Here is a 57,314-nt window from a genome sequence, read left to right on the forward strand (position 1 = left end):
AGCCAGCACAGTGAAGATCGCTTCGACTCCGCCTGCAGCGCCGAGCAGGTGCCCCGTACTGGACTTGGTCGAGGTGATCGCCACACCCGATCCACTGCCGAATACCGCGTGGATGGCGGCCAGCTCGCCCCGGTCACCCACCGGCGTGGAGGTCGCATGGGCGTTGATATGCTGCACCTCGCTCGCCTCGATCCCGGCCTGGCGCAACGCCTGCTGCATGGCACGGCGTGCACCATCGCCATTCTCCGGGCCGGCGGTGAGGTGATAGGCATCGGCGCTGGTGCCGTAGCCGACCAGCTCCGCCAGCGGCTGAGCGCCGCGCGCCAACGCATGCTCCAGCGATTCGATCACCAACAGGCCTGCGCCCTCGGCCATGACGAAACCGTCTCGATCACGGTCGAACGGACGCGACGCTTCATGAGGGCGGTCGTTGAATCCACTGGACAGCGCACGCGCAGCGGCGAAGCTGCCAAGCGTGACCCGATGGATGGCGGCTTCGGTGCCGCCGCACAGGGCGATGTCTGCCTCACCACTGCGAATCAGCCGGGCGGCATCGCCAATGGCTTGCGCACCGGCCGCGCAGGCGGTCACCGGCGCCCCGAGCGGCCCTCTGAAACCGTGGCGGATGGACACCTGCCCTGCCGCCATGTTGGCTAGGAACGAAGGCGCGGTGAAGGGCGAAAGGCGTCGCGGGCCCCGTTCATCCGTGGTGCGAACCGCCTCGGCAACGGCGCCGAAGCCGCCGACCCCTGACGCAATAATGGTCGCGGTGCGCTGGCGCTGCGCTTCGTCCGTCGGCCGCCAACCGGCCTGTGCCAGGGCTTCCTCTGCGGCAACTAGCGCGAACTCGATGAAGCGATCCATCTTCTTACGCTCCTTGGCGGGGATATACCGCTCGGGATCGAATCCAGCCTGGGGATCGCCGGTAATGCCGAGCACCTGCCCGCCAACCGCGCTGCCGGTACCTTCGCTCAGCTCATCCGGCAACATACGGATGCCCGAGTGTCCGGCCAGCAGGCGCGTCCATACCGTCTTGCTACCACAGCCCAAAGGACTGACGATGCCCAGGCCGGTAACGACGATTCGTGTGCTGTATTCTCTATGCATGGTGTGTCTCGTACGTGAAGAGGTGAGTCAACCGAGGCCGAAGGTCTTGCGCAGGCCCGAGTCGACTGGGCCAGTCGGCATAAAGCAGCGCAGGCGTCTGAGCAGGTTGGCCTCGTCTTTGGGGGTATGGCGCATTTTCCACGCCCTAGGTCGACCATCGACGATGGTCGCGGCGACATCCTCGGGCGCCGGAGCTTTGCGCACGTTCACCTGTATCGCCGACGCGCAAGGTGTCGAAGACGTTGGTGTCGAACAGCGCCTGAGCCTCGGCGATGGAGGTTTCCTCTGTCGCCCCCAACAGGGTCATGCCGACACTGTTGACCAGCAGTCGATACGACCGACCTCGGCCACGACAGACTCGACACTCTGTGTGGATCGAGGCTTTGTCGCGGATATCCATGCGAATCAGCTCCACACCATTGATGGGGTGCGAGGTAGTCGATGTGCACGCTGCCGAACACCCGGCAGCCGCGTTTGACGAATAGCTCTGCAGCAGCGCGACCGATTCCCGATGACACGCCCGTGATGAGAACGACAGAGGGGATCGACATAGCAGTTCCTCTGAAGAAATGAGATGTGTGGCTCATGCAGGCTGCGCCTCCGTGATCCAGCCAGGGGGGACGAGCTTGATGCCGAACCAGATGGCATACATGGCCGGCAGGAACACCAGAGTCAGCACGGTGCCTGCCAGGGTGCCGCCGATCAGGGTGTAGGCGAGCGTGCCCCAGAACACCGAATGGGTCAGCGGGATGAACGCCAGGATCGCCGCCAGTGCGGTGAGGATCACCGGCCGGGCGCGCTGCACGGTGGCCTCGACCACGGCGCGGAACGGCTCGAGACCGGCCTGTTCGTTGTGGTGGATTTGCCCGATCAGGATCAGCGTGTTGCGCATCAGGATGCCGGACAGCGCGATCAGGCCGACCAATGCATTGATACCGAACGGCTGCTGGAACAGGATCAGCGTCGGCACCACACCGATCAGCCCCAGCGGGCTGGTCAGGAAGACCATGATCATTGCGGAGATCGAACGCACCTGCAGGATGATGATGATCAGCGTGACGGCCAGCATGATCGGGAACAGCGGCAACATGGCGACCATGGCCTTGCCCGATTCTTCGATGGAGCCCGCCTGCTCGATGCGATAACCGCTCGGTAGCTTCTCCATGATCGCTTGCAACTGCTGGGTGATGGCCGTCGAAACATCCGGCGGTTGCAGACCTTCGGCGATATCGCCACGCACGGTGATAGTCGGCATCCGGTCGCGCCAACGCATGATCGGCTCTTCCATGCGCACCTCCACGGTGCCGACCTGCGACAACGGGATGCGCTGGCCATCGGCACCGGCCAGGGTGAAGTCCATGACGCGGGTTGGATCGAAGCGGATATCGCCGCCCGCCCGGGCCATCACCTGCACCGTGCGGATGTCTTCGCGTACGGCGGTGATCGGTACGCCGCTGAGCAGGAACTGCAACTGTTGTGCAACGGCGCTGGAGGTCAGCCCCACCGCCTGCAGGCGATCCTGCTGCAGGTTGAAGTGCAACGCAGGCACGCGGGTACCCCAATCGCTATTGACCGTGCGCATCAGCGGGCTGGCATCCAGCACCTGTTGCACCTCGGCAGCGATATCACGCAGCGTGTCCGGGTTCGGGCCGGTGACGCGATAAGCGACTGGGTACGGCGAATACGGGCCGAATACCAGTTGGCTGACGCGCACCTGCGCTTCGCTGGCGAGCCCCTCGGCAATCACGTTGCGCAACCGGTGCTTCAGCGCCTCACGCTCTTGCGCGCTGTCGGTGCGCACGACAATCTTGGCGAACGATGGATCCGGTAGCTCCGGCCCCATGGCCATAAAGAAGCGCGGCGCGCCCTGGCCGATGTAGGCGGTGACGATCTTCGCTTCTTCCTGCTGAGCCAGCCAGGCCTCGATTTTTTCCGCGGCGGCGCTGGTCTGGGTAATGGAGGTGCCGTAGGGCATCTGCACCTCGACCAGCACCTCGGGGCGGTCGGAGATGGGGAAGAACTGCTTCTTGACCAGGCCCATGCCAAGCACGGCAGTCACGAACAACCCGACCACCGAGCCGGCGACCAGCCACTTGTGGGCAATAACCCGGCCCAGTAGCTGGCGAAAACGGTTGTAGCGCGGGGTGTCGTAGATGGCGTCATGGCCGCCCTCGACCTTTTTGATTGCGGGCAGCAGCTTGACGCCGAAGTAAGGTGTGAAGACTACCGCGACCAGCCAGGAAGCGATCAACGCGATACCGACGATCCAGAACATGTTGCTGGTGTATTCGCCAGCGGTGGAGCGGGCAAAACCGTTGGGCATAAAGCCCACGGCGGTGACCAGGGTACCGGAGAGCATCGGCGCCGCCGTATGGCTCCAGGCATAGGCGGAGGCCTGCACGCGGTCGTAGCCCTCCTCCATCTTCACCACCATCATCTCGATGGCGATGATGGCGTCGTCTACCAGCAGACCCAATGCCAGAATCAGCGAGCCCAGGGTGATGCGGTCGAAGTTCTTGCCGCTGGCAGCCATCACCACGAAGACCATCGCCAGCGTCAGCGGCACTGCCACGGCGACCACGACACCGACGCGCCAGCCCATGCTGACGAAGCACACCAGCATGACCACCAACAGCGCGACGAAGAACTTGACCATAAACTCGTCAACCGACGAGGCGATGTTGACGGCCTGGTCGGTGACCTTGCTCAGGCTCATGCCCAGCGGCAGCTCGGCGTTGATCGCACTCACTTCGGCGTTCAGCGCCTTGCCTAGGTCGAGCCCGTTCCAACCCTCGCGCATTACAATGCCGAGCAGCAGGGCCGGCTCGCCACCGTTGCGAATCAGGAAGGTCGCCGGGTCCTCATAGCCGCGCTTGACCGTGGCGACATCCGACAGTTTCAGGGTTCGGCCCTGGGCGATCACCGGCGTATCGCGAATCTTCTGCAGTTCATCAAAGGCGCCGTCCAGGCGCAGGAACACGTCCGGGCCACGGGTTTCTACTGAGCCCGCCGGGGTCAGCGCGTTCTGCCCGTTGAGCGCGGCGAACACCTCCTGCGGGCCAATGCCCAGGGTCGCCAGGCGCTCATGGGAGAACTCGACGAAGATGCGCTCGGCCTGCTCGCCGATGATGTTGACCTTCTTCATCCCCGGCACGTGCAGGAGGCGTTGGCGCAATGTCTCGGCATCGCGCACCAGGTGGCGCTGCGGCTCGCCCTTGGCCTTGAGTGCGAACAGGGCGAAGGTGACGTCGGAATATTCGTCGTTGACCAGAGGGCCGATCACCCCGGCTGGCAGCGTTTTCGCCTCGTCGCTGATCTTTTTGCGCGCCTGGTAGAACTCCTCCGGCACCTCAGAAGGCGGCGTAGTGTCGAGCAGACTCAGCGTGGTGAAGGCCAGGCCCGGTCGGGTGTAGGTCTCGCTACGGTCGTACCAGCGCAGCTCCTGCAGGCGCTTCTCGATCTTCTCGGCGACCTGATCCTGCATCTCCTGGGCGGTGGCGCCCGGCCAGGCGCTGACGATGGTCATGACCTTGACGGTAAAGGCTGGGTCTTCGGCCCGTCCCAGTTTGAAGAAGGCAATGAGCCCCGCCAGGGAGATCAGGCAGACCAGAAATAAGGTGACTGAGCGCTCACGTACAGCGAGGGCCGACAGGTTGAAACGCCCCTCGCTCATGGCCGCACGCCCTCGGCAGCGGCGACAGCGGCTTGGCCGGCCACCCGCACCTGCTGACCTTCGCGCAACAGATGCGCGCCGAGCGCGACGATCTGCTCGCCCTGTTCGAGCGGGCCGGTGATGCGTGCCTGCTCATCATCCAGATGCTGCACAGCAACCGGCTGCCAGGACACGTGGGCCGGCTCCCCACGAATGACCCACACCCCCGGCCCCTTGCCCGCATCGTGCAACGCAGCGAGCGGTACCTGCAGGGCGTTGGCCGCAAGAGCCTTACCATTGGCGATCTGCAGCGTGATGGTGGTCCCCAGCGGCGCATTGGCCAGTTCACCTTCGAGCACATAACGCGCCTCGAAGGTCCGCGTCAGGCGGTCAGCCACATCCGAAAGCTGCCGCAGGCGGGTCGCGACGCTGCTGGCGTCTTTACCGAAGAGCGTGGCCTGGGCGGCGGATCCAACTGCGGGGCGCAGCGTTTCCGGCAACTGCACGACGGCCTCCCTTGGCCCCGCATGCGCCAAGCGCACCACGGGCTGGCCGGCACTGACGACCTGACCGGGCTCGACCAACGTCTCCATAACGATGCCATCGGCATCGGCCAACAGCTCGGCATAGCGCGTCGCATTGCGAGCGACCTCGGCCTGGGCCTCGGCCGCGCTGAGCTGCGCTCGGGCCGTAGCCGCTGCCGCCTTGTATTGATCGTAAGCGGATACCGAAACCGCGCCAGTGCCGCGCAAGGCGCGGTAGCGGGCCTCATCATCGATGGCTTGCTGCGCTCGCGCTCGCGCGGCAGCGACGGCTTCGCGCTGCGCATGGGCAGCGAGCTTGAGGTCGACGGGATCGAGACGCAGCAGCACCTGGCCACGCTTGACCGACTGGCCGGTATCCACCAACCGCTCCAGCACCTTGCCCGACACCCGAAAGCCCAGGTCGCTCTGAACACGAGCCGCGACGATACCGGTGAAGGAGCGCGACCCACTGACCGCCACCTGGACGGTGGCAACACGCACCAGCGGCGTTTCAGTGCGTGGATCGGAGGGGGCTTGATCGCTGCATGCGACCAGCGCAAACGGCATCACGCCGATGAGGGTGGACAAAAGGAGGTTGCGCCGGCGCATGAGGAACCCGTTGCGAAGTCGTAGGGAGCCTCACTTTGATTCCAGTGACCAAATTAGTCAATAGTCACAAATCAGGGGGACAGGCTGCGTAGTATCAGACTGGACAACAGCGCCGGCGCTTCATCGGTGGTATCGAGCCCATGCTGCAGCAGCAGCGGGTTGAAACAGGGGCGCATGATCAGTTGAATCGCACGAGTGGTTTCATCCAGCGGCGTCTTGCGCTCGAAGTCGCCGCTCTGCCGTCCCTGCTGCAGGATGTCGCTGATGGTTTGCTCGATGAAAGCTTCATAGACAAGGGTCGCCGGCCAACGCCCGGAGGCGGCGGAGGCAGCGATGTCATAGAGCTTGCGATCAAGGAAGAACAGCCGTAGGCATGACTCCACCAAGGCCTTGAGCATGCGCCGGAGCTTTTCCGGGGGGCTGTCGATCTCGTCGACGGCGGCCCTCACATCGGCCTGTATCTGCTGCAGGCAGTTCGAGCAGATCATCTCGCCAATGGCCTGCTTGGACTCGAAGAACTTGTAAATGTAGGCCTTGGAAAAACCGATGGCCTTGGCCAGATCGGAAACCGTGGTTTTCTCGTAGCCATACAGACGGAAGTGCTCGGTAGCCGCCGCCACGATCTGATCACGCACCTCGTGATCCACCGGACCACGCGCTGCAACTTTGGGAGAGGGAGTCTTGTTCATGGGGGCATAGCCTACAGAGCGCTTGGATGATGGACAACAAGTGACCAAAATGTATTATGGTCACTTAATCTACAGACTCATCTTTACTCCGGAAGAAAATCCCATGCTGTCAAAGCGCACCCTCGTCGTACTGATCAGCACCGGCCTGATGGCAGGCTGCGCGGTCGGCCCCGACTACCAACGCCCTGTAGTTTCGCTGTCCGACGGATTCCTGGACCAAACCGCCGTGGACGACCGCCCTGCCCACGCGCAAGTCGAGTTCGCCAACTGGTGGAGTGGTTTTGGCGATCCGCAACTGACCCACTTCGTGACCCTGGCGCTGGAGCAAAACCTGGATTTGGCCCAGGCCACTGCACGCATCACCCAGGCTCGCGCCGGTCTGGGTGTAGCCAATTCTGCGCTGTTACCGTCCGGCTCTATCAGCGGACAGATGGGACGGGGCTATCAGTCGGTGGAGACACCACTGGGGCAGATGCTGAACGCCACACCGGACTTTGATCGCTACGGCAACAGCTACGAAGCCAATCTCGTTGCCAGCTGGGAGCTGGATGTATTCGGCGGTTTACGTCGTGACCACGAAGCGGCGCTGGCCGAGTACCAAGCCTCGAAGGCTGGCGTCAGCGCCACCCGGCTCGCCGTTGCAGCCCAGGCTGCCGATATCTATATCACCATTCGCGGACTGCAAACCCGCATCGCCGTGGCCCGCCAGCAAGTGCAGACGCAAGAGGAACTGCTGGACACCATCGAACTACTGTACGGCCAAGGGCTTGCCGCCGAACTGCAGGTGCACCAGGCCAGCGGCGCGCTCGCCCAGGTGCGCGCCTCGGTGCCTGTGTTGGAAACAGGGCTGGAGGTAGCGATGAATGCCCTCGACGTACTACTCGGCTCACAACCTGGCACGCACCGCGCCGAGCTGGCCAAAGCCGAGGCCATCCCAGCAGCTCCGCAGATTGCCGTGATCGGCACGCCTGGCGACCTGCTGCGGCGCCGGCCCGATCTGATCGTAGCCGAGCGCCGTCTGGCCGCCACGAACGCACGCATTGGCGCAGCCATCGCCGAGTATTACCCGAAGTTCTCACTGAGCGGGTTGATCGGCAGCGCCACATCGGTATCTGACGGCAGCCTGTTCAGCAGCGGCGCCAGCCAGATGAGCGGTGTACTTGGCCTGCGCTGGCGCCTGTTCGACTTCGCCCGTATCGACGCCCAGATCGACCTCGCCAAAGGCCAGGAAGCCGAACAACTGGCGGCCTATCGCCTCGCTGTACTGCGCGCCACCGAGGACGTGGAGAACGCCCTCTCGGCCTTGGCCAAGCGCGAGGAGCAGGCTCATCTTCTAGAGATGGGGGTAAACTCACTCAGTCGTGCACGGCAGGCTTCCTTCGCCTCTTATCAGCAAGGCGTCGTTAGTCTGATCGAGGTGCTGCAAGCAGACGAAAACCTGTTGCGCGCCTCCGATGCAAAAGCCCAGGCGCAAACCGAATCGGCCCGTGCTGCAGTGGCGGCTTTCAAAGCGCTGGGCGGCTCGAGTACCCATCAGTCGCTTGCCAGTAACTGAAGTCGTTTCCGATAGGAGTGGTGTACATCGCCAAGCGCGGAGCTACTCAAGAATCATTCAGGGAGGCAGCATCAGGACTGCAAGCATGGCTGCCTAAGTAATCAGGCGCTATCAGGCCAGCGAGCGCGGACGTCAGTCGGTCCGACGTGCCCCGCATGGTGAAAGCCCCAGAAAGCAGGATCGCCCATGGCGAAAAGCCGCTCCTTCAATGTGAGGCGGCCATTCACCACCCAACTTCCGAGCACATCGTTATTCGAAAATCGTATTTAACTGAAATATTTAAATCCAATAGGGTATAAAAACCGGACCACCGGAGCCTCGATTTTTCCACCGCTCCGTTGCGCCCTCATCCCGGTGCCGTTGCGGCACATCCACAAGATGAGGTTTGCATGACCAGTCCGATTACCCTTGAAGACAGCGACCAGGACGTCGCCCCCGCGCTATACCCCGCCGCTGTTCTCAGCACTGACGCCGAAGCCCTGCAGGTTGCACATGCCCTGGCAGAGGCGGCGCAGGTAGAAGTCATTCTGCGCGACCGTGAACGTCGCCTGCCCTGGGAACTGGTGGAGCGTTTCACCGCCAGCGGCCTCGGTAGCATCGCCGTACCGCGCGCCTTCGGCGGCCCGCAATTATCCCACGTGACCATCGCCGAAGTGTTTCGCATCATCTCCGCGGTCGACCCGGCCCTGGGGCAGATTCCGCAGAACCAGTTCGGCCTGCTCGGCCTGTTGCAAGCCGGCGCCAACCCCGAACAACAGCAGCGCCTGTTCGCCAGCGTGCTGGCCGGCTCGCGCATCGGCAACGGTGGGCCCGAACGTGGCAGCAAGCACACCCTGGATATCCAGGCGCGCCTGGTGCAACGCGGCGGTCGCTGGCTATTCAGCGGCGAGAAGTTCTACTCCACCGGCGCCCTCTTCGCCCACTGGATCGCCGCCAAGGCGCTGGACGAACAGGGCCGGCCCTGGCTGGCCTTCATCCAGCGCGGGCGCCCTGGCCTGCGAGTGGTCAACGATTGGTCCGGCTTCGGCCAGCGCACCACCGCCAGCGGCACCGTGCTGCTCAATGAGATGGAGGTCGACGAGAACAACCTGATTCCGCTCTGGCCACTGGCCGACAAGCCGAGTATTCAGGGCGCCTTCTCGCAGTTGATTCAGGCCGCGATCGACCTCGGCATCGCCGACGGCGCGCTGCGCGACACACTGGAGTTCGTACGGCACAAGTCACGCCCATGGATCGATGCCAAGGTCGAGCGTGCCGCCGACGACCTCTACGTGATCGCCGATGTCGGTCGCCTGCAAATAGAGCTGCACGCTGCCGAAGCACTGCTGCAGGAGGCCGGTCATGTGCTCGATGCAGTCGCCGCTGCACCTATCGATGCCGACGCAGCTGCTCGTGCTTCCATCGCGGTGGCCGAAGCCAAGGCGCTCACCACCGAGATCTCCCTGACTGCCAGCGAGAAGTTGCTGGAGTTGGCCGGCAGTCGCGCCACCCTCACCGAGTTCGGCCTCGACCGCCATTGGCGCAATGCACGCACCCACACTCTGCACGATCCGGTGCGCTGGAAGTACCACGCCATCGGCGCATGGCACCTCAACCAACGTCATCCTGCCCGCCATTCCTGGATCTGAGCCATGAACGCACCTCTCACTCATACGGTGGCGCTGATTCGCAGCGACGCCGAGGCCCTCGACGTGGCCGAAACCCTGGCCCAGGTACTGAGCCCTGGCAGCGCCGAGCGCGACCGCGAACGGCGCCTGCCACACAGCGAACTGGAACTGTTCAGCCACTCCGGCCTGTGGGCCATCAGCGCGCCCAAGGCCTTTGGCGGCGCGGGCGTTTCCAGCGTCACCCTGGCCAAAGTCATTGCCCGCATTGCCCAGGCCGATGGCTCACTCGGGCAGATTCCGCAGAACCACTTCTATGCCCTGGAAGTGCTGCGCATCAACGGCAGCGAAGCGCAACAGCGTCGCCTTTACGGCGAAGTGCTGGCTGGCAAGCGCTTCGGCAATGCCCTGGCCGAACTCGGCACCAAGACGGCGCTGGATCGCAACACGCGACTGAGCCGCGATGGCGAGCACTACCGCGTCAACGGGCGCAAGTTCTACGCCACCGGTGCGCTCTATGCGCAGCGTATTCCCACCCTCGCGGTGGACGATGAAGGCCGCGGCCAACTGGCCTTCATCCCGCGTCAGGCGCCCGGCCTGCAAGTGATCGATGACTGGAGCGGCTTCGGCCAGCGCACCACCGGCAGTGGTTCGGTACTGCTCGACAACGTGCCGGTGCACGCCGACGACGTGGTGCCATTCCAGAGCGCCTTTGACCGTCCGACCACCGCCGGCCCTTTCGCCCAGTTGCTGCATGCGGCCATCGACACCGGTATCGCCCGCGCGGCCTACGAAGACCTGCTGCAGTTCGTCCGTCACAAGTCGCGCCCCTGGATCGACGCCAGCATCGACAAGGCCAGCGACGACCCGCTGACCCAGCAGGAAATCGGCCGTCTGGTGATTCGCCTGCACGCCAGCGAAGCGTTGCTGGAGCGCGCTGGCGAATTCGTCGATCGCGCCCAGGCTGCGCCAGATGAACGCAGCGTCGCCGCGGCCTCGATTGCCGTGGCCGAAGCGCGCGCCATCAGCACCGAAGTCTCGCTGCTGATTTCCAGCAAGCTGCTGGAGCTGTCCGGCAGCCGCGCCACCCTGGCCGAGTACGGCCTTGACCGCCACTGGCGCAATGCGCGCACCCACACCCTGCACGACCCGGTGCGCTGGAAGTACCACGCCATCGGCAATTACGTGCTCAACGAGCGACTGCCACCGCGCCGGGGGACGATCTAATGGCCCAGGAAATCCTCCTCAACGCCTTCAACATGAACTGCATCGGGCATATCCATCACGGGCTGTGGACGCACCCGCGCGACCGCTCGACTGACTTCAACCAGTTGAGCTACTGGACGGAACTGGCGCAGTTGCTCGAACGCGGGCTGTTCGACGGGCTGTTCATCGCCGATATCCTCGGCGTCTACGACGTGTACCAGAATGGCATCGACCTGCCACTGCAAGAGGCCATCCAGTTGCCGGTCAACGACCCTTTGCTGCTGGTCTCGGCCATGGCCGGGGTGACCCGGCACCTGGGTTTCGGCGTGACTGCCAACCTCAGCTACGAGGCGCCCTACACCTTCGCCCGGCGCCTATCGACCCTCGACCATCTCACTCAAGGGCGCGTCGGCTGGAACATCGTCACCGGCTACCTGGACAGCGCGGCCAAGGCCATGGGCCAGCCGCAGCAGGTCGAGCACGACCGCCGTTACGACCAGGCCGACGAGTACCTGCAAGTGCTCTACAAGCTGCTCGAAGGCAGCTGGCAGGACGATGCCGTGCTGGCCGACCGCGAACGCCGCGTTTACGCCCAGCCCGGCAAGGTGCACAAGGTGCGTCACCAGGGCGAGTTTTATCAGGTCGAGGGTTATCACCTCAGCCAGCCATCGCCGCAACGCACGCCGCTGCTGTTCCAGGCCGGCTCGTCGCCACGCGGCCTGCGTTTCGCCGGCGAGCATGCCGAGTGCGTGTTCATCGGCGGCAACGACCACGCGGCGGTGCGCAACCAGGTCGACAAGGTGCGCGCCAGCGCTGTGGCGGCCGGTCGCGCAGCCGAGAGCATCAAGGTGTTCATGGGCATCGCCGTGATCGTCGCGCCGACCGAGGCCGAGGCCCGCGACAAACATGCCGAATACCTGCGCTACGCCAGCCCGGAAGCCGGCATCGCGCATTTCTCCAGCTCCACCGGCATCGACCTGGCCGCCTTCGGCCTCGATGAGCCGATCCAGCCGCGCAAGACCAACGCCATCGAGTCAGTGGCCAAGACCTTCAGCGGCTGGAGCAAACGCCGCCTGCTGCAGCAGCACGCCCTCGGCGGCCGCTACCCGCTGGTGGTCGGCTCACCGCAGCAAGTGGCCGAGCAACTGATCGCCTGGATCGATGCCACCGGCCTGGACGGTTTCAACCTCACGCGCATCGTCACCCCGGAAAGTTACGCCGACTTCATCGACCTGGTGATTCCCGAGCTGCAACGCCGTGGCCGCTACAAGACCGCCTACGCAGACGGTGCCCTGCGCCACAAGCTGTTCGGCCAGGGCCCGCGCCTGCCGTCCGATCACCCCGGTGCCGCTTGGCGCGACCCCGCCCGTCTGCACCACCCGCACAGTCACACCCGCGAATTGCGAGGCCTCAGCAGCAATGCGCTGAGCCTGCTCTGACCCACCACAAGGACACCATCATGCTCAAGACCCTGAAAACCCTGACCCTCGGCACCCTGCTCGCCGCCAGCACCCTAGCCCAGGCCGAACCGGCCCTGAAACTCGGCACCACCGCAGCCTTCGCTCCGCCGCTGGAAGTGGCCGTGGCCGAGGCGAAGAAACAAGGCCTGGAAGTCGAACTGATCGAGTTCACCGACTGGATCGCGCCCAATGTCAGCCTGGCCAACGGCGACATCGACGTGAACTACTTCCAGCACATCCCCTTTCTGGAAAACGCCAAGTCCGAAGGCGGCTACGACCTGGTGCCGGTGGCGCGCGGCGTGCTCAACAACGTCGGCCTGTACTCGAAGAAGCACAAGGATTTCTCCACCCTGCCGGACGGCGCCAAGGTGGCCATCGCCAACGACCCGATCAATGGCGGACGTGGCCTGCAACTGCTGCGCAAGGCCGGGCTGATCGAGCTCAAGCCGGACGTCGGTTACAAGGCCACTCTGGACGACATCACCGCCAACCCGAAGAACATCCGCATCATCGAGCTGGAGGCCGTGCAACTGGTGCGCGCCCTGGATGAAGTGGACGTGGCCCAGGGCTACCCGCACTACATCCGCCTCGCCGGCACCCATGACCCGGAGTCGGCGCTGCTGTTCGACGGCCTGGATAACCCCGAGTACATCATCCAGTTCGTCGCCCAGCCGGCCAAAGCCAAGGACGCGCGCCTGCTCCAGTTCATCGACATCTACCAGCACTCACCGGCCGTGCGCGCCGCGCTGGACAAGGCCCACGGCAAGCTCTATCAACCCGGCTGGGAAAGCTGACATGAGCGGCTTCGATCCCCATCTGCAACAAGCCATACAGGCCAGCACGCACCTCGACGCGCACCTGCGCTTCGCCAACCTGGGCAAGGCCTACGAGGGAGCCAGTGGCCCGGTGCAGGCGCTGCGCGACATCGACCTGGCGATCACCCGTGGCGAGGTGTTCGGCATCATCGGTCGTAGTGGCGCGGGCAAGTCCTCGCTGTTGCGCACCATCAACCGCCTGGAACAGCCCAGCAGCGGCCGCGTACTGATCGATGGCCTCGACATCGCACTGTATGACCAAGATCAGCTGGTCGCCCTGCGCCGTCGCATCGGCATGATCTTCCAGCACTTCAACCTGATGTCGGCCAAGACCGTGTGGCAGAACGTCGAGCTGCCACTGAAGGTCGCCGGCGTGCCGCGCGAAGCACGCCAGCATAAAGTGCGCGAACTGCTCGAACTGGTCGGCCTGCAGGACAAGCACACGGCCTATCCGACGCAGCTTTCCGGCGGGCAGAAACAGCGCGTGGGCATCGCCCGCGCCCTGGTGCACGACCCGCAGATATTGCTCTGCGACGAGGCCACCAGCGCGCTGGACCCGGAAACCACCCAGGCGATCCTCGGCCTGCTGCGCGAGATCAACCAGCGCCTGAATCTCACCGTGGTACTGATCACCCACGAGATGGCGGTGATTCGCGAAATCTGCGACCGCGTGGTGGTGCTGGAACGCGGCGAAGTGGTCGAACAGGGGCCGGTGTGGCGGGTATTCGGCGCACCCCGACACGAAGTGACGCGCACCCTGCTCGCGCCACTGCAACATGCCCTGCCGGCTCGTCTGCAAGAGCGCCTGCGCAGCGAGCGCGAAAACTTTGACGATGACCTGATCCTGCGCTTGCACTTCACCGGCAGCGGCCTGGAGCCGGATCTGCCCGCCATCGGCACAGCACTCGGCGGCCGCGTAACGCTGCTCGATGCCAGCCTCGAACAGATCCAGGGCCATGCGGTGGGCCATCTGATTCTCGCCGTCGGCCCGTCATCATTCGCCCATTCCACCCTGCTCGACAACGCACGGCCATTGGCCGATCACCTGGAGGTACTGGGCTATGTCACTGCTGCTTGATCGCCTCTGGCAAGGTTTGCTCGACACCCTGCTGATGGTCGGTGTGTCCTCGCTGCTGGCGTTGCTGGCCGGCATTCCGCTGGCGGTGTTTCTGGTCACCAGCAGCAAGGGCGGCATCTTCGAGGCACCCCGGCTGAACCAGGTGCTGGGCGCCATCGTCAACCTGTTCCGCTCGATTCCGTTCCTGATCCTGATGGTGGCGCTGATCCCTTTCACCCGCCTGATCGTCGGCACCACCTACGGCGTCTGGGCCGCCGTCGTGCCGCTGACCATCGCTGCTACGCCGTTCTTCGCGCGCATCGCCGAAGTCAGCCTGCGCGAAGTCGACCACGGCCTGATCGAAGCGGCCCAGGCCATGGGTTGCCGGCGTTGGCACATCGTCTGGCACGTGCTGCTGCCCGAGGCCCTGCCTGGAATCGTCGGCGGTTTCACCATCACCCTGGTAACCATGATCAACTCCTCGGCCATGGCCGGTGCCATCGGCGCAGGTGGCCTCGGCGACCTGGCCTACCGCTACGGTTACCAACGCTTCGACAGCCAGGTAATGATCACCGTGATCGTCGCCCTGGTGGTGCTGGTCAGTCTGATCCAACTGAGTGGAGACAGACTGGCAAAGCGCTTGAACAAGCGCTGAGATGGGCGTCAGCCACATATCCGGACCCTGCTGCGGGAGACTCCCGTGGCTCGGTGGCAGGCCACCCGCGCGACGAACGGCAGATATATGAATTGACATATCGGTAAATCTCGATATTATCGCCACCCATGGACCTGATCAATGTATTCAAAGCCCTCTCGAATCCCACCCGCCTTGGAATCCTCAAGGGGCTGAAGGATCCGGTGAAGAACTTTCCTCCGCAAGATGAAGGGGACGTTCACACCGTGGGCGTCTGCGTCAGCAGTATTCAGGAAGGCGTCGGTCTGTCGCAGTCGACGGTGTCCGACTACCTCGCGACGCTGCAACGTGTAGGCCTGGTCGAAGTCCGTCGGATTGGTCAGTGGACCTATTACAAGCGCAATGAAGCCAATATCCGCGCCCTGGCCGAGATCATCGGCAAGGAGCTGTAATTTTTTAACCTGTTATATCGACATTTCTCGATATCCCTTTTAACCGAAACAAGGACTGACAATGCAGAGACCCTAGGCACAGTCGCCTCATTTTTTTGCATCACTATATCGAAAATTCCCTATATCCCTTTTTCCAGAAACAAGGAACCACACAATGAAAGCGCAAATTCTCAAATCCTTTGGCGGCCCGAACGCATTCGAACTGAGCGAAGTGGCCAAGCCTGTACCGCAGGCAGGACAAGTCCTGGTGCGGGTTCACGCAACCTCCATCAACCCGTTGGACTACCAGGTACGTCGTGGCGACTACGTCGATTACGTTCCCCTCCCCGCCATCACCGGGCATGACGTCTCCGGCGTTGTCGAAGCGGTCGGCCCAGGTGTGACGAGCTTCGTGCCAGGCGATGAGGTCTGGTACACCACGCAGATTTTCGAAGGTGACGGCAGTTACGCCGAATACCACGTTGCGTCCGAAAGCATCATTGGCAAGAAGCCGGCATCGCTGGGCCACCTCGAGGCAGCAAGCCTGGCGCTGGTAGGCGGAACGGTGTGGGAAGCACTGGTCGGGCGCGTATCGCTGCGGGTCGGGGAAAGCATTCTGATCCACGGCGGCGCGGGTGGCGTCGGTCATGTCGCGATCCAGGTGGCAAAAGCCATTGGCGCTCGGGTGTTCACCACCGTGCGCGAAGCGAACTTCGAGTTCGCCCGGGGTCTGGGCGCCGACGTGGTCATCGACTATGAACAAGAGGATTACGTTGACGCCATCCTGCGGGAAACCGATGGCCAGGGCGTGGATGTGATCTTCGACACCATCGGCGGCGACACCTTGACCCGTAGCCCCGACGCGCTCGCTCAGCTCGGCCGCGTGGTCTCGATCGTGGACATCGCCAAGCCGCAGAACCTGATTCAGGCCTGGGGCAAGAACGCCAGTTACCACTTCGTCTTCACCCGTCAGAACCGCGGCAAGCTCGATGAGCTCAGCGCATTGGTCGAGCGTGGCCAACTGCGCCCACATGTAGGTGCGGTCTATTCGCTGGCTGATATTTCCAGCGCACATGCGCTGCTGGAGACACCCAACAATGGCCTTCGCGGCAAAGTCGCGATTGCCGTCGAGCCCTCGCTCGCCCCGTAAGTGCATGGTTCAACTACCAAACTGACTCCAGAGGAATACCGCAATGATCCATGAAATCGCAGTACTGCCCGTCCACAGCACACAGATCGAACCGTTCAAACAGGCATTTGCCGAAGTGGTTCACTTGCTACAACGCGCCAAGGGCTACCACGGCCATCTGTTCACGCAGGGCATCGAAAGTCCCGAGACGTTCAATCTGATCGTGCGCTGGGCTTCACTGGAAGACCACACGCCGGGCTTCGAAGCGAGTGACGACCATCAGACGTTCATGGCGGGTCTGGAGCAATATTTCTCGCAAGAGCCGACGGTCTACCACATTCAGGAGGTCGTCTTTACCAATGGCAACCAGCCCGGTCAGGCTAGCGCCTTCAATATTGCAGAGCCCAAAACCTAAGCCTGCAGTACCGATGCCTCGCCGCCGCAACCGCCACGACCTGATCTGACAGCACTGAAATACAAGACTGTAAGATCAACTTACCTCAACACAATTTCGTCGTTTGCTCCGCTGGTGAGTTGGCAGCCACGCTCAACTTTCCTGGAGGCACTCGACTTTCATTTAGCTTTTTCGGAGTTTAAAAATGATCAACAAACATGCAAAAAACCTGGCAAACATATTCATTGCCAGCCTTGTCTTCTTAATATCTGGCCATGCACTCGCTGAAAACCAGATCACCACTTACACCTATGGATTGAAACTTGATATAGCCAAGGTTCTGTCCATATCAAAACCCAAAACCCATACCTGCAAGCCGGTGGATCACCTGATGAAATACATCGACTCGGCTGGAAACATCCAGACCCTGAAGTTCAAGGCGCTCTCTGATGCATGCAGCAAAGGGCACTGACATCACGCTCGTAACGCCAGGCATGGCAATTTGCCGCAAAAGCCGCGTTATCATGCCCCCGCCAGCGTTTGGCATGACGACAAGGAGCAGTAGATGAGCGATTCGCGCCAGGCGGCTTTTGCCCGGGAATGCGACCTGATCATGAAAGGTGGCATCACCAGTGGCATCGTCTACCCGCTGGCCATCACCGAGATCGCCAAGGCGTTTCGTCTGCGCAGTATCGGCGGCACCAGTGCCGGTGCCATCGCTGCTGCGGCAGCCGCCGCTGCCGAGCTGGGCCGCCAGCGTTATCAGCACGGTGAGCTGAGCAGCGACCCGGCCGGTTTCGCAGAAATCGAACGACTCCCCAACCACCTCTGCATGCCTGCTGCAGAAGGCCATGGCACCAAGCTGCTGGCGCTGTTCAAGCCTACTGCCGCGCTGCGCACGCCATTCGACACCTTCATCGCCCTCCTCGAAAGCAAAGGCAAAGGCCCCGGTGCGCGACTGCTCGCGCCACTCAAGGTCATGTTCAGGCGGCACAAGCTCGCGGCCCTGATCGGCGCATTGCTGGCGGGTGGACCGCTGTGGTGGGGCGCCATCAGCAGCGCCAGCGCACTGGTCTGGCTCTGGGTGCTGCTGTTCGCCGCATTCGGTAGTGTCGTAGCCGTGCTCGGGCGTATGGCCATGGTGGCGCTGCGCGAATTGCCGGCGAACGGCTTCGGCCTGTGCAGCGGCATGCCGGCAGCCGATGACAGCGCCCCGGATGAAGCGCTGACCACCTGGCTGACCCAGTACTTCGACCAGCTCAGCGGTCAGCGCGACTACTGCGCCAGTCAGGCCGAAGCCATCGAGTGCGAGCGGCCGTTGACCTTCGGCGACCTGCGTCGCCATGGCATCGACCTGCAGGTGATGACCACCTGCCTGAGCATGGCGCGACCGTTCCGCCTGCCCTTTCGTGACGATGACAAGGTGCGTGAGAACAACCAGTTCCATTTCCGCCAGGAGGAATTCTCACGGCTCTTCCCCCACCGTGTAGTGGCCTGGATGGGCGCGCACCAGCGCCCCGGCGCTGACCGTGACGACGGTTACCTGCGCCTGCCGCTGCCTGATGACCTGCCGGTGATCGTCGCCGTGCGCATGAGCCTGAGCTTCCCTCTGCTGCTCAGCGCCGTGCCGTTGCATGCTGTGGACTACCGCAAGAGCGGGAAGAAACTGGAGCGTTGCTGGTTCACCGATGGCGGCATCAGCTCCAACTTTCCCATCCACTTCTTCGATGCCGCCCTGCCCAGGCGCCCCACCTTCGGCCTCGACCTGGGGCCAACCGACGGCGCCGACGAGCAGCGCGTGCGCTTCCCACGTAACAATGGCGATGCGCGGCTTGCCTACTGGCGGCGCTTTCCGCAGACGGGCCTGCCCGCCCTGCGCGGCTTTCTCGCCCTGCTCAGCAACGTTGCCAAGGACTGGAACCACGAAACCCTGTCGCTGATGCCCGGCTTTCGCGACCGTATCGGCCTGATCCAGCTGACCCGCGAAGAAGGCGGCCTCAACCTGACCATGCCCACCGAGCGCATCGAGCGGCTGACCCGTTACGGACGCGAAGCCGGCCAGCAGTTCGTCCTGCGCTTCGGCGACCCGCAGCATTGGCAGCCCGGCGCCCAGGCATCACCGATGAATTGGGAGAACCACCAGATCATCCGCCTGCGCCTGCAACTGGCCAGCGTCGCCGAACAGCTACAGAGCCTGGAAAGAGCCTGCCGCGAACTGCACGGCACCGAACAGGACTACCAGCGCTTCTTCAGCTCCGATGCCAAGCACTACAGCTATCCCTTCAAAGGCCTGCATGACCTGGAGCAGGACCCGGACACCGGCCTGTACCGCACCCAGGCCGGCATGGCTCAGGCCATGCTAAGCAAGCTGCGGGAGATCGCCCAGATGATCGAACAGCACCCGGACAGCCACCCAGCGATAGGCGCCCCCAAGCCCACGCCCGAACTCAAACTGCGGCCGCGCCTGTAGGTGTAGGCAAACAAAAAGGCTCCCAAATGGGAGCCTTGTATACAGACTACTGCGGTGATCAGCTACCCGGATGGGCATAGGCCTCTTCGAAGAAATAGTCCTTCCAGGACGCGGCCTTGTTCTTCAGCACGCCCAGTTCATGCAACTTCTCGGCATAGATGAACGTGCGCTGCGGCGATACGGTGAAGTCGTTCTCCGGGTCCTCGATGATCTTCTTCACGAAGTCCAGCGGCAGCTTGGAGTTCTCCACCCGAATGTACGTCTCTGCCGCGGCGGCCTTGTCGGCCTTGATGATCTGCTCAGCTTCCACCAACGCGTCGTAGAAGGCCTTGTAGGTCTTGGGATTCTGATCGTGGAATTTCTCGGTGGCATAGAGCACGTTGAAGGTGGCCTGGCCGCCGAGGATGTCATAGCTGCTGATCAGCTTATGCACCTTGGGGTTTTCCAGCGCCTGATACTGGAACGGCGGGCTGGAGAAATGCGCGGTGATTTCCGAACCGCCCTTGATCAGCGCGGCCGTGGCGTCCGGGTGCGGCAGGCTGACGGAAATATTGTCGAAACGCTGGAAGTCATCCTTGCCATAGCGCTTGGCGGCTTCGAGCTGCAGGGTGCGTGACTGGAAGCCAACACCAGCAGCCGGTACGGCAAGACGATCCTTCTCGGACAGATCGTCCAGCGACTTGACGTCTTCACGGTTGCTCAACACATAGCCCGGCAATGAGCCCAGCGCCGCCACCGCCTTTACATTCTGCCGACCGTGGGTGCGATCCCACACGGTGAGCATCGGCGGCACGCCCGCCGAGACCACATCGATGGCACCAGCCAGCAACGCTTCGTTCATGGCAGTGGCGCCGGAAATGGTGCGCCACTCGACCTCGATCGTGTCCAGGCCCTGAGCCTTGGCGTGCTTCTCGATCAGTTGCTGGTCCTTGACCACATGCAGCACCAGGTAACCGATGCCGAATTGCTGAGCAATACTGATTTTGCCTTCGGCCTGCGCGGCCAGAGGCGTTGCCAATGCGCCGAGCAGGCCCAGTGCGGCGGCCAGACGGCCGAATGTGAATGTGTTGGTCATGGTGTAGTTCTCGTTGTGTGATTTAGCAGAATTGCCTGTGTCATTTGTTGAAGGGCCGAATAGCGACTCGCGTCAGTCTTGTAGGGTGGGCTTCAGCCCACCATTGGGTTGGGGTGCGCTCCTGGTGGGCTAAAACGGATCGCCGCCCGGCCCACCCCACGGGTGATAAATCGCTTTTAACGCTGCATCCCCCAACGCTTGACGGTCACCCGCTCGACCGTGGCGAAAACCAGGTTTTCCACCAGCAAGCCAATCAGGATTACCGCCGCCAAGCCGGCGAAGACCTTGTCGGTGTACAGCTCATTGCGATTCTGGAAGATGTACCAGCCCAGACCGCCCTTGCCGCTAGAGGCGCCGAACACCAACTCGGCGGCGATCAGGGTGCGCCAGGCGAAGGCCCAGCCGATCTTCAGGCCCGACAAGATCGACGGCAGCGCCGCGGGGATAAGGATGAACAGCACAAAGCGCAGGCCCCTTAGGCCGTAGTTGCGCCCGGCCATGCGCTGGGTCTCGGAGACGCCGAGAAAGCCGGCGTAGGTGTTCAGCGCCAGCGCCCAAAGCACCGAATGCACCAGCACGAAGATCAGGCTGTTCTCGCCCAGGCCGAACCACAGCAGCGACAGCGGTAGCAGCGCGATGGCCGGCAGCGGGTTGAACATCGAGGTCAGCGTCGACAGCAGGTCACGCCCCAGTTGGGTCGACACAGCCAGGGTAGTGAGCAGGAAGGCCAGGCCGATGCCGAGCAGATAGCCCTTGATCAGCACCGACAGCGAGATCGCCACCTTCTCCAGCAGTTCGCCACTGCCGATGCCTTCGACGAATGCCTTGGCCGTCTGCACGAAGCTGGGCAACAGCAGGTCGTTACCCTGGTAACGCGCCGCCAGCTCCCAGATCAGCGCCAACACCAGCAGGATCAGCGTCTTGCGCAGCCATCCTTGTTGCCACAGGCGCTGCAGCAGCGGCAGCTCACGCTCCAGCTTGAGATCCGGCAGCGGCTGCAGGGCAATTTCATAATCCTCACGGCGTGCGGGGGAAAGACTCATGGTGCACGCTCCTCAGTAGGCAATGCGGATGTCATGGAAGCCCAGCCCGGCAGCGGCGCGCGCGCCCTCCTCGCTGTCCTCCTCGAACAACAGGCGATGAATGCGTTGTGCGGTCTGCTGGAACGCCGCGCCGCCCAGGCTGTGCAGGTCGAACTGATGACTGCCCACCTCCGCCCGCACCCGCCCCGGATGTGGTGACAGCAGTTGGATGCGGTTGCCGACGATCAGCGCCTCCTCGATGGAGTGGGTGACGAACAGCAGGGTGAAGCGCACCTCCTCCCACAGTTGCAGCAACTCCTCCTGCATCTTGCGTCGGGTCAGCGCGTCGAGCGCGGCGAAGGGCTCGTCCATCAGCAGGATCTTCGGCTGCATGGCCAGTGCCCGGGCGATGGCCACCCGCGCCTTCATGCCGCCGGACAGGGTGTGCGGGTAGGCGTCGGCGAAGGCAGCCAGGCCGACTTTCTCCAGGTAATGCAGGGCACGCTCTTCAGCGTCGCGGCGCCCCAACGTGCGCGAGGCCAGCAACGGGAACATGACGTTCTGCTTCACCGTCTTCCACGGCGGCAGCTGGTCGAACTCCTGGAACACCACGATGCGATCCGGACCCGGCTCATGAACCTGGGCACCTTCGAGGCGGATGCTGCCGCCAATCGGCTCGATGAAACCGGCGACGGCCTTGAGCAGCGTGGATTTGCCGCAGCCCGAGGGGCCGAGCAGCACGAAACGATCAGAGCGATCCACCTCGAAGCTGACTTCGTGGGTGGCGCGCACCACGCGCTGCGGGGTGCGGTATTCGAGGCTGACCTTGTCCACCTGCAAAACGGTGTCGAAAGCCGTGGCAGTTGGCTGTGGGTTGCTGGCCGCGTGGCCTTGCAAGAGCGCATTCATGACATCGATATCCTGCCCGTGGGCACAGTGAAACCGGACCGTCGCCCATGACGACGGCCAGAAAAGGCAATGAAGAGACGATCAGAACGGCACGTCGCCCTGAATCGTCGTGCGGTGCATGCGCCGGCGCAGGCGGCTCGGACAGCCGGTGGCCAGGTGGATAAGCGCGCGGTTATCCCAGAACACCATGTCGTGCGGCTGCCACTGGTGGCGGTAGATGAACTCGGGTTTGGCGCTGTGGGCGTAGAGTTCGGCGAGAATCTGCCGGCTTTCCTCCTCGGGGATATCGAGGATATGGGTGGTGAAGTTCTCGTTGACGAACAACCCCTTGCGGCCGGTTTCCGGGTGGGTGCGCACCACCGGGTGAACGACCGACTTGACCTCGGCCAGTTGCGCCTCGGTCAGGGTCGGGCGACGAATGCCAGCGAATACCTCATCGGCATAGCGTGCGGTGTAGGAATGTGCGGCGCGCTTACCGTCGAGGGCCTGGCGCAATTCGGCTGGTGGGGTTTCATAGGCCAGTTGCTGGCTGGCGAACAGCGTATCGCCGCCCTCCTCCGGCAGCTCCTGAGCCAGCAGCATGGAGCCGAGGCTGGGGAGTTCCTTGTAGGACAGATCCGAGTGCCAAAACTTGCCGGCATCGCCCAGACCTATAGGCTGCCCGTTCTCGACGATGTTGGAGATGATGAAAATCTCCGGGTGATCAGCCAGCAGAAACTGTTTGAGCACATGAATCTGCAACGAGCCGAAACGGCGGCTGAAGGCGATCTGCTGCTCGGGGGTGATGCGCTGATCACGGAACACCAGCAAGGCGTGATCGAGGTGAGCGCGATGGACACGGACGAAGTCGTCATCGCTGAGCGGCCGGGTCAAATCCAGGCCGATGATCTCGGCGCCCACTGGCGCATCGAAAGGGCGGACTTCGAACGACTGTGCCGACGCCGCGGTGGTGGTATGGGCTACTGCCGACATAGAAAACTCCATGCAAAGGCGCCAATCGGCGCATCACTTTGACCGGCCGAGGGTTCGGCCATGTGTTCAGTGCGGCGCGCCGATTGGTCGGCAGGTACGCATGGAGCAGAACTTTATAGGTATAAGAAAATTATTTTAAATACCGAATAGGAATATTCATATGACCCACTAAGGTAGGCCGCTGTCAGTACGGAGATTTTAAGCGGCCAACCATCTCATGAGCAGGAGCCCTGCATCAGCTCCTTGTTAGGGCGGCACCAACAGAGTTGATGCCGCATTCACTTATTCAAAAACGCCAAACAGCCTTAATTGACGCTGACTGACTCAGGTAGTCAGAGCGCCCACTGGCTTCGTAGCGTATCGAGATGTCCGTTCCGTTCTCCAGGCTGTGGGTGTAACCCACACCAGCCCTGGCCAGCCAGGGACCATGGTCGATCCCGGCTGCAACGAAGCTCTGGCCTGGCGCGCCGGTATAGGTGGCTACCAGGTTATCGTCGTCGTTGATAACGTCATAGCTGACGCCAACGATGGCTTCGAGCTGTGCATTGGGGGTGAGTGCGTGGACGATACGACCATCTACACCGAGGGTCATGACCTCAACGGTACTGGCCTCGACATCAAGGCTCAGCGCTCCTGCTCCGCGTTCGGTATAAGACTCAGTCCTAAGCCGGGTGTAATCAGCACGGATCGCCGGAATGAAGGTATTGGCCTGATCCAGAACGATGGCTTTGGACAGGTTCGAGCCTACATGCAGACTCCAGCTGTCATAGCTTGCGCTGGCAGAACGATTGAGCCCCCCGAAGTCGAGGGTGCGATCACTGTCGTTGTCATTCCATCCGGCGTCGACCTGAAAGCCCAAAACCATGTCGTTGAGCGGACGACTGCCATACAGAGCGATGACGTGACTATCGATTTCGGAGTGGGTACCAGCACCACTGAGGTGGGTATTACCGTCGAGCCGGGTATTGGCATAGGCGTAGGCAATGCCAATCTGGGTTTCTCCAATATCACCTTCTACACCCGCCGCCAGTCCCCAGGTATCGGCGCTGTAACCCGAGGCGTTGTCATCGGTATCGTTCTGATCGGCTCTGGAGCCGAAGGGTCTGATCCAGACTTGCTTATTCGTCGCCACATCACCCGCGGACAAGCCGGTAGGCCTCGCAGGAGCAAAGCGACTGGCGAAAATCGAGTTGATGGTATTGAGTGCGCCCAGCGTGGCCTGAGCGCTGGCGTTGAGTGGCAAAGTCTGTGCCGCGGCGCGTGCGACGCTACGCTCATCCGGCAAGCGGCCAAGCGCGGTAACGACGTCGGCCATATCGCCAGTCGGAGCGCCCTGGACTTGGGTATCCAGGACGCTGGCCGCACCCAGGGCCGGGTAGAGACGGTTGTTAAGCGCCGAACTGTAGACGCTAGTACCGCTCGAACCGTTACCACTGGCAATGACATTGAGGTCGATGCTATTGCCGTTGATCGTGGCGTTGAAGTCGAACAATGCGGAGTTGTCCGTGACGATGAAGCTCGTCGCGTTGAGCGTGCCGGCCGTGACAACACCCGCCAGAGAGAGGTTGTTGGCCAGCGTAGGGCTACCAATGACATCGACGCCGAGGTTGCTGTTGTTGAAGTTGGCCACGCCACTGACATTCAGTCTGCCGTAGTTCGCGCTGTCGGCGACGCCAATGGTCAAGGTCTGGCTGCCACTCTGGGTGTAACTGCCTAGTTCCAGCGTGCCAGCGCTTACGGTTGTGTCGCCATCCCAAGAGTTGTTGCCAGCGATGCTGAGTATGCCCGCACCCAGTTTGGTGAAGCCACCGGTGCCGATAAGAATGCCGGACGTTTGGACGCCGACGTTATAGCCGTTGGTATCGAAGAAGGCACCGCCACCCTGAATAACAATTTCCCCGAAACTGAAGTTGGGGAAGAACTCGAACTCATTACCTCTGGCCTGCAGGATACCGCCATCCCACTGAAGCTCCCCCGTACCAACACCCTTGAAAAGGTAGGGCGTTGATAACACGCCGCGAGAGCCGCTGGTGCCGCTGATTGTCAACTGAGCGTAGCCGGTGGGATTCACTGCAAGGATCGTCGCACCACGAGCGATGATGCTTGCACCATCGTCAACCATGACGAAAGCATTCCCGTCCCAGCCAACATAGAGATCGCGATTAGTTGTCCATGTTGCGCCTGCGCCGCTAACCAATACCTCACCCTGGCTCGGATCGTTTAAGCCGATAAAAGCATCGTTATTGGTAACTGTACCGCCGCTCGTAACATTCAATCGAGCGGTAGCGTTTAGGCCAACATAAAGATCCCCGGCAGCATCAAGCCCCGTACCTGATGGCACGTTCTGGGTAACTCCATCAATGGTTGCATCTGCTACAGCAGTGCCTGTGGTTAAGGAAATACTTGTTACCAGGAATACGCTGGCACACAACCGATACGGCGCAAGTGCTCTATCTTGCACGCTCGACGGACCTGGCACGACTCGCCGCTCACTCAGGCGATTGAATACAGCTCCATGGCAACACTCCATAACACTCTCCCTGGCGACTGCTGGCGAATTGCCGCAGTTTTTATTTGAGCGCGAGATTACTCCCCATAGACCCGTAGCCGCAAGGAAACGGTACGGCAGTGCCAGCACCCTCGAACTGCTCCTCGGCAATGCATACGCAAGATGACCGCCGTCTGCTGGAGACGATGCACCACGACCTCGATCACCTGAGCGTACGTCTGAATACCGAACTCGACAGGTCGCAGCCCCTGAGAATAGGTGAACAACAGCGCTGTGCCTTCATGCCCGCCCTGTAGCTACATCCTCGGTTACTTTTCTGGATGAAAGCCGTTCGGCACGGGATGAAGAAAGCTAAAGGGGCTGCTACACGCAGCCGTAATGACCGACGTTGAGTAGCTATATAACCCACGAACACACCGAAATATCTCGATGTAATATCTGAGTTTCTAGGGATGGTCTGAGATAGTCGTCATTCCCGCGCAGACGGGAATCCAGCCCCCCGCAGTACCTGGACTCGTGCCTTCGCAGGAGTGACGGGATGGGGCTTTCTCAGCGTTTCCCTAGCCTTCCAATCCATCCGTGCAAATGAGACGTCCCTAATCTGCCTGGCGACCTGAAAGTCCATCGATCACCTGCTCTGTTGTTTCTCTGAGTGCAGTTAGAGGATCTTCAGATAGCGCATTAAAGATGAGCAGTCTCGCGCCAGCGTCCCTAGCCGCATTAACGACAGCCTCTTCCACAGGCCGATCCGTCAATACCAGACGCACATCATTGTCCTTAATTGCCAACTTGAATGACTCAAGTGACGCCTCAGCATCCGAATCGAATGACGATGGAGCCGGCACATCAATCACGTCGAGGTTGAGGCTTCTTGTCAGGTAATTTAACCCCGGCGACAAGCTGACAACGCTGAGATTATCCAACTCAGACAAGCGACTTTCGCTTGTCGCACTCAGCGCTAGCAGGCGCTGCTTGATGTTTGCCAAGTTACTCGCTATCTGTGCTGCATCCTTAGGACTCAAGCGCATCAGATCGGCAGCGATAATGTCAGCCATCCGCCCGAGGTTGTTGATGCTCAACCAGGGCCGCTCCTCCAGCACGTTTCTGCCCGCCGAACTAAGCGCGATGCCCGGCAACGCACCATCCACTGGGCGCGCCGCATCCACTTCGATAATTCGAATATTGCTACGGCGGGCCAGCGGATAGAGCGGATCATCCGGCCACAACGAACGCAACGCGATCACCGCGTCAGCGTTGCTCGCCGCCTTTTCCAGAGCGCCAGCACCACGCCCCGTGAAGAAGGAGACCTGGCGGCTGGCAGGCAGATTGGCAGGCGCCGCTCGCACGATCTGCGCCTGCGTACTTTGTAGGAGAATGGAACCGAGACCATGAGTGATCGGCAGGCTGGCGAGTACCCGCACGGGTTCACCCGCCACCGTTATCGAGACAACGAGCAGCGCACCAATGGCAGCGGCGAGATTGACGACGACTTTGTTCATCCCAGGTTCCCTTTGAGGCTCGGCAGCAGGCTGCGGGCGATAGCGGCGCCAGCGAAGACGATGCCAGCCATGATGATGATCGAAGCACCGGACGGCACCGGCAGTTCCAGGGCGATGGGCAGGAAGATGCCGATCAACGTACAGAAGGTGGCGATCAGTACCGACAGCCAGAAGAAGCCTTTCAACGACTGGCTGAGCAGCCGGGCAGCGGCAGCCGGGATCACCAGCAGCGCACCGACCAGGATGGCACCGATGACCTTCACCGCCGCCACCGTGACCAGCGCCACCAGCATGACGAACAGGTAGTCCAGGGGCCCCACCGCAACGCCGCGCACGCTGGCCAGTTGCGGGTTGAAGCTGGCGAGCATGAAGCGGTTGTACATCGGAATGGTCAGGGCCATCACCAGCAGCGAGACCAGGGTCAGCACAGCGAGGTCCTGGGCATTGACCGTCAGCACCGAGCCGAACAGCACGTTCTCCAGGATATGGACATTGATACGCCCGGCCAGCACCAGCAGCAGGCTGGCGCCCACTGCCAGCGACACGGAAAGGAACACGCCGATCAGGGTATCCGGCGACAATCCCGTGCGGTTGCGCAGGTAATTGAGCAGCAGACCGAACAGCAGGCAGTAACCGAACAGGCTGCCGTAGGGACCCGTGTAGGGCTCACCGAGCAGGATGCCGATAGCGACACCCGTCAGTGCCGCATGGCCGACCGCCTCGGAGAAGAAGGCGAACCGTTTGACCACCACCAGGGTACCAAGGCCGCCGAGCACCGGGCCGATCAGCAAGCCGGCGAACAGGGCATTGACCACGAAACCATAGGCCAAAGCCTCGGGCAGATAGCCGGCACCGGCCCAGCCCTGGATCAGTTGGCGCAGTTGCTCGAAGAGCGCGCTCATACGCCGCCCTCCCCGCCAGCCTGCGGATGGCTGGAAAACAGTCGCAGCAACCTTTCCGGCTGCAGCGCTACCTGCGGCGCGTCGTCGAACAGCACGCGGCGACTCAGGCCAGTGACGCGATCGGCCAGCCGCCCTACCGCTTGCAGATCATGCTCGACCCAGAGCACGGTCACACCCGACCGGCGCCAGTCGCCCAGCAATCGTTCGAATACCTGCATGCCGGGCTCATCCAGGGCGGCCATGGGCTCATCGAGAATCAGCAGTTGCGCTGCAGGCACCAAACCCTGGGCCAGCAACACGCGCTGGCGCTCGCCGCCGGACAATGCGCCCATACGCCGCTTGCGCTTGCCCAGCATGCCCACGCGAGCCAGTGCCTCTTCGATGGCCGGGGCATGGCGCCGTGACAGCCCGAGAAAGGCCGGCCGCACCTGGCACATGGCGGCCATGAAATCGTCCACCGTCATCGGCAAACCACGATCGAACTCCAGCGCCTGAGGTACGTAGCCGATGACACCCGGCGTATCCGGCCAGTCCAGGGTCAGTTCGCCACGATGTGGCATCTGCCCGAGCAGGGTCTTGATCAGCGAACTCTTGCCGCCGCCGTTAGGGCCGACCAACGCGTGTACGCTGCCGGCACGCACCTGAAAGGAAATCCGATCGAGGATGCGGGTGCGGCCAAGTTCGAGACTGACGTCGGCGAAGTCGATGGAGGGACCGGTAGCGGTCACAGCAGGCAAGGCTTCAGCGACAGTCATGCACCATTCTCCTGGATGGCGCGCACCACGGTATCGAGGTTGCGGGTCATCTCCTCCTCGTACTTGCGCGGGGTGTACTCGCCGTAGGAAATGTGCGTGAGCGGATACAGGCGAACACCGGACTCACGCTGGATGGTCTCGACGTAGGTCGAGGGGAAATCCATCTCCGAGAAGATCACCTGCACGTCCAGCTCCCTGAGCTGATCGATGGTCTTCTTCAACTGGCTCGGGCTGGGCTCGATGCCGTGCGCAGGCTCGACCACCGCCGTCACTTCCAGGCCGAACTCACGCAGCAGGTAATCGTAGGCGCCATGGATGGTCGCCACGCGCAACTCGGCGCCCTTCTCCTGGCTGAGCTGTCCCAGCGCCTGGGCACGCAACGTGCGCAGGCGTTTGCCGTAGGCACGCGCATTCTGCCGATAGGCTTTGGCATTATCCGGATCGAGCTTGCCCAATTCCCTGGCGATGGTATTGACCTGCGCGATGGACGCGCTGATCGACAGGAAAGTATGCGGGTTGACCACCTTGCCAGCGCCGCGCGCCGCCTGGCCGGTAGCCGCGAGTAGAGGCACGCCAGCATTGGCCTCGATCAACGCCACGTCCGGTTTCTCGCTGGCAGCGATCATGCGTTCGGCGAAGTCGTCGTGGCCCACGCCATTGAGCACCACCACATCCAGGCCACCAATGCGCTTGATGTCCTCGGCACGCGGCTCGTAGGCATGCGGATTGAAGCCGGCAGGAATCAGCGGCACCACCTCGGCCTTGTCGCCGACGATGTTGCTGACGTAGCTGTAATAGGGATGCAGGGTGATGCCGATGCGTAGGCGCTTGCCCTCGGCAGCATTGACCAGGCAAGGCAGCACTGCTGCGCCAAGACAGATAAGGGCGGCAGCCAGCAGGCGGCGGCGCAATGGGGAGCGATGAAGGGTCATGAGCAAATCCAGAGTCAGTGGCGGTGTTGCCGGGTAACGCCGGCATCGAACTGGCTGGCGACTTGGCGCCAACCTGTGTCAGCCAGCACCTGCTCACGCAGATCGTTGGGGGCCTCGGCCTGGGCGGCACGATTGAGCCAGACGCTGGCGTTGTCACCGTCGAGGCGCAGCAGGAAGGAGCCCGCCACCGCCTCGGCCGCGCTGCGACCGAAGTAGGCGACATGGGTATCGGTCTGCAGAAGCTGCCAGGCATGGCCACCACGATTGGCAGCGCTGGCATCGGCGATGAAGGGCGGGAAGCCCTCCTCTGCCAGGAACTGCGGTTCGGGCAGTGCCTGTGCCTCTTCCCGGTACAGATGAATCTCGTCGAGGGCCACCAGCAGATCGGTGTGAATACCCTGCTCGGCAGCGTTCAGGTCGCGGCGCGCGTCGAACTGATCGGCGGCTATCGCGACGCTCTGCTCGGGTTCGGCTCGCCATACCACCACTGCACCCGCCAGCAGCACGATGGCCAGGGCGAGCAGGAACACATAAAGCGTTTCATGCCCCGCGCCGGCGGGGCGTATCACCTGAACGCTCATGGGGCTTCGATATCCGCGTGATCGATTTCCACCACATGGCCGGGGCCTGCGTCGAACAGCACGTAGAACTCAGCGTCCGGGCGTTTGAAGCTCAACCGTGAGTCGCCGTCGAGCTTGCCGGCCACGAGGATTTCTTCGTCGTAGCCAATCACATCGAGGGTCACGCCGGGCGCGCCGCTGCCATCGGAGAAACCGCCGACACAAAGGATTTCCTCCTCGCCGTGCGGTTCGCACTCACAGATCGGGTTGTGGGCCATGGCCACTGAGCACAGGGTGCTGGCGCCGATCAGCAGCGACAGTCGATACAGGTTGTTCATGGCTTGCCTCCTTGTCGATTGAGCCAGATGAGAGTTGCGGGCGAGGCCTGGGCGAGCGGGATGGATGCCTGATGCATCGAGCCATCCCAGCCCTCCATGGTGATCCAGAGTTCGGCGTCGGCCTTGGTACGCGCCGGGATCGGTACGCTGGCGCCCATGCGGTAAGGGCTACCGAAGAAGATCGCGCCGGCGGCACGCAGGCTGCGCGGCTTGCCGATACGCAGGTAAGTGGCCTTGACCTCGTTGATGCAGGCCGCACACAGCGCCGCGTTGAAACTCTTCATGTAACCGGCAGGCCCTTCCAGGCGCGGCGGCTCTTCGAACAGCTCGGCCAGGCGCAGGCTCCAGGGGCCAACCTGCACCTCGCCCGCCTCCCGCTCGCCCAGGCCACTATCGTCACGAAACAGCGCGACCTGGTGGAAATACTTGGGCATGAAGGCCAGCGGGATGATCACCAGCAGGATGTTCAGATGGAAACGCCATTTGTGCCAGAAACGGCCCAACGTAGTGGTTGGCATGGTCGCGGCCTTGCTCATGGCTGCCCCTCCGTGACTTCATCGAGGCGGATCGGTACCGATTTAGGCTCGCGAACCGTGCGTGGCTTGCGCTTGGCCAGGGCGGCAGTGGCCTGCACGGTGCGCTTGCTCCAGATCAGCAAGCCGCTGAGCACCATCATGCTCAGCAGCAGGCCGAAGACGAACCACACCAACTTGAGCCACAGCCCACCGAAGTCGCCGGTATGCAGAGGGCGCATCGACTCGGTGACGAACTCCAGGGCAGAACGATCCGACAGCAGTCGGGTTTGATCGACATGGCCGTTATAGGGATTGACCGAAGCCCCCTGAAACATCAACGGATACCAGCCGCGCCCCCACACGGAAATGTGGCTGTATGAGTTACCCGGCAAGCCAATGAAGCTGGCCTCCAACCCCGGAATACTCGTACCGGCTATTTCGATGGCTTGATCGACGTCGATACGCGGCACACTGGCGCCCGGCGCGACCAGAGGTACCTCGTCGCGCGCCACCACAGGCGGTATACCTTCAGTGGAGATGGAGATATGGTTATCGGAAAGCAGCGCCTGGATCAGAAACCACACACCAGTGATGGAGATGACGGCGATGAACCAGATCGACCAGATGCCCGACAGTCGGTGGAAATCCCCCCAGAAGATGCGCGCCCCCTGATTGAGGCGCAGCGTCGGCCTCAGAAAGCCTCTCCAGAATTTCTTGTAAACCACCAGGCCAGTGATCAGCGAAGCCAGCATTGGCAGGCCCATCAGCGACACCAAATACCAGCCCCAGCTGAAGCCATTTGTAAAAGGCACCAGCCACCAACCATGCAAGGCACGGGTGAACTGACGGAAATCGAACTGCGGACTGACGCCCTGGATGGTACCGGTATAGGGATTCACGTAGAGCGTCGGCGAAGTGCCATCTGGATAGCTGACCCTTGCCGTCAGTGCGAAATGATCTTCCTGTGGCCGACTGATCGACTGAACGATGGTTTCCGGTTCGGCACGGTTGATTTCCTCCAGTATCTGAGCAAAAGAAAGACGCTTGGCATTGTCCGAGGGTTTACTGGCACGAACATCCGGATTGGCCAGCCAGACGATTTCCTGGCTAATCGTGGCCAGCGTGCCGGTCACACAAATGATCAGCAGGAAAAACCAGACCGGCATGGCCAGCCAGCTATGGACGAGGAACCAGATTCTGGAGCGGGACTTTTTGGACATCGGCAAACCAGGAGTAAATGCCATGCGGGCGATGGCAAGGGTGCATGAGGCGCAAATTGCGTATTCATCTCAATAGGACGGATGAGATGTGAAATACCTGCAGGTGCAGATGAAAAAAATTTTTATTCAGCGCCAATGCCTGAGGTGGCTTCGCGCAAAGAGAGTGGTATTCATAGCGACCGAGCTCACCGAGACCTGCTTAGCCCAGGGTCAGCATGTACACAGCCAGGGATCAACCTCGAACTGCTCATAGCTGTATGTCAGCAACGCCCCGCTCTGATTCGAAAGCTGGCTCACCTGACATGTTTGGGATAGGTAGAGCCGCAACGCATCGACATCACCTCGCTACAACACATCGCCCATTTCCAACCCCCTCCCATCTCCGTACAATCGCGAAGAATTCACATTTGCACACTTGTATCAACGGAGGGCGGGATGTCCACGGCATCCAGCAACACAGATCTGCACAGGCTCTACTGCGACCACCACGGCTGGTTACAGGGCTGGTTGCGCCAGCGCCTGAACAACTCCGCCGATGCCGCCGACCTGGCCCAGGACACCTTCGTCCGCGTGCTGCTAGCGCGCACCGCCGACAGTCTGCGTGAGCCGAGGCAATATCTGGCAACGGTTGCCAGAGGGCTGGTGATCGATCTCTATCGGCGCCGTTCGCTGGAGCAGGCCTATCTGGAGGCGCTGGCGCTGCGCCCGGAGCAGTACGCGCCGTCGGCCGAGGAACGAGTGCTGATTCTCGATAGCCTGGAAGCCATCGACCGTATGCTAGATGGCATGGGCGAGCGCACGCGGGGCATCTTCCTCGCCGTGCAGCTCGACGGCCTGAGCTACGAGAAGGCCGCCTCGCGCATGGATGTTTCCGTGACCACCGTGCGCAAGCACCTGGCCAAAGCGTTACTGCACTGCCTGCTGCTGGAGGAGGTATGAAGGTGACTCTCGCCGAGGCGGTGGACTGGTATGTGCAACTCAAAGACAGCCAGGCCGACGCTTCTACCGAGCAGGCGTGGCAAGTCTGGCTACACGCCGATCCGCGCCATGCCGAAGCCTGGCGGCGCCTGCAGCAGTTGCAGCAACGCCTTGCCGTGGCGTCTCCGCAGCTGGCCGCCGCTACCTTGCAGGGCGCGCGTCAGGGCCGGCGGCAGGCGCTGAAGGTGCTGGGTCTGTTGCTCGGTGCCGGCGTGGTCGGCTGGCAGGGTTATCGCGCCTCGCCGCTAAGCGCCGACTATGTCACGCGGGTCGGTGAGCGTCGCCGGGTGATGCTGGCCGATGGCAGCCGCCTGGAGTTGAATACCGACACGCGGGTGGATATCCATTTCGATAGTGCTCAGCGCCTGATCCGCCTGCAGCAGGGGGAAATCCTCGTGCAGACTGGTAAGGACACGCGGCCGTTGCGGGTGCAAAGCGCCGACGGGCGTATTAGCGCGCTGGGCACGCGCTTCGCTGTGCGCCAACTGGATGGCAGCACGCGAGTCACAGTGGAAGAGCATGCGGTGGCGATCCAGCCGCGTCTTGCCGAAGCAAACGAGGTGCGTGTGGCGGCCGGTCAGACCATCGAGTTCAGTGCGCAGCGGGCCGGGGTTGTGCAGGCCGCCACCGACAATGCCTCAGCCTGGACTCAGGGCATGCTGGTGGCGGTCGACTGGCGACTGGATCGCCTGCTCGGCGAGCTATCGCGCTATCGCCACGGCCACCTGGGCTGCGCGCCGGAAGTGGCGGCCATGCACCTGTCCGGCGCCTTCCAGCTGGATGACGACGAGGCCATCTTGGCCAGCCTGCAGGACGCCCTGCCGGTAACGGTGCGGCGTCTGACTCGCTACTGGGTGCGTATCGAGAAACGCGAGGCGTAATCCGTTGTGCCGGGCTCAGCCTGGGTTACGACTGCACAGCCATAGCCACGCGGCCGAGACTTACTCGATCCAGTCGGCACAAGCTCGTAAAGGCGTAAACTTTTTAAATTTTTAGGTAACAGATTCTCATTACCTGTTCGGCTCTTCTGCACGCGCGCCACAGACGCCCGCTTTTGCCATTCGCACAGGAGCCATTCGATGTTCGTTAGTCCTTCCCTACTCGCCCGCAGCATTCGCCGGGCAGCGCTGACACTTGGCCTGTCCGGCTCACTGCTGGTCACCACCAGCGCCTGGGCCGAGCCGCTCAGCTACAGCATTCCCGCCGGCAGTCTGGCCGCCGCGTTGAGCCAGTTCGCAGCCGCCAGCGGCGTCACCCTCAGCTTTGGAAGCAGTGAAACCGCCAACCTCGAGAGTACCGGCTTGCATGGCGAGTACGAGGTGGAAGAAGGCTTTGCTCGGCTACTACAAGGCAGCGGCCTGAGCGTGCAGAAAGCCAGCGACAAGCGCTATGTGCTGGTACGCGCCCAGCCGAACGCAGCGCTGGAACTGAGTGCGGCGACGGTCACTGGCAATCAGTTGGGTGCCACCACCGAGGATACCGGGAGTTACACCTCCGGCTCGGCCAGCACCGCCACCGGCCTCAACCTGTCGATGCGCGAAACGCCGCAGGCGGTCAGTGTGGTGACCCGTCAACAGATCGAAGACCAAAACCTCACCGATATCACTCAGGTACTCGAGCAGACCCCTGGGGTGGTAGCCAATAACATGGGGCCCGCCGGCAGTGACGCTAACCATATCTACGTGCGCGGCCTGGAGATCGACAACATTCAGGTCGATGGCATCAGTCGTCCCAGCACCTATGGTTTCAACGACGATCTAGCCGACATGGCCATCTACGACCGCGTCGAAGTGGTGCGCGGCGCTACCGGCCTGATGTCTGGCACTGGCGACCCCAGCGCAACGGTAAACCTGATCCGCAAGAAGCCGACCTACGAGACGCAGCGCAAACTGACCGTACAGGCGGGTAGCTGGGACAACTACCGCAGCGAGCTGGACGTGTCCGGCAAGCTCTCGGACAGCGGCCACGTACGCGGTCGGGTGGTGGCGGCAAAGACCGACAGCAAAAGCCATATCGACCGCCAGTCGCTGGAAAAGCAGGTGGCCTACGGCGTGCTGGAGTGGGACATCAGCGATGCCACGATGCTCACCGTCGGCGCCGAGTATCAGGATCTGGACAACGACGGTGCCGGCAACCACGGCTTCCCGATGTACAACAGTGACGGCAGCCACTTCAAACCGTCGCGCTCGTTCAACTCGGGTGCCGACTGGAGCTACCACAAGCGCGAGACCCGTACACTGTTCACCACCCTGGAACACGCGCTGGGCAACGGCTGGCAGCTCAAGTTCAACGCCGAGCACAGCCGCCGTAGCTACGACGACGCCTTCGCCACGGCCGCCAATGGCCGGGTCAACCCTGATGGCAGCGGCATCAGCACCTGGACCGGACGATGGGCTGGCGAGCCGCGGCAGACCTCGTTCGACTTGTCGGCCACCGGGCCCTTTGCCCTATTTGCCCGCGAGCACGAGTTGTACCTGGGCGCCAGCCATCATAAGGCCTACTACCGCAGCTACGGTTACGATCTATGGGGCTTTCAGACCATCGACAACATTCATACCTGGGATGGCTCGCTGCCAATTCCTGACATCGTGCGTGACAAATACTCGCAGGATGCGCTGGACGAGACCCAGCTAGGCCTGGTCGCGGCGGCGCGCTGGAGCCTCACCGATGACCTCTCGCTGATCACCGGCGCGCGGGTCATAGACTGGCAGCGCGACACGTCCTCGCGCACGCTGGCCACGGGAGCAGTCTCCCGCTCCAAGGAACAGGAGAACGGCATCGTCACCCCTTATGTCGGCCTGATCTATGACCTCGATGAGCACTGGTCGGCATACGCCAGCTACACCACCATTTTCAATCCGCAGAACCGGCAGCAAGCCGATGGCAGCTACCTTGAGCCCAAGGAGGGCAAGAACTACGAACTGGGCCTCAAGGGCGAGTTCTGGGACAAGCGCCTGACCGCCGGCCTGAGCGTATTCGAGGTGCAACAGGACAACCTGCCGGTTGCTGACCCCAACAACCCCGGCTATTCGATCCCCGAGTCGGGTACCAAGACCCGTGGTTTCGAGGTGGAAATGGCCGGCGAGCTGCTGCCGGACTGGCAGGTTTCGGCCAGCTACAGTTATGCGGTGATTCAGGATTCGGACGACAAGCGCCTGCTTACAGAAGTGCCGCGCGATACCCTCAAGCTGTTCACCAGCTATCGTTTGCGTGCGCTGCCGCAGCTCAAGGTTGGCGGCGGTGTGCGCTGGCAAGGTGAGGAGTACTACAAGCGCTCCGGGCCGAACAACGAGACGTTCCGCCAGGGTGACTACGCGGTGGTCGACCTGATGGCGCAGTATGCCTTCACCCCTGAAACCAGCGTCTCGCTGAACCTCAACAACGCCTTTGACGAGCATTACTACAGCGCCATCGGCGCGCGCGGCTGGTACGGCACCCCGCGTAGCCTGACAGCAACGCTGGCGCAGGCATTCTAAGAGTCGTTGGTAGCCACTTGCGGAGTAAGCGATACAGCAGCAAGAACCACCAATGCGTCGGCTACAGACACAGTCTGTAGCCGACGCAGCAACGTCCATTTTTCAGGGCAAGAACCATGGGACAGCCCAATCGAGACGCCCCTACCCTTTTTATGACAACGAGCCTGCAGCCTCCTTCACGTTTCAAGAACGTCTCTTGTTACCTCTAATACGCACCTGACAGCCCCGTTGCGGAATTCAGTAGCGCCGCGTGCTCATCAGCTCTTCCAGTACCCGAGTGGTGACACGAAACGGAATCGACATGTGGTCCTCGCCCGCCTCGAGCTGGAAATTACTGCGCAGACCATACTGCGAGAGTGATTCCAGACGCAGCTGCAGCGAGCGCACGTCCTGAATTTCCTGCGGCATTTCACGATCGCCCACCCACATGCTCAGGCTGCGATGGATCAGGTCCAGCTCGCCCGCATGTGCACGCTCGGTGAATGCCCGCTCATGCGCCAGCAGGTAGAGGTCGCGCCACCACAGACTTGGGCTGATGGCGACAACATGCTGGAACAGCTGCGGCCGGGTAAACAACGCATAGATGCCGAACATGCCACCAAAGGAATGGCCGACCAGGCTGACCTGGTCCTGGTCGACCTTGAAGCGCTGATTGACCTGGGGCATCAGGCGCTGCTCGATGAAATCGAGAAACAGGTCCTGGCCACCCTGCGGCGGATCATTGCGCTCAGGCAGTTGCGGCGGCGACAGGTCGAACGCACGACGCTCGAAATCCAGCGGCGTGCTGCTGGGGTAGCCGATGGCGACGATAATCGCCTTGCGCCATTGCTTTTGCGCCCGCTTGGCAGCATGGAATGCCGGAAAGTAGGCATTGCCGTCGAGCAGATAGACCACCGGGTAGCCACCGGTATAAGGCACATCGCCCTCCGGCAGGCTGACCATGATCCGGTAGTCACGGCCCTCGGCACTCTTCATCAGCCATTGTTCACTACCGTCCAGATTGACCGGGTCGGCCTGGGCAGTGGCAAGGCCACCCAGCAACAGCGCCGTCAAAGCGCTGCGCAGCCAGCTCAGCGCACTCACCAGCTGTAACTCAGGCTGGTGATCACGCTGCGCGCCTCGCCACGATAGCAATAGCCATCCTGACAGTTGACGTATTGCTTGTCGGTCAGGTTGCGGGCATTGACGGCTAGACGCACACCGTCCAGGTCGCCAGCAAAATCGTAGTGCACCCCGGCGTCGAACAGGGTGTAGTCCTCACTTTTCACCGTGTTCATGTTGTTGCCGTAGACGCTGCTGGTATAGCGCGCGCCCGCACCGAAACCGAGACCAAACGGTAGCTTGTAATCGAGCCACAGCGCCGCCATGTGGCGCGGCGTGTTTTTCGGATCCTTGCCCTGGTTACCATCGTTGCTCTTGGTCACCTCGGGGTCGTTGTAGCTGTAGCTGGCGGTCAGATGCAGACGCTCACTGAGGTCGGCCACGGCCTCCAGCTCCAGACCGCGTGATACCTGTTCGCCGGTCTGCACGGTGTTGAGCGGCTTGAGCGGGTCGCGGGTCGAGACGTTCTCCTGCGTCAGGTGATAGAGCGACGCGGTAAACAGTGCACTGGTGCCAGGCGGCTGGTACTTGAGGCCGATCTCGTACTGAGTGCCTTCGGTAGGTTTGAGCGGTCCGGCAGCGTTGCTGCCACTTTGCGGCAAGAACGATTCGGCATAGCTGATATAGGGCGCCAGGCCATTATCAAACAGGTACAGCGCACCGATCTGGTAGGTGGTGGCGGAGTCACTGATCTTGCTGTTGCGGTCGGTCAGGTTGTTGCTATTTCGCACGTGCACCCAGTCACGGCGCACCCCAGCGGAAAGACGCCAGCGGTCGAGTTCGATCTGGTCCTGCAGGTAGATGCCGCTGCGCTGGGTCAGGCTATCCTGATCGGAGATCGGAGTGCCGGGGCGGATGACCGGCTGGTGATAATCCGGCGCATTCATGTCGAGCGAGGGCGCCGGCCCGGAGGCATAAAGCACGGAACTGTCGAACCAGGCGTAATCCCAACCGGTGAGCAGCGTGTGCTGCAGTTGGCCGGTGGCGAAGCGGCTGATCAGGCGCGTGTCGCTGCTCACCGACTCCATGTCCTCGTACACACCGACGGCATAACGCTCCATGATGCCATTGACGATGGGCACATTCGGATCTGGCTGCAGGTACTGGTTGGTGGTATTCAACTGGCCGTAACGCAGGTTCTGCTGCAGGCTGAAGGTGTCGTTGAAGGCGTGCTCGAATTCGTAGCCGAAGGTCCACTGACGCTGGCCGAGCTTGTCGAAGTACTCGTCACCCTGCCAGAAATCGGTGAGGCGATTACCGTCGTGATAGAGCATCGGCGAAGCGGCAGTCTCACGCTCCTGATACTGGGCCAGCAGGGTCAGGCTGGTGGCCGGGTCGATCTGCCAACTCAGCGATGGCGCCAGCATGCGCACGTCATTGTTCAGCTGTTCGATGTCGTAGAGGGCGTCGCGATAGACGCCGACAGTGCGAAACAGCACATCGCCCGCCTCGTCCAGCTTGCCGCCGACATCGAACTGCCCTTGCCGGTGATCGTGATTACCAGCCTGGATTTCCACCTGATTCTTCGCCTGCAGGCTGGGCCGCTTGCTCACCCGGTTGACCATGCCGCCGGGGCTGATCTGCCCGTAAAGCACCGAAGCCGGGCCCTTGAGCACCTCGATACGCTCCAGGGCGTAGGCCTCCGTGCCGTAGATCGACAGCCAGCCGTTGTAGGGCTGGCGCAGACCATCGAGGAAGTCGGCGGACATGGTGGTGTCGAAGCCGCGGATGTTGATCTGATCGAAGCGCGGATCGAGTCCCGAGCCGCCGGTGCGCACGCCAGCGCTGTAGGCCACAGCGTCTTCGACGCGGTCGACCTTGCGATCGGCGATCTGCCCGGCGGTGACCACGCTGATGCTCTGCGCGGTCTGCAGAATCGGCAAATCGGTCTTGGTCGCCGTACTCGCATTGCTGGCGAAATAACCCGGCAGCGGCGCGAAAGCGCTCTGCGTCGGTGCGGCCTCAACGGTCACTGGCTGCAGCTGATAGCTGTCATCGGCGCGCAGCGGCCGCACCACATAGCCGGATGCGATCTTGTCGGCTACTAGCCCGGTGCCGCCGAGAATCTGCAACAAGCCTTCCTCGACCGACTGTGCGCCTGCCGAACCGGAGCTGACGCGCCCGCGGACCGTCTCCGGCGAGTACGACAAGGTGATGCCGGCCCGCTCGGCATAAAGGCTCAGCGTTTGATCCAACGCCCCGCCCGGTACATCGGCGGCCACCGCACGCGGCGCCGGCTCGGCCGCCAGCAATGCGGGGCTGGTGGCAGCGCCGCATAGCGCCAGAGCGATACAAATGGCAGTGGACAGCTTGCGCGGTTGCAGGCGCGACGGCAGAGAGCAGGTAGAGCGCATGAGGGTATCCATTCAGGGAGTGATCACCCCTAACCGGATGAACCGCTAAAGTCCGACAAATTTTTTATGCGACGGGCACCACGCGCACCCACCAGCGGGTTCGCTCGACCAGCGCCACCGGCAACAGATGGGTGATGTTGCGCAACATCAGCCCGGGCTCAGCGAGGCGGAACACACCGGACAGGCGCAGGTCGGCCACCGCCGGATCGCAGCCTAGCCAGCCGTGCCGATAGCGCCCCGCCTCGGCGAGAAAATCCACCAGGCGAATGTCGTTGACCACCAGCAGCCCGCGTGTCCAGGCGAAGGGATCGAGTGCGCTTCGCCCCAGCGGATTCATACCCCTGGCCGATACCGCCAGCCCTTCGCCGGCCTGCAACCGACGCTGACCTGCCGCGGCGCGAACCAGAACCTCGCCCTGCTCCACCCGTATTTCGCTGCGGCTGTCGTACTCGCGCACCGACATGCGCGCGCGGAGCCCCAAGCATTCGGCAAAACTACAGCGCAGCTGCCATTGCCCACCCTCCACCAGCGCCTCGCCACTACGCAACAAGAGCTGCTGTCCGTTTACATCGACTGCGCTGCCGGTGTTGAGCAACACCTGGACATCACCCGCCAGGTTAAGCCGCCGAGTTTCGCCGGTGGCCGTGGCGAAGTCAGTGCGCCACACCGGCGCCGAGGCAGCCGCCAGCAGCGTAGCGCTACCGGCCGTCAAACCGAGCAGCTTGAGCATCCGGCGCCGACTCAGATCCGCCTCGGCCCGCTGCAACAAGGGAATGGCTTGCGCCGCATCGCCCAGAGGATTCAACCGAAACAGCCCGGCCATCTGCTGCAGGCGTTGCCAGGCCTGGTCATGCTGTTCGTCCTGCGCCAGCCAGTCGTGCAACTGGCGTTGCAGCTCGACACTGGCAGGCTCAGCGCGCAGGCGCATCTGCCATTCGATGGCCGCACGGACGATGGACTCGGAAGGCTGCCCGGCGGTCATCACGGCGCAGCCTCGAAACACAGGCGATAGCAATGCAGCAAGGCATGGGCTACATGGCGCTCAACGGTGCGACTGGAAACGCCCAGTTGCCGCGCCACCTGCGTATGGTTGAGGCCGCCGAGCTGATACAGCAGAAACGCCTCGCGCACGGCGGGCTTCAACCCTTCGAGCAACTGCGCGATGCGCTCCAGGGACTGCAAGGCCTCGTAGCGAACCTCCGGCGACGGATGGCTCGCCTCGGGCAACAGCGCCAGGGCTTCGAGATACGCGCGCTCCAACGCATCGCGCCGCCAGTGATCGATCACCAGGCCACGGGCGATACGCGCCAGCAAGGCACGAGGCGCCCGATTGTCGACAGGCTGATCACGCACCAGCAGGCGCAGAAAGGTGTCCTGAACCAGATCCGCCGCCTGCTGCGAACAGCCGACAGAACGCCGCAGCCAGCCATGCAGCCAGCCCTGATGCGTGCCGTACAGCACATCGAGGGGAATGATCGAATCGGTTTCAGACGAGGACATAAAGCGGCCCATACCAGCAGGCTGAAAACACCATGAAGGAGCATGGCGACCGCTGCGAACATTAATAGCGAATCATTCTTATTACAAATTTTTCAGCTTGCGAAGCACCAGCCTTGCGAGTCAGGTCGTCCCTCCTCGCCCTTTTCAGCTAGCTGTGGTCACTAAAATGACCGCTGCCTCGCCACCTTTTATCTCGAGCAGCCCATGACGGGCTGTGGTTCGAAGTGCCAAGTGATACCATTGCGCGCTTCGACGCCGCCCCGTCCACCGACGGCAACCGGCGCCACGATGCCCGACACTCACCCCCATGCCTCACCAGCCTTATCGGCTCGTCTGCCGGCAGGGGCGTAGCGTTCACTTATACGCGCAGGTTCGTCTTCCTCGGTTCGGGCCGGGCTGAAAGGCTCGAAGCGGTATCACCCTTTAAACAGCGCACCTCAAGTTACTGATAGGTAAGTCCTTTGATTTCCACCGCTAACATCACCATGCAGTTCGGCGCCAAGCCGCTGTTCGAGAACGTTTCCGTCAAGTTCAACAACGGCAACCGCTACGGCCTGATCGGCGCCAACGGCTGCGGCAAGTCGACCTTCATGAAAATTCTTGGCGGCGACCTCGAGCCTTCCGGCGGCCAGGTGATGCTCGAGCCGAACGTGCGCCTGGGCAAGCTGCGCCAGGATCAGTTCGCCTACGAAGAATTCAACGTGATCGACACCGTGATCATGGGCCACGAAGAGCTGTGGAAGGTCAAGGCCGAGCGCGACCGCATCTACTCGCTGCCAGAAATGAGCGAAGAAGACGGCATGAAGGTCGGCGAGCTCGAAGGTGAGTTCGCCGAGATGGACGGCTACACCGCCGAATCGCGCGCGGGCGAGCTGCTGCTGGGCCTGGGTATTCCGCTGGAGCAGCACTTCGGCCCGATGAGCGAAGTCGCTCCAGGCTGGAAGCTGCGCGTGCTGCTGGCCCAGGCGCTGTTCTCGGACCCGGACGTGCTGCTGCTCGACGAGCCGACCAACCACCTGGATATCAACACCATCCGCTGGCTGGAAACGATCCTAACGGCGCGTAACAGCACCATGATCATCATTTCCCACGACCGTCACTTCCTCAACTCGGTCTGCACCCACATGGCCGACCTGGATTACGGCGAGCTGCGTCTGTTCCCGGGCAACTACGACGAATACATGACCGCCGCCACCCAGTCGCGCGAGCAATTGCTGGCCGACAACGCCAAGAAGAAGGCGCAGATCTCCGAGCTGCAAAGCTTCGTCAGCCGCTTCTCGGCCAACGCCTCGAAAGCCAAGCAGGCCACCAGCCGCGCCAAGCAGATCGACAAGATCCAGCTGGCCGAGGTCAAGCCGTCGAGCCGCGTCAGCCCGTTCATTCGCTTCGAGCAGACCAAGAAACTGCACCGCCAGGCCGTGACCATCGAGAAAGTGTCCAAGGCCTTCGACGACAAGGTACTGTTCAAGAACTTCAGCTTCACCGTCGAAGCCGGCGAGCGCGTGGCGATCATCGGCCCCAACGGTATCGGCAAGACCACCCTGCTGCGCACCCTGGTCGGCGAGACGACCCCGGATGCCGGTTCGGTGAAATGGACCGAGAGCGCCGAGGTTGGTTACTACGCGCAGGATCACGCCCACGATTTCGAAGATGACGTGACCCTGTTCGACTGGATGGGCCAGTGGACCACCGGCGAGCAGGTGATCCGCGGCACCCTCGGACGCATGCTGTTCTCCAACGACGAGATTCTCAAGTCGGTGAAGGTCATCTCCGGTGGTGAACAGGGTCGTATGCTGTTCGGCAAGCTGATCCTGCAGAAACCCAACGTACTGGTGATGGACGAACCGACCAACCACCTGGACATGGAATCGATCGAAGCGCTCAACCTGGCGCTGGAGAACTACCCGGGCACGCTGATTTTTGTCAGCCATGACCGCGAGTTCGTTGGCTCCCTGGCCACGCGCATCATCGAACTGTCGGACAACGGCGTCACCGACTTCAGCGGCACCTACGACGACTACCTGCGCAGCCAGGGCATCATCGTCTGAAACTCACAAGAAAACGCCCTCTCCCATCTACGGGAGAGGGGTTGGGGAGAGGGCTGGACGACAGCGCTCTCAGCCCAGAAACAACAAAGCCCGCGAAAGCGGGCTTTGTTGTTTCAGCACCCTGCTCAAGCAGTAGCGAACAGCTCGGAGATACGCTGCGCAGCACCTTTCATGGCTTCGGCGCGCGGCTCTTCGCCGTAGGCCAGACCTTCGGCGCGAACGATCTCGATATCGTCGATGCCGACGAAATTCAGCATGCGCACCAGATAGTCCTCATGCGCCTGGCCAGACGGCTGGCCGGCATGGATGCCACCGGCGCTGGAGGCGATCACTACGGTCTTGCCACCAGCCAGCCCTACCGGGCCGTTCTCGGTGTACTTGAAGCTCTTGCCGGCAACGGCGATGCGGTCGATCCAAGCCTTCAGTTGGCTGGGAATGGCGAAGTTGTACATCGGCGCACCGATGACGATGGCATCGGCAGCGAGAAACTCTTCCAGGGTGCGCTCGGCCAGCTCGGCCTCGTGTTTCTGCGCGGCGTCACGCAGCTCGGCCGGGGTACCGGCGGCTACCAGGGTGGCAGCGGAAAAGTGGCTCAGCGCCTCGCTGGCAAGGTCGCGGTAAGTCACCCGGGCATCTGCAGTGACAGCGCTCCAGGCCTCGACCACGGAGCGGCTGAGCTGACGGGAAGCGGACGCATCACCAAGGATGCTGGAATCGAGGTGCAGTAGTTTCATAGGTTCTCTCCAAGGTGTCGTGCGACGTGGCGACGCGATAGAACAGAGGCTACCCGCGGAACCAATAACCGATAAGATGGCAAAAACGCGATGCTTCGTCCCACCGGTAGGACAATGGTATGCATGATCTCAATGATCTTTTCTATTTTGCCAAGGTCGTGGAAGCAGGCGGTTTCGCTGCGGCCGGGCGCGCACTGGGCATTCCGAAATCACGCCTGTCGCGGCGCATCGCCGAGCTGGAGCAGCGCCTGGGTGCGCGCTTGCTACAGCGCTCGACACGCAAACTGGCGCTGACCGATATCGGCGAACGTTACCTGCGCCATTGCCAGGCCATGCTGCTGGAGGCCGAGCAGGCCGAGGAAACCGTGACCAACCTGACCAGCGAACCGCGTGGCCGGGTGCGCTTCTCCACTCCACCGGGCGTGGCCCTGCTGCCCGACGTGATCAATGATTTTCTGACGCGCTACCCCAGGGTGCAGCTGGAGGTCGTACAGACCAGCCGCCGTATCGATCTGCTCAACGAGGCCGTGGACGTCGCGCTGCGCGTGCGCAACGCCGATGACGAAGAACCGGGTCTGATCACTCGCCGCCTGCTACCAGCGCGCGCGCTGGTGGTGGCGCGCCCGGATCTGATAGCCGGGCTGCGCTTGGAGCAGCCAGAAGACCTGCAGCAGTTGCCGGCCCTGGGCGCGATTGGCGCGGACCGACGCATCCATCTGCGCTTTTGCCACGCCACTTCTGAGGAGTTTCGCGAAATTGCCCTGGAAGCGCGCCTGGCCGTCGACGACTTTCCAATGCGCAAGTCGGCGGCACTGGCCGGGGTGGGCATTACCCTGCTGCCCACCACCTACTGCCATGAGGAACTGGCCGATGGCCGCCTGATCGCCCTGCTGCCGCAGTGGACGGTGCCGCAGGGCCACATTCAACTGGCCTACACCCACAGGCGCGGCATGTCGCCGGCTGTCCGCGCCTGGATCGAGTTGCTCAGCGACGCCTTCAGCCGCTGGAGTTTCCCGCTCTGAATCAGATGCGGAACTGACGCACCAGCGCGCCGAGGCGATCACCCAGACCAGCCAGGCTGCGTGCGGTCTGCGCGCCACGTTCGGTTTCGTCGGCGACGCTGTCCACGGCGACGGCGATCTGATGCACGCTACGGTTGATCTCCTCGGCCACTGCCGTCTGCTCCTCGGCGGCGCTGGCGATCTGCGCGTTCATCGCATTGATGGTGGCGATCAGTTGAGCGATGGCATCGAGCGATTCGCCGGCCTTGTTGGCCTGCTCGCTGGTCAGCTCGCCGGCATCACTGGAGCGGCGCATCGAGGTCACTGACTGCTGGGTGCCCTGCTGCAATCGGTCGATCATGCCCTGGATTTCCTGGGTGCTCTGCTGGGTGCGGCTGGCCAGGGCGCGCACCTCATCGGCGACCACGGCAAAACCGCGCCCGGCCTCACCGGCACGCGCGGCTTCGATGGCGGCGTTGAGTGCCAGCAGGTTGGTCTGTTCGGCGATGGAGCGGATCACGTCGAGCACGCTGACGATGGACTGCACGTCCTGCTGCAGGTTGTCGAGCGATACGCCACTGCTGCGAATGTCGTCCACCAGTGAGTGGATGCGCTGGATGCTGCCATCAACCACGCTTTTGGCAGCCTGCCCTTCGCGGTCGGTCTGTTGCGCGGCTTCGGCGGCGTTCTGCGCGCTCTTGGCGACTTCATGCGCGGCGGCCGACATTTCGTTGATCGCCGTGGCCACCTGATCGGTTTCGTGACGCTGCTGTGCCATGGCCTGCTCGGAACGCTGCGCCTGCTGCGAAACCTGGCCCACCAGTTCGGTGAGCTGCCCGGTCATCTCGACGATCTGCCGTACCAGGCCATGCACTTTCTCGACGAAGCGGTTGAAGGAGCCGGCAAGCTGGCCCAGCTCATCGTTACTGGTCACGGGTAGGCGACGAGTCAGATCGCCCTCGCCCGCAGCGATATCGTCAAGGTTGGCCTTGATCTGCTGCAACGGACGCAGGAAAGCGTTGCCCAGCCACACCCCGATCACGCCGAACACCAGCAGGAGTACTGCCGCGACGACCACGATGCTGGTGATGATGGTGCCGATGCGCCGGTCGATCTCGGCCTGCACCTCGCTGATGCGCGCCTCCATGCCGTCGAGGTTGAGCGCGGTGCCGAGGGCCATGTCCCACTTCGGCAGGTAATAGCTGTAGGCGAGTTTGGGTACCTGCACGGCCTCGTTGCCCGGCAGCGGCGAGGAGTAGTTGACGAAGTAGCTGTTGTTCTTCGCCACGTTGACCAGCTCGCGGTTGATATAGACGCCATTGGAGTCGCGTCGGTCGACAAGGCTCTTGCCGACATCCACCGGGCTGTCGCCACGGAACAGGCGCACCACATTGGAGTCGTGACCGAAGAAGTAGCCATCGGCACCGTATTTGATCTTGGAGAGGATCGCGATGGCCTGCTCGCGACTGGCCATATCGCCCTGCGCCGCACCATCGTAGAGGCCCTTTACCGAGCCCATGGCGATCTGGATGTAGTGTTCCAGCTCGCTGCGTTTCTCTTGCAGCAGGCGCTCACGGGTCTCGGCGACCTCGTCAGCCGCCAGGCTTTGCAGCACCCGCGCAGCCGTGCCGCTGAGCACCAGGGCGAAGAGGATGACGGGAACCAGCGCAAGCAGGATGACCTTGGCTTTGAGTGTCAGGCGCATTTCTTGTTGTCCTTATGTGCGAAACCAAAAACGGGGCTACCGATATATCGGCAGCCCCGTGGAGGAATTAAGCGACCTACCACACCGAGAACTTAACCCGGCGTGCCCACCTCTTCACAGCAGCATAGCGGCGGCCCAACCGAACGCCAGCAGCGGCAGGTTGTAGTGCAGGAAGGTGGGCACGACGCTGTCCCAGATATGGTTGTGCTGACCGTCGGCGTTCAAACCCGAGGTTGGCCCCAGTGTCGAGTCCGAAGCCGGCGAGCCGGCGTCGCCCAGAGCACCGGCAGTGCCGACGATGCAGACTATAGCCAGCGGGCTGAAGCCCAGTTGCACGCCCAGCGGCACGAAGATCGCGGCGATGATCGGGATGGTCGAAAAGGAAGAACCGATACCCATGGTCACCAGCAGCCCGACCAGCAACATCAGCAGCGCACCGACCGCCTTGTTGTGACCGATCAGCTCAGCCGAGCTGTCCACCAGCGCCTTCACTTCACCCGTGGTCTTCATCACCTCGGCGAAGCCGGCAGCGGCGATCATGATGAAGCCGATCATGGCCATCATCTTCATGCCTTCGGTGAACAGGTCGTCCGCCTCTTTCCAGCGCACCACGCCGGACACCGAGAAGATCACGAAGCCGACCAGCGCACCGATGATCATCGAGTCCAGCCACAACTGCACGACGAACGCGGCGGCGATGGCAAGCCCTGCCACCAGCAGACTCAACGGGTTGTATTGCACGTCCACGCGCTCGGCCTGCGCGACCTTCTCCAGGTCATAGACACGCTTGCCGCGGTAGCTGAACAGCACCGCGACGAGCAGGCCGAAGAGCATGCCCAGTGCCGGGATCGCCATGGCCTGGGTGATGCTGATACCCGTGACGTCGACACCGGACTTGGCCACGTTGGCCAGCAGAATCTCGTTGAGGAAGATGCCGCCAAATCCTACCGGCAGGAACATGTACGGCGTGATCAGGCCGAAGGTCAGCACGCAGGCGATCAACCGGCGGTCCAACTGCAACTTGCTCAACACATAGAGCAGCGGCGGCACCAGCAGCGGAATGAAGGCGATGTGGATCGGCACCAGGTTCTGCGAGGAGATCGCGACCACCAGCAACAGCGCGATCAGTAGCCATTTCAGCACACCACCGGCACCAGCCTGCTGCTTGTCAACCAGCGCCAGGGCTTTGTCCGCCAGGGCATGGGCGAGGCCCGACTTGGCGATGGCCACCGCAAAGGCGCCGAGCAGTGCATAGGACAACGCCACCGTCGCCCCGCCGCCGAGCCCCTGGTTGAACGCCTGCAGCGTGCCCTCGACACCCAGGCCACCGAGCAGGCCACCGGCCAGCGCCCCGACGATCAGCGCCACGACCACGTGTACGCGACAAAGACTGAGGGCCAGCATGATGCCGACCGCGGCGATTACAGCGTTCATAGAGCGTTCCACCTGCAAGCGTGCCGGCAAGGCCGGCGCAAAAAGCCGCGTACTCTGCCGGATGCGAACTATCCTGTCAAAATGAGCAGGCGTTCAGAATATAAAGCAAAGCGTGCATAATTCAGACCGAAATCCGCATCTGTCAAGAAAGCGGGCCGCACACCGATAACCGTACTAGTCCATGTAGAAAGGAACGCACCATGCTGTTCAGCCGTCTTTCGATCCAGTGGAAGATCACCCTGCTCGCCGGCCTGTGCCTGCTCGCCATCGTCACCTTGCTGGTGAGCGCCTCACAGTACCAATCCAGCCGCAGCGCCAGCCTGGTGCGCGAGGCCAGTTCCGGCATGCTGGAGGAAAGCGCCAAACTGCGCCTGAAAGCACGCGGCGAGCTGCAGGCGATCCGCATCCAGCGCTACTTCATGGACGCCTACCAGTACGGCAAGGGATTTTCCCGGCAAATCCTGTTCCTGCGTGAACAGGCGGAAAAACGCTTTCTCGACGCGTTCGACCTGCGCGAAGACCTGACCCGCCAGGTGCGCAGCAGCCTGGAAGCCAACCCTGCCCTGCTTGGCCTGTACCTGGTGTTCGAGCCCAATGCGTTGGATGGCAAGGACGAACTCTTCGCCGATCAGCCCGATCTAGGCAGCAACGAGGCCGGCCGCTTCGCGCTGTACTGGGCGCAACCCACGGTCGGTCAGCTGGAAGCCGAGGCGATGACCGAGAAACTGCTCGGCGACACCACGCCAGGCGACAACGGTGTGGCCTATAACGCCTGGTACACCTGCCCGCGCGAAACCCGTCAGGCCTGCGTGCTGGAGCCCTACTACGACGAAGTCGGCGGGCAGAAGACGCTGATGACCAGCATCGCCTTCCCCCTGGAGCTCGACGGCAAGATCATCGGCGTGATGGGTGTGGATATCAGCCTGGCCAGCCTGCAGCAGATCAGCCAGGAGGCCAATCGCGAGCTGTACGACGGCCAGGGCCATATCAGCATCTTCAGCCCCGGCGCGCTGCTTGCGGGCAATAGCCGCGACGGCAGCCTGCTGAGCCAACCGGTCGAACGTGCCTTTCCCGAGAACGCCAGCGAACTGCGCGGGCTGATCCAGAGCGGCAGCGACGCCGAGTTGCGCCACGGTGACATGCTCCGCGAACTCAGCCCGTTCAAACCGATCCCCGAGGCCAAGCCCTGGTCAGTGCTGCTCGAAGTGCCTCAGCAAGTCTTGCTCGAGCGCGCCATCAAGCTGGGCGCACAGCTCGATGCCAACCGCGCCAGTGACAGCCTGGTCGCCCTGCTGATGGGCCTTGTCGCGGTGATCGCCGGCCTATTATTGATGTGGCTGACCGCACGCGGCGTAACGCGGCCGATTCTCGGCGTGGCGGCCATGCTCAAGGACATCGCCAGCGGTGAAGGCGATCTAACACGCCGCCTGCAATACGCCCGGCAGGATGAGCTGGGCGAGCTGGCCGGCTGGTTCAACCGCTTCCTCGACAAGCTGCAGCCGATCATCGCTGACGTGAAGAACAGCGTGATCGACGCCCGCAGCACTGCCGATCAGTCAGCGGCTATCGCTAGCCAGACCAGCGCCGGCATGCAGCAGCAGTATCGCGAGGTGGATCAGGTGGCGACCGCCTTCCAGGAAATGAGCGCCACCGCTCAGGATGTCGCGCACAACGCAGCGCAGGCCGCAGAAGCCGCACGCAATGCCGACCAGGCCAGCCGCGAAGGCCTGCAAGTGATTGATCGCACCACCAGCACCATCGACCTGCTGGCCAACGAAATGAACGTGGCCATGCAGGAAGTCGAAGGCCTGGCCAGTAGCAGCGAACAGATCGGTTCGGTGCTCGAAGTGATTCGCTCGATTGCCGAACAGACCAACCTGCTCGCCCTCAACGCCGCCATCGAAGCCGCCCGTGCGGGTGAAGCCGGTCGCGGTTTTGCCGTGGTCGCAGACGAGGTGCGCAACCTGGCCAAACGCACTCAAGATTCGGTCGAGGAGATTCGCCAGGTGATCGAAGGCCTGCAGAGTGGCACGCGCGAAGTGGTCAGCACCATGCACAGCAGCCATCGTCAGGCCCAGGGCAGCGTCGAGCAGGTACAGCAGGCCGTGGCTGCGCTGCAGCGCATCAGCCAGGCGGTCAGCACCATTACCGACATGAACCTGCAGATCGCCAGTGCCGCTGAGGAGCAGAGTTCGGTGGCCGAGGAGATCAACCGCAATGTCGCCTCGATCCGCGACGTCACCGAGGCCATCACCGCGCAGGCCGACGAGTCGGCGCAGGTGAGCCAGAACCTCAACCGCCTGGCCAATCACCAGCAAAGCCTGATGGACCAGTTCCGCGTCTGACATCGGTAGAGCGCGCCGTGCGCACCTCAAATCCGGGCCGCGCAGAGGTGAGCATGACGCCAAATCATCCTCGATCTGGCGGCGCTTCCCTTGCAGCGCAGGCAGGCAATCGCCTAGCCTGCGTTCTTTTTTGGGGGAAGCAACATGCTCAACATCGCCTTGGTCGCCGGCTCCAGCCGCAACAACAGCCAATCGGGGAAGGTCGCTCGCGTACTGCGTCAGCGCCTGATCGAGATGGGTCAAACCACCCAGGACACCAGCAGCATCATTGATCTGGGCCTGGCGCCGCTGCCGCTGTGGCCCGCTGAAGATGCCGGCCCCTGGGGCATGTACCAGCAACAACTGGCGGCCGCCGATGCGGTGGTGATCATCGCGCCGGAGTGGAATGGCATGGCCTGCCCGGCGATCAAGAACTTCTTCATCTACGCCAGCAAGGCCGAACTGGCGCACAAGCCGGGCCTGCTGGTGGGCGTGTCCTCCGGCATCGGCGGCGCCTACCCGATCAGCGAACTGCGTGCCTCCAGCTACAAGAACTGCCGCCTGTGCTACCTGCCGGAGCACCTGATCGTGCGTCAGGTCGAGAAAGTCCTGAACGGCCCGCAGCCGGTGGATGAAGCCGAGGAGCGACTCCGCGCCCGCATCGATTACGCACTCGACGTGCTGGTGCGTTACGCCCATGCCCTGCAACCGGTGCGCACCGCAATCAGTTTCGAGAACCCGGCCTTCGCCAACGGGATGTAAGGGATCGTCTTGCACGCCCCGTAGGTGGGTTAGCGGCGCGAAACACTGCGCTTGCAGATGCCAGCGACTTTATCGTGCCGCGTAACCCACCAGGCGATGGCGTGAGCCTGAGGTTCAACGCCGGGGCAGACTGACCATCACCCGCAGCCCACCCAGTGGGCTGTCCTGTAGTTCGATGCGACCATGCCAGGCCTCGATGATATCGCGCACGATACCGAGGCCCAAGCCGTGCCCCGCTACTTGTTCGTCTAGGCGAGTGCCGCGGCCCAGCACGTCCTCGCGGCGCTCGGCATCGATGCCGGGGCCATCATCATCGACAGCCAGGTGATAACCCTCGGCGCTCTCCTCCACCGTCAACTGCACGCGCTGATCGGCCCATTTGCAGGCGTTGTCCAGCAGGTTGCCGAGCAGCTCCAGCAAGTCTTCACGATCACGCGGCAGCATCAGACCTGGCGGCGCCTGCCAATCCAGACTCAGGCCGCGGTCATGAATCATCGACAAGGTCGCGAACAGCCCTGGCAGTTCCTGCGCGCAATCGAAGCGCGCCCCCGGCAACACCTCGCCAGCCAGACGCGCACGCCCCAGCTCGCGGCTCAAGCGCTGCTCGATCTGTTCCAACTGCTCGCGCATGGTCGCGCGCAATGCCGGATGTGCCGCCAACTCTTCTCGGCCAGCCAAGCTGATCAACACGGCCAGCGGCGTTTTCAGCGCATGCCCAAGGTTGCCCAGGGCATTACGCGAGCGCTTGAGGGTGTCCTCGGTGTGCGCCAACAGGTGGTTGATCTGCGCCACCAGCGACTCCAGCTCCTCAGGCACCTCGGCATCCAGGTCGGTACGTCGGCCCTGTTGCAGCTGTGCGATCTGCTGGCGCACCTGCTCCAGCGGACGTAGCGCGCGGCGCACAGTGTAGCGCTGGGCGATCAGGATCAGCAGCAGCGCCGCACCGCCCAGGCCAAGCCCGACCCACTGCATACGGCGAAAACTCTGCAGTATCGGCTGGTAGTCCTGCGCCACGCTGATCGACAGGTTCTCACCATAACGCCGGTAGTCGGCGCGGTAGATCAGCAACAACTGGCCTTGCGGGCCATCGCCCAGCTCGGCCTGCATGCCCGTGCCATCGGGTTTGAGCAGCTCACGATCCCACAGCGAGCGCGAACGCCAGCTGCGGTCGGAGAAGTCGATGCGAAAGTAATGCCCGGAAAATTGTCGCTGGAACGAGGGATCGAGGCGTCGCTCATCCAGCTGCAGCCCCGCCGGGCCGCGCACCAAGGCGGCCAGCAGCCCCTGCGCCTCATCGCGCAGGTCCTCTTCCAGATACGCGCGCAGGCCACGATCGAAGACCCAGAGGCTGGCCTGCGCCAGAACCAGTCCAACCAGCAACAGCGTCGCGGCCAGGCCAATCCCAAGCCGACGCTGAATGGACCTCAACCCTGCTCTCCGGTAAAGCGGTAGCCCTGCCCACGACGGGTCTCGATCACGTTGCGCCCGAGCTTGCCGCGCAGGCGGTTGACGTGCACCTCGATGACATTGGAGTCACGCTCGGTCTCGCCGTCATAGAGGTGGTCGGCGAGATGGCTCTTGGACAGGATCTGCCCCGGATGCAGCATGAAATAACGTAGCAAGCGAAACTCGGCTGCGGTCAGGTCAATAACCTCGCCACCCGAGGTCACGCACTGGCGGCTCTCGTCCAGCTGCAGACCCGCGGCTTCCAGTTGCGGCTGGTTAGCCAGGCCATGGGCGCGGCGCAACAGCGCCTGGATACGCAGGGCCAACTCCTCGGGGTGGAAGGGTTTGGTCAGGTAGTCGTCGGCGCCGGCCTTCAGTCCTTCGATGCGCTCGGCCCAGGAACCTCGCGCAGTCAGCACCAGCACCGGCGTGGCCAGTCCGCCAGCACGCCACTCCTGCAGCACCTCCAACCCCGGTTTGCCTGGCAGGCCGAGGTCGAGAATGATCAGGTCATAAGGCTCGCTGGCACCCTGATAGGCCGCGTCACGACCATCGGCCAGCCAGTCCACGGCATAGCCCTGGCGACTCAGGCTGGCGGTCAGTTCATCGGCCAGGGGTACATGGTCTTCCACCAGCAACAGGCGCATCAGTCGTCTTCCTCATCCTTCAGAATAGTGCCGTTGCGGGCATCCAGTTCGAGCTCGCGCACCACGCCCGAGGTGGTCAGAATCTCGACCTCATAGACCAGCACGCCATCCTCTTCCTCCAGCTCCGCTTCAAGCAGCGTGGAACCGGGGTAGGCATTGCCGATGTGCTGCATCAGTTGCTCGAAGGGCATGATGACCCCTTCGCGCCGCAGGCGCAGAGCCTCATCCTGATCGAGATCGCGCGCAACGCCTGGCACGCTGGCAAAACCGCATGCCAGTACCAGCAATAGCGCGGTGGTACGTCGAAACTTCATCAATCGTCCTGGTGGTTCTTGAGCATTTCCCCGGTGCTGGCATCCAGCTCCAGGTCCCACTGCACGCCCTGGGTATCGCGCAGCTCGATCTGATAGATATAGCGGCCGTATTCGTCTTCCAGCTCGGTTTCTTCGATGCGTGCACCCGGGTGTTGGGCCAATGCCGCCTCATTGAGCTGTTCGAAGGATTTGATGGTACCTGCATCACGCAGACGCAGGGCCTCGTCCGGACCGAGATCGCGCGCCTGGGCAATGGTAGCGGCGCTGACGAGGGTGGCAAGTGTTGCGAGGTGGATCAATCGTTTCATGGCTTTCTCCAGCAGTGAATCAGTGACTGCCACTCTAGGCCCAGGCACTTAATTCAAGCTGAATTCACTCGCGTCATTCACCGCATGAAGTGGCTTGGCCTGCTCACCCAGCCCTCTATAATCGCCTGCTGCGAAAGGAGGCATGATGAGCGCGATCCATATCAAATCCCCTGCCCTGACGATCAAGGCCGGCCCCAGGGCCTTGGCGAGAATTCGCCAGAATGGCCTGAGCCCGGCGGACGTCGGCATCCTGCCTGGCGCAGCCGGAGGACCCAAAGGCATCGGCATTCAGGGACTGGATCTCGCACTCTTTGGAGACTGGCTGCCCCGTGCGCCACGCGAACGCGCCCTGATCGGGGCTTCCATCGGCTCCTGGCGCTTCGCCAGCGCCTGCCTGCCAGATCCGGCCGCCGGGATTCGACGACTCGGCGAGCTGTACACCTCTCAACGCTTCGCCAAGGGCGTGAGCATGGCCGAGGTGTCGGGCAGTTGCCGGCAGATGCTCAACGAGCTGCTCGCGGATCAGGATGCTGCCATCATCGCCAACCCGCACTATCGCCTGCACATTGTCGTGGTGAAGAGTCACGGCCTGCTGCAACACGATCATCGCGGCAAACTCAGCCTCGGCCTGTCATCGGTGATCGGTAACAACTTCCTGGCCCGCCAGCGCCTTGGCCGCCATTTCGACCGCGTGATTCTGCATGATGCGCGACAGGTGCCGCCTCTGGCACAGCTGAGCGACTTCCGCTCGCACTTCCATGCGCTGACCCCGGAAAACCTGCGCCACGCTCTGCTGGCTTCGGGCTCGATTCCCATGGTGATGGAGGCGATTCGCGAGATTCCTGGCCTGGAGCCGGGCGCCTATCGCGATGGCGGCCTGCTCGACTATCACCTCGACCTACCCTACAGCGGCGAAGATATCGTGCTCTATCCGCACTTCACCGATCGTGTGATACCCGGCTGGTTCGACAAGAGCATGCCCTGGCGCCGTGGCGACCGCACGCGCCTGCAGGATGTACTGCTGCTGGCGCCATCACGCGACTACCTGGCGCGCCTGCCACACGGCAAACTGCCGGATCGCACCGACTTCAAACGCTACCTGGGCAATGACCAAGGACGCGAGCGCTACTGGCGCCAGGCGATGGCCGAGAGTTCGCGGCTCGGTGACGAATTTCTCGAGTTGGTCGAAAGCGGCCACCTGGCGGAACGTCTGCAACCGCTTTGATACGCGGGTCATGAGGTGCTGAGTCATCTCACCTGCCGACTACCGAGCCCCAGGCTCTCGGACAGACCTGATAAACTGCGCGACTCAACGCCTATCAGGCGAAATCATCACGCGAGCGCTGTTCAGTGGAATTGTTCAAAGAGTTCATCTTCGAGGCGGCCCATCGCCTGCCCCACGTACCGGAAGGCCACAAATGCGGCCGCCTGCATGGTCACTCCTTTCGAGTTGCCATCTATATCGAAGGTGAAGTCGATCCCTATACCGGCTGGATTCGTGACTTCTCGGAGATCAAGGCGATCTTCAAACCGATCTACGAGCAGCTCGACCACAACTACCTGAACGACATTCCCGGCCTGGAAAACCCCACCAGCGAAGTGCTGGCCAAGTGGATCTGGCAACAGGTCAAACCACTGCTACCAGAGCTGTCGCGCGTACGCATCCACGAAACCTGCACCAGCGGCTGCGAATATCGCGGCGATTGATCATCGCCCAGAAGCACCAAAGGCCACCTCCAAGGTGGCCTTTTTATTGACGCCCCAAAGCGCCGCCAGCCCCGTAGGGTGCGCTGCATTGCCCCGTAGGGTGCGCCGTGCGCACCGAGATGCTCGCGTCATTGGCGGTGCGCGCAGCGCACCCTACGCGAAGCGTTGTTTTCCAGCGCACAAAGAAGAAACCCCAGACCGCGTTGGCGATCTGGGGTTTCGTATAGGAGCTTGACGAAGGCTCGGCCGGCGCTCCGGTGGCCGGCGCCCCGGGACTCTCACCGCCACACACCATTTTCCGCGCCACAAAGAAGAAACCCCAGACCGCGTGCGCGATCTGGGGTTTCGTATAGGAGCCTGACGATGACCTACTCTCACATGGTGAAGCACCACACTACCATCGGCGATGCGTCGTTTCACTACTGAGTTCGGGATGGGATCAGGTGGTTCCAACGCTCTATGGTCGTCAAGCAATTCGGTTGGGATCTCGTCGTAAGACGCTATCCCTTGGATATGTGATAGATAATTTGTAGTTCTTGCAAATTTTCGGCTTTCTGTCGACTTCACCATCGACACCCTCTGCTTGATGGGCAGATTGTTTGGGTGTTATATGGTCAAGCCTCACGGGCAATTAGTATTGGTTAGCTCAACGCCTCACAGCGCTTACACACCCAACCTATCAACGTCGTAGTCTTCGACGGCCCTTTAGGGAGCTCAAGGCTCCAGTGAGATCTCATCTTGAGGCAAGTTTCCCGCTTAGATGCTTTCAGCGGTTATCTTTTCCGAACATAGCTACCCGGCAATGCCACTGGCGTGACAACCGGAACACCAGAGGTTCGTCCAACCCGGTCCTCTCGTACTAAGGTCAGCCCCTCTCAAATCTCAAACGTCCACGGCAGATAGGGACCGAACTGTCTCACGACGTTCTAAA

Annotated in this window: 50 protein-coding genes and 2 rRNA genes (1 of these 52 running past the window's edge); 21 read left to right on the forward strand and 31 right to left on the reverse strand. The window is 62.4% G+C overall.

Annotated elements, in window-relative coordinates; translation table 11 throughout:
• From fabF to BM059_RS19740, 5 genes are all read right to left on the reverse strand, one after another.
• Positions 1 to 1,107, reverse strand: the 5' portion of a protein-coding gene (gene fabF, locus BM059_RS19720; RefSeq protein WP_074941034.1) for a beta-ketoacyl-ACP synthase II. 177 nt of this gene lie to the left of the window's left edge; only the first 1,107 of its 1,284 coding nucleotides appear in the window; it begins with the start codon at positions 1,105 to 1,107; its stop codon lies off the left edge, out of view.
• A gap of 145 nt (positions 1,108 to 1,252) precedes the next feature.
• Positions 1,253 to 1,507 (reverse strand): Rossmann-fold NAD(P)-binding domain-containing protein, encoded by a 255-nt coding sequence (locus BM059_RS25675; RefSeq protein WP_244154437.1) that lies wholly within the window; start codon positions 1,505 to 1,507, stop codon positions 1,253 to 1,255.
• Positions 1,508 to 1,690: 183 nt separating this feature from the next.
• Positions 1,691 to 4,780, reverse strand: coding sequence for an efflux RND transporter permease subunit (locus BM059_RS19730; RefSeq protein WP_074941035.1), 3,090 nt, complete (start codon positions 4,778 to 4,780; stop codon positions 1,691 to 1,693).
• Positions 4,777 to 5,892: an efflux RND transporter periplasmic adaptor subunit gene (locus BM059_RS19735; protein WP_074941036.1), complete on the reverse strand. Its 1,116-nt coding sequence runs from the start codon at positions 5,890 to 5,892 to the stop codon at positions 4,777 to 4,779. Before BM059_RS19735 ends, BM059_RS19730 begins: the two co-directional genes overlap by 4 nt.
• 71 nt (positions 5,893 to 5,963) lie before the next feature.
• A complete protein-coding gene (locus tag BM059_RS19740; protein WP_074941037.1) occupies positions 5,964 to 6,581 on the reverse strand; it encodes a TetR/AcrR family transcriptional regulator in 618 nt (205 codons plus the stop codon).
• Positions 6,582 to 6,684: 103 nt separating this feature from the next.
• Between BM059_RS19740 and BM059_RS19745 the strand changes: the two genes are divergently transcribed.
• The 12 genes from BM059_RS19745 to BM059_RS19800 all read left to right on the forward strand — a co-directional run bounded on the left by BM059_RS19745 (position 6,685) and on the right by BM059_RS19800 (position 19,336).
• Complete coding sequence (locus BM059_RS19745; RefSeq protein WP_074941038.1) at positions 6,685 to 8,136, forward strand: efflux transporter outer membrane subunit; 1,452 nt, start codon at positions 6,685 to 6,687, stop codon at positions 8,134 to 8,136.
• Positions 8,137 to 8,525: 389 nt separating this feature from the next.
• Complete coding sequence (locus BM059_RS19750) at positions 8,526 to 9,764, forward strand: SfnB family sulfur acquisition oxidoreductase (RefSeq protein WP_074941039.1); 1,239 nt, start codon at positions 8,526 to 8,528, stop codon at positions 9,762 to 9,764.
• 3 nt (positions 9,765 to 9,767) lie between these two features.
• On the forward strand, positions 9,768 to 10,967 hold the full coding sequence (locus BM059_RS19755) for an SfnB family sulfur acquisition oxidoreductase (protein ID WP_074941040.1): 1,200 nt from the start codon (positions 9,768 to 9,770) through the stop codon (positions 10,965 to 10,967).
• Positions 10,967 to 12,385 (forward strand): LLM class flavin-dependent oxidoreductase, encoded by a 1,419-nt coding sequence (locus BM059_RS19760; RefSeq protein ID WP_074941041.1) that lies wholly within the window; start codon positions 10,967 to 10,969, stop codon positions 12,383 to 12,385. The genes BM059_RS19755 and BM059_RS19760 overlap by 1 nt, the downstream gene beginning before the upstream one ends.
• A 20-nt stretch (positions 12,386 to 12,405) precedes the next feature.
• Positions 12,406 to 13,200, forward strand: coding sequence for a MetQ/NlpA family ABC transporter substrate-binding protein (locus BM059_RS19765; protein WP_074941042.1), 795 nt, complete (start codon positions 12,406 to 12,408; stop codon positions 13,198 to 13,200).
• A 1-nt stretch (position 13,201) separates the two neighbouring features.
• A complete protein-coding gene (locus tag BM059_RS19770) occupies positions 13,202 to 14,299 on the forward strand; it encodes a methionine ABC transporter ATP-binding protein (RefSeq protein ID WP_074941043.1) in 1,098 nt (365 codons plus the stop codon).
• Positions 14,289 to 14,933, forward strand: a complete 645-nt coding sequence (locus tag BM059_RS19775) for a methionine ABC transporter permease (protein WP_139220775.1) — start codon at positions 14,289 to 14,291, stop codon at positions 14,931 to 14,933. Before BM059_RS19770 ends, BM059_RS19775 begins: the two co-directional genes overlap by 11 nt.
• A 128-nt stretch (positions 14,934 to 15,061) precedes the next feature.
• Positions 15,062 to 15,364 (forward strand): ArsR/SmtB family transcription factor, encoded by a 303-nt coding sequence (locus tag BM059_RS19780; RefSeq protein ID WP_074941045.1) that lies wholly within the window; start codon positions 15,062 to 15,064, stop codon positions 15,362 to 15,364.
• 154 nt (positions 15,365 to 15,518) lie between these two features.
• Positions 15,519 to 16,493 (forward strand): zinc-dependent alcohol dehydrogenase family protein, encoded by a 975-nt coding sequence (locus BM059_RS19785; protein ID WP_074941046.1) that lies wholly within the window; start codon positions 15,519 to 15,521, stop codon positions 16,491 to 16,493.
• A 43-nt stretch (positions 16,494 to 16,536) separates the two neighbouring features.
• Positions 16,537 to 16,887 carry an antibiotic biosynthesis monooxygenase family protein gene (locus BM059_RS19790; protein ID WP_074941047.1) on the forward strand — a complete coding sequence of 117 codons (351 nt, stop codon included), beginning with the start codon at positions 16,537 to 16,539 and terminating at the stop codon, positions 16,885 to 16,887.
• Positions 16,888 to 17,071: 184 nt separating this feature from the next.
• Positions 17,072 to 17,338 carry a DUF2790 domain-containing protein gene (locus tag BM059_RS19795; protein WP_074941048.1) on the forward strand — a complete coding sequence of 89 codons (267 nt, stop codon included), beginning with the start codon at positions 17,072 to 17,074 and terminating at the stop codon, positions 17,336 to 17,338.
• A gap of 93 nt (positions 17,339 to 17,431) precedes the next feature.
• Positions 17,432 to 19,336, forward strand: a complete 1,905-nt coding sequence (locus BM059_RS19800; protein WP_074941049.1) for a patatin-like phospholipase family protein — start codon at positions 17,432 to 17,434, stop codon at positions 19,334 to 19,336.
• Between the two features lie 58 nt (positions 19,337 to 19,394).
• Here the strand turns inward: BM059_RS19800 and BM059_RS19805 are convergent, their stop codons facing one another.
• The 13 genes from BM059_RS19805 to BM059_RS19875 all read right to left on the reverse strand — a co-directional run bounded on the left by BM059_RS19805 (position 19,395) and on the right by BM059_RS19875 (position 32,544).
• Positions 19,395 to 20,411 carry an ABC transporter substrate-binding protein gene (locus BM059_RS19805; RefSeq protein WP_074941050.1) on the reverse strand — a complete coding sequence of 339 codons (1,017 nt, stop codon included), beginning with the start codon at positions 20,409 to 20,411 and terminating at the stop codon, positions 19,395 to 19,397.
• Positions 20,412 to 20,587: 176 nt separating this feature from the next.
• On the reverse strand, positions 20,588 to 21,454 hold the full coding sequence (locus tag BM059_RS19810) for an ABC transporter permease (protein WP_074941051.1): 867 nt from the start codon (positions 21,452 to 21,454) through the stop codon (positions 20,588 to 20,590).
• 12 nt (positions 21,455 to 21,466) lie between these two features.
• Complete coding sequence (locus BM059_RS19815) at positions 21,467 to 22,342, reverse strand: ABC transporter ATP-binding protein (protein ID WP_074941052.1); 876 nt, start codon at positions 22,340 to 22,342, stop codon at positions 21,467 to 21,469.
• 81 nt (positions 22,343 to 22,423) lie between these two features.
• Positions 22,424 to 23,314 (reverse strand): TauD/TfdA dioxygenase family protein, encoded by an 891-nt coding sequence (locus BM059_RS19820; protein ID WP_074941053.1) that lies wholly within the window; start codon positions 23,312 to 23,314, stop codon positions 22,424 to 22,426.
• Positions 23,315 to 23,600: 286 nt separating this feature from the next.
• On the reverse strand, positions 23,601 to 25,775 hold the full coding sequence (locus tag BM059_RS25105) for an autotransporter outer membrane beta-barrel domain-containing protein (protein ID WP_167364590.1): 2,175 nt from the start codon (positions 25,773 to 25,775) through the stop codon (positions 23,601 to 23,603).
• A gap of 644 nt (positions 25,776 to 26,419) precedes the next feature.
• Positions 26,420 to 27,322 carry a metal ABC transporter solute-binding protein, Zn/Mn family gene (locus tag BM059_RS19840; protein WP_074941054.1) on the reverse strand — a complete coding sequence of 301 codons (903 nt, stop codon included), beginning with the start codon at positions 27,320 to 27,322 and terminating at the stop codon, positions 26,420 to 26,422.
• Entirely contained in the window at positions 27,319 to 28,224 is a 906-nt protein-coding gene (locus BM059_RS19845) for a metal ABC transporter permease (RefSeq protein WP_037005093.1), read from the reverse strand. Before BM059_RS19845 ends, BM059_RS19840 begins: the two co-directional genes overlap by 4 nt.
• On the reverse strand, positions 28,221 to 28,979 hold the full coding sequence (locus tag BM059_RS19850; RefSeq protein ID WP_074941055.1) for a metal ABC transporter ATP-binding protein: 759 nt from the start codon (positions 28,977 to 28,979) through the stop codon (positions 28,221 to 28,223). The genes BM059_RS19845 and BM059_RS19850 overlap by 4 nt, the downstream gene beginning before the upstream one ends.
• Complete coding sequence (locus tag BM059_RS19855; protein WP_074941056.1) at positions 28,976 to 29,911, reverse strand: metal ABC transporter substrate-binding protein; 936 nt, start codon at positions 29,909 to 29,911, stop codon at positions 28,976 to 28,978. The genes BM059_RS19850 and BM059_RS19855 overlap by 4 nt, the downstream gene beginning before the upstream one ends.
• A gap of 14 nt (positions 29,912 to 29,925) precedes the next feature.
• Positions 29,926 to 30,492, reverse strand: coding sequence for a DUF6162 family protein (locus tag BM059_RS19860; RefSeq protein ID WP_037005083.1), 567 nt, complete (start codon positions 30,490 to 30,492; stop codon positions 29,926 to 29,928).
• A complete protein-coding gene (locus tag BM059_RS19865) occupies positions 30,489 to 30,809 on the reverse strand; it encodes a hypothetical protein (RefSeq protein ID WP_074941057.1) in 321 nt (106 codons plus the stop codon). Before BM059_RS19865 ends, BM059_RS19860 begins: the two co-directional genes overlap by 4 nt.
• The gene (locus tag BM059_RS19870; RefSeq protein WP_074941058.1) at positions 30,806 to 31,345 is read right to left on the reverse strand and encodes a thiamine pyrophosphate-binding protein; all 540 of its coding nucleotides are present in this window, start codon (positions 31,343 to 31,345) and stop codon (positions 30,806 to 30,808) included. Before BM059_RS19870 ends, BM059_RS19865 begins: the two co-directional genes overlap by 4 nt.
• The gene (locus tag BM059_RS19875; protein ID WP_074941059.1) at positions 31,342 to 32,544 is read right to left on the reverse strand and encodes a PepSY-associated TM helix domain-containing protein; all 1,203 of its coding nucleotides are present in this window, start codon (positions 32,542 to 32,544) and stop codon (positions 31,342 to 31,344) included. The genes BM059_RS19870 and BM059_RS19875 overlap by 4 nt, the downstream gene beginning before the upstream one ends.
• A gap of 435 nt (positions 32,545 to 32,979) precedes the next feature.
• Between BM059_RS19875 and BM059_RS19880 the strand changes: the two genes are divergently transcribed.
• From BM059_RS19880 to BM059_RS19890, 3 genes are all read left to right on the forward strand, one after another.
• Complete coding sequence (locus BM059_RS19880) at positions 32,980 to 33,483, forward strand: sigma-70 family RNA polymerase sigma factor (RefSeq protein ID WP_037005072.1); 504 nt, start codon at positions 32,980 to 32,982, stop codon at positions 33,481 to 33,483.
• Entirely contained in the window at positions 33,480 to 34,403 is a 924-nt protein-coding gene (locus tag BM059_RS19885) for a FecR domain-containing protein (protein WP_074941060.1), read from the forward strand. The genes BM059_RS19880 and BM059_RS19885 overlap by 4 nt, the downstream gene beginning before the upstream one ends.
• A gap of 198 nt (positions 34,404 to 34,601) precedes the next feature.
• A complete protein-coding gene (locus BM059_RS19890) occupies positions 34,602 to 36,998 on the forward strand; it encodes a TonB-dependent siderophore receptor (RefSeq protein ID WP_074941061.1) in 2,397 nt (798 codons plus the stop codon).
• Between the two features lie 237 nt (positions 36,999 to 37,235).
• On the opposite strand, the gene BM059_RS19895 is transcribed toward BM059_RS19890, so the two are convergent.
• The 4 genes from BM059_RS19895 to BM059_RS19910 form a co-directional block, all read right to left on the reverse strand.
• The gene (locus BM059_RS19895) at positions 37,236 to 38,081 is read right to left on the reverse strand and encodes an alpha/beta hydrolase (RefSeq protein WP_244154438.1); all 846 of its coding nucleotides are present in this window, start codon (positions 38,079 to 38,081) and stop codon (positions 37,236 to 37,238) included.
• Entirely contained in the window at positions 38,078 to 40,453 is a 2,376-nt protein-coding gene (locus tag BM059_RS19900) for a TonB-dependent siderophore receptor (RefSeq protein WP_139220773.1), read from the reverse strand. Before BM059_RS19900 ends, BM059_RS19895 begins: the two co-directional genes overlap by 4 nt.
• Positions 40,454 to 40,517: 64 nt before the next feature.
• Complete coding sequence (locus BM059_RS19905; protein WP_074941063.1) at positions 40,518 to 41,435, reverse strand: DUF4880 domain-containing protein; 918 nt, start codon at positions 41,433 to 41,435, stop codon at positions 40,518 to 40,520.
• Complete coding sequence (locus tag BM059_RS19910; protein ID WP_074941081.1) at positions 41,435 to 41,953, reverse strand: sigma-70 family RNA polymerase sigma factor; 519 nt, start codon at positions 41,951 to 41,953, stop codon at positions 41,435 to 41,437. The genes BM059_RS19905 and BM059_RS19910 overlap by 1 nt, the downstream gene beginning before the upstream one ends.
• A gap of 461 nt (positions 41,954 to 42,414) precedes the next feature.
• On the opposite strand from BM059_RS19910, the gene BM059_RS19915 reads away from it, so the two are divergent.
• On the forward strand, positions 42,415 to 44,001 hold the full coding sequence (locus BM059_RS19915) for an ABC-F family ATPase (protein WP_037005060.1): 1,587 nt from the start codon (positions 42,415 to 42,417) through the stop codon (positions 43,999 to 44,001).
• Positions 44,002 to 44,126: 125 nt separating this feature from the next.
• Here BM059_RS19915 and BM059_RS19920 read toward each other — a convergent pair whose 3' ends face one another.
• Entirely contained in the window at positions 44,127 to 44,735 is a 609-nt protein-coding gene (locus BM059_RS19920; protein ID WP_074941064.1) for an FMN-dependent NADH-azoreductase, read from the reverse strand.
• A gap of 119 nt (positions 44,736 to 44,854) precedes the next feature.
• On the opposite strand from BM059_RS19920, the gene BM059_RS19925 reads away from it, so the two are divergent.
• Positions 44,855 to 45,757 carry a LysR substrate-binding domain-containing protein gene (locus BM059_RS19925; RefSeq protein WP_074941065.1) on the forward strand — a complete coding sequence of 301 codons (903 nt, stop codon included), beginning with the start codon at positions 44,855 to 44,857 and terminating at the stop codon, positions 45,755 to 45,757.
• Position 45,758: 1 nt separating this feature from the next.
• On the opposite strand, the gene BM059_RS19930 is transcribed toward BM059_RS19925, so the two are convergent.
• Both BM059_RS19930 and BM059_RS19935 read right to left on the reverse strand, forming a co-directional pair.
• Entirely contained in the window at positions 45,759 to 47,441 is a 1,683-nt protein-coding gene (locus tag BM059_RS19930; protein WP_074941066.1) for a methyl-accepting chemotaxis protein, read from the reverse strand.
• A 114-nt stretch (positions 47,442 to 47,555) separates the two neighbouring features.
• Positions 47,556 to 48,875 carry a Na+/H+ antiporter family protein gene (locus BM059_RS19935; protein WP_074941067.1) on the reverse strand — a complete coding sequence of 440 codons (1,320 nt, stop codon included), beginning with the start codon at positions 48,873 to 48,875 and terminating at the stop codon, positions 47,556 to 47,558.
• 200 nt (positions 48,876 to 49,075) lie between these two features.
• Here BM059_RS19935 and BM059_RS19940 point away from each other — a divergent pair, with 200 nt between their 5' ends.
• Complete coding sequence (locus BM059_RS19940) at positions 49,076 to 51,220, forward strand: methyl-accepting chemotaxis protein (protein ID WP_074941068.1); 2,145 nt, start codon at positions 49,076 to 49,078, stop codon at positions 51,218 to 51,220.
• A gap of 144 nt (positions 51,221 to 51,364) precedes the next feature.
• Complete coding sequence (locus BM059_RS19945; protein ID WP_074941069.1) at positions 51,365 to 51,961, forward strand: NADPH-dependent FMN reductase; 597 nt, start codon at positions 51,365 to 51,367, stop codon at positions 51,959 to 51,961.
• 114 nt (positions 51,962 to 52,075) lie between these two features.
• Here BM059_RS19945 and BM059_RS19950 read toward each other — a convergent pair whose 3' ends face one another.
• From BM059_RS19950 to BM059_RS19965, 4 genes are read right to left on the reverse strand one after another with little or no spacing between them, the layout of a single operon-like run.
• Positions 52,076 to 53,389: an ATP-binding protein gene (locus tag BM059_RS19950; RefSeq protein WP_074941070.1), complete on the reverse strand. Its 1,314-nt coding sequence runs from the start codon at positions 53,387 to 53,389 to the stop codon at positions 52,076 to 52,078.
• Positions 53,386 to 54,054, reverse strand: a complete 669-nt coding sequence (locus BM059_RS19955; RefSeq protein ID WP_074941071.1) for a response regulator transcription factor — start codon at positions 54,052 to 54,054, stop codon at positions 53,386 to 53,388. Before BM059_RS19955 ends, BM059_RS19950 begins: the two co-directional genes overlap by 4 nt.
• Positions 54,054 to 54,368 carry a PepSY domain-containing protein gene (locus BM059_RS19960; RefSeq protein WP_074941072.1) on the reverse strand — a complete coding sequence of 105 codons (315 nt, stop codon included), beginning with the start codon at positions 54,366 to 54,368 and terminating at the stop codon, positions 54,054 to 54,056. Before BM059_RS19960 ends, BM059_RS19955 begins: the two co-directional genes overlap by 1 nt.
• Complete coding sequence (locus BM059_RS19965) at positions 54,368 to 54,676, reverse strand: PepSY domain-containing protein (protein ID WP_074941073.1); 309 nt, start codon at positions 54,674 to 54,676, stop codon at positions 54,368 to 54,370. Before BM059_RS19965 ends, BM059_RS19960 begins: the two co-directional genes overlap by 1 nt.
• A gap of 145 nt (positions 54,677 to 54,821) precedes the next feature.
• Here BM059_RS19965 and BM059_RS19970 point away from each other — a divergent pair, with 145 nt between their 5' ends.
• Complete coding sequence (locus BM059_RS19970; protein WP_074941074.1) at positions 54,822 to 55,901, forward strand: patatin-like phospholipase family protein; 1,080 nt, start codon at positions 54,822 to 54,824, stop codon at positions 55,899 to 55,901.
• A 125-nt stretch (positions 55,902 to 56,026) separates the two neighbouring features.
• The gene (gene queD / locus BM059_RS19975; RefSeq protein ID WP_003461315.1) at positions 56,027 to 56,383 is read left to right on the forward strand and encodes a 6-carboxytetrahydropterin synthase QueD; all 357 of its coding nucleotides are present in this window, start codon (positions 56,027 to 56,029) and stop codon (positions 56,381 to 56,383) included.
• Positions 56,384 to 56,738: 355 nt separating this feature from the next.
• Here the strand turns inward: queD and rrf are convergent.
• Together rrf and BM059_RS19985 are read right to left on the reverse strand one after the other, a co-directional pair.
• Positions 56,739 to 56,854, reverse strand: a 5S ribosomal RNA gene (gene rrf, locus BM059_RS19980).
• Between the two features lie 139 nt (positions 56,855 to 56,993).
• Positions 56,994 to 57,314, reverse strand: a 23S ribosomal RNA gene (locus tag BM059_RS19985); the annotation flags it as partial.

Source organism: Ectopseudomonas composti (genome assembly GCF_900115475.1).
Classification (GTDB): Bacteria; Pseudomonadota; Gammaproteobacteria; order Pseudomonadales; family Pseudomonadaceae; genus Aquipseudomonas; species Aquipseudomonas composti.

Excerpts from the sequence above, each read along its gene's own strand:
- BM059_RS25675 (WP_244154437.1), bottom strand. The coding sequence starts at position 1,507 with ATGGATATCCGCGACAAAGCCTCGATCCACACAGAGTGTCGAGTCTGT.
- BM059_RS19730 (WP_074941035.1), bottom strand. The coding sequence starts at position 4,780 with ATGAGCGAGGGGCGTTTCAACCTGTCGGCCCTCGCTGTACGTGAGCGC.
- BM059_RS19735 (WP_074941036.1), bottom strand. The coding sequence starts at position 5,892 with ATGCGCCGGCGCAACCTCCTTTTGTCCACCCTCATCGGCGTGATGCCG.
- BM059_RS19740 (WP_074941037.1), bottom strand. The coding sequence starts at position 6,581 with ATGAACAAGACTCCCTCTCCCAAAGTTGCAGCGCGTGGTCCGGTGGAT.
- BM059_RS19745 (WP_074941038.1), top strand. The coding sequence starts at position 6,685 with ATGCTGTCAAAGCGCACCCTCGTCGTACTGATCAGCACCGGCCTGATG.
- BM059_RS19750 (WP_074941039.1), top strand. The coding sequence starts at position 8,526 with ATGACCAGTCCGATTACCCTTGAAGACAGCGACCAGGACGTCGCCCCC.
- BM059_RS19755 (WP_074941040.1), top strand. The coding sequence starts at position 9,768 with ATGAACGCACCTCTCACTCATACGGTGGCGCTGATTCGCAGCGACGCC.
- BM059_RS19760 (WP_074941041.1), top strand. The coding sequence starts at position 10,967 with ATGGCCCAGGAAATCCTCCTCAACGCCTTCAACATGAACTGCATCGGG.
- BM059_RS19765 (WP_074941042.1), top strand. The coding sequence starts at position 12,406 with ATGCTCAAGACCCTGAAAACCCTGACCCTCGGCACCCTGCTCGCCGCC.
- BM059_RS19770 (WP_074941043.1), top strand. The coding sequence starts at position 13,202 with ATGAGCGGCTTCGATCCCCATCTGCAACAAGCCATACAGGCCAGCACG.
- BM059_RS19780 (WP_074941045.1), top strand. The coding sequence starts at position 15,062 with ATGGACCTGATCAATGTATTCAAAGCCCTCTCGAATCCCACCCGCCTT.
- BM059_RS19785 (WP_074941046.1), top strand. The coding sequence starts at position 15,519 with ATGAAAGCGCAAATTCTCAAATCCTTTGGCGGCCCGAACGCATTCGAA.
- BM059_RS19790 (WP_074941047.1), top strand. The coding sequence starts at position 16,537 with ATGATCCATGAAATCGCAGTACTGCCCGTCCACAGCACACAGATCGAA.
- BM059_RS19795 (WP_074941048.1), top strand. The coding sequence starts at position 17,072 with ATGATCAACAAACATGCAAAAAACCTGGCAAACATATTCATTGCCAGC.
- BM059_RS19800 (WP_074941049.1), top strand. The coding sequence starts at position 17,432 with ATGAGCGATTCGCGCCAGGCGGCTTTTGCCCGGGAATGCGACCTGATC.
- BM059_RS19805 (WP_074941050.1), bottom strand. The coding sequence starts at position 20,411 with ATGACCAACACATTCACATTCGGCCGTCTGGCCGCCGCACTGGGCCTG.
- BM059_RS19810 (WP_074941051.1), bottom strand. The coding sequence starts at position 21,454 with ATGAGTCTTTCCCCCGCACGCCGTGAGGATTATGAAATTGCCCTGCAG.
- BM059_RS19815 (WP_074941052.1), bottom strand. The coding sequence starts at position 22,342 with ATGAATGCGCTCTTGCAAGGCCACGCGGCCAGCAACCCACAGCCAACT.
- BM059_RS19820 (WP_074941053.1), bottom strand. The coding sequence starts at position 23,314 with ATGTCGGCAGTAGCCCATACCACCACCGCGGCGTCGGCACAGTCGTTC.
- BM059_RS19840 (WP_074941054.1), bottom strand. The coding sequence starts at position 27,322 with ATGAACAAAGTCGTCGTCAATCTCGCCGCTGCCATTGGTGCGCTGCTC.
- BM059_RS19845 (WP_037005093.1), bottom strand. The coding sequence starts at position 28,224 with ATGAGCGCGCTCTTCGAGCAACTGCGCCAACTGATCCAGGGCTGGGCC.
- BM059_RS19850 (WP_074941055.1), bottom strand. The coding sequence starts at position 28,979 with ATGACTGTCGCTGAAGCCTTGCCTGCTGTGACCGCTACCGGTCCCTCC.
- BM059_RS19855 (WP_074941056.1), bottom strand. The coding sequence starts at position 29,911 with ATGACCCTTCATCGCTCCCCATTGCGCCGCCGCCTGCTGGCTGCCGCC.
- BM059_RS19860 (WP_037005083.1), bottom strand. The coding sequence starts at position 30,492 with ATGAGCGTTCAGGTGATACGCCCCGCCGGCGCGGGGCATGAAACGCTT.
- BM059_RS19865 (WP_074941057.1), bottom strand. The coding sequence starts at position 30,809 with ATGAACAACCTGTATCGACTGTCGCTGCTGATCGGCGCCAGCACCCTG.
- BM059_RS19870 (WP_074941058.1), bottom strand. The coding sequence starts at position 31,345 with ATGAGCAAGGCCGCGACCATGCCAACCACTACGTTGGGCCGTTTCTGG.
- BM059_RS19875 (WP_074941059.1), bottom strand. The coding sequence starts at position 32,544 with ATGTCCAAAAAGTCCCGCTCCAGAATCTGGTTCCTCGTCCATAGCTGG.
- BM059_RS19880 (WP_037005072.1), top strand. The coding sequence starts at position 32,980 with ATGTCCACGGCATCCAGCAACACAGATCTGCACAGGCTCTACTGCGAC.
- BM059_RS19885 (WP_074941060.1), top strand. The coding sequence starts at position 33,480 with ATGAAGGTGACTCTCGCCGAGGCGGTGGACTGGTATGTGCAACTCAAA.
- BM059_RS19890 (WP_074941061.1), top strand. The coding sequence starts at position 34,602 with ATGTTCGTTAGTCCTTCCCTACTCGCCCGCAGCATTCGCCGGGCAGCG.
- BM059_RS19900 (WP_139220773.1), bottom strand. The coding sequence starts at position 40,453 with ATGCGCTCTACCTGCTCTCTGCCGTCGCGCCTGCAACCGCGCAAGCTG.
- BM059_RS19905 (WP_074941063.1), bottom strand. The coding sequence starts at position 41,435 with ATGACCGCCGGGCAGCCTTCCGAGTCCATCGTCCGTGCGGCCATCGAA.
- BM059_RS19910 (WP_074941081.1), bottom strand. The coding sequence starts at position 41,953 with ATGTCCTCGTCTGAAACCGATTCGATCATTCCCCTCGATGTGCTGTAC.
- BM059_RS19920 (WP_074941064.1), bottom strand. The coding sequence starts at position 44,735 with ATGAAACTACTGCACCTCGATTCCAGCATCCTTGGTGATGCGTCCGCT.
- BM059_RS19925 (WP_074941065.1), top strand. The coding sequence starts at position 44,855 with ATGCATGATCTCAATGATCTTTTCTATTTTGCCAAGGTCGTGGAAGCA.
- BM059_RS19930 (WP_074941066.1), bottom strand. The coding sequence starts at position 47,441 with ATGCGCCTGACACTCAAAGCCAAGGTCATCCTGCTTGCGCTGGTTCCC.
- BM059_RS19935 (WP_074941067.1), bottom strand. The coding sequence starts at position 48,875 with ATGAACGCTGTAATCGCCGCGGTCGGCATCATGCTGGCCCTCAGTCTT.
- BM059_RS19940 (WP_074941068.1), top strand. The coding sequence starts at position 49,076 with ATGCTGTTCAGCCGTCTTTCGATCCAGTGGAAGATCACCCTGCTCGCC.
- BM059_RS19945 (WP_074941069.1), top strand. The coding sequence starts at position 51,365 with ATGCTCAACATCGCCTTGGTCGCCGGCTCCAGCCGCAACAACAGCCAA.
- BM059_RS19955 (WP_074941071.1), bottom strand. The coding sequence starts at position 54,054 with ATGCGCCTGTTGCTGGTGGAAGACCATGTACCCCTGGCCGATGAACTG.
- BM059_RS19960 (WP_074941072.1), bottom strand. The coding sequence starts at position 54,368 with ATGAAGTTTCGACGTACCACCGCGCTATTGCTGGTACTGGCATGCGGT.
- BM059_RS19965 (WP_074941073.1), bottom strand. The coding sequence starts at position 54,676 with ATGAAACGATTGATCCACCTCGCAACACTTGCCACCCTCGTCAGCGCC.
- BM059_RS19970 (WP_074941074.1), top strand. The coding sequence starts at position 54,822 with ATGAGCGCGATCCATATCAAATCCCCTGCCCTGACGATCAAGGCCGGC.